The 56,840-nt window shown below is 71.6% G+C and carries 51 protein-coding genes and 3 tRNA genes (2 of these 54 running past the window's edge); 18 read left to right on the plus strand and 36 right to left on the minus strand.

The annotated features are described in order from the left end of the window. Positions 1-1,013, minus strand: the 5' portion of a protein-coding gene (locus HFP48_RS16785) for a cystathionine gamma-lyase (RefSeq protein ID WP_006933748.1). Its footprint begins 109 nt before the window's first position; the window shows 1,013 of its 1,122 coding nt (coding positions 1-1,013); the start codon lies at positions 1,011-1,013; its stop codon lies beyond the left edge, outside the window. Positions 1,014-1,017: 4 nt separating this feature from the next. Beyond that, a complete protein-coding gene (locus HFP48_RS16790; protein ID WP_006933747.1) occupies positions 1,018-2,016 on the minus strand; it encodes an NAD(P)H-dependent glycerol-3-phosphate dehydrogenase in 999 nt (332 codons plus the stop codon). A gap of 115 nt (positions 2,017-2,131) precedes the next feature. Here HFP48_RS16790 and cofC point away from each other — a divergent pair, with 115 nt between their 5' ends. The 3 genes from cofC to HFP48_RS16805 are packed head-to-tail and all read left to right on the plus strand — an operon-like array spanning position 2,132 to position 6,026. After that, entirely contained in the window at positions 2,132-2,812 is a 681-nt protein-coding gene (gene cofC / locus HFP48_RS16795) for a 2-phospho-L-lactate guanylyltransferase (protein WP_006933746.1), read from the plus strand. A gap of 50 nt (positions 2,813-2,862) precedes the next feature. After that, the gene (locus HFP48_RS16800) at positions 2,863-5,079 is read left to right on the plus strand and encodes an RNA degradosome polyphosphate kinase (RefSeq protein WP_050035410.1); all 2,217 of its coding nucleotides are present in this window, start codon (positions 2,863-2,865) and stop codon (positions 5,077-5,079) included. An 8-nt stretch (positions 5,080-5,087) separates the two neighbouring features. Beyond that, positions 5,088-6,026 carry an NUDIX hydrolase gene (locus HFP48_RS16805; protein ID WP_168579778.1) on the plus strand — a complete coding sequence of 313 codons (939 nt, stop codon included), beginning with the start codon at positions 5,088-5,090 and terminating at the stop codon, positions 6,024-6,026. 98 nt (positions 6,027-6,124) lie between these two features. On the opposite strand, the gene HFP48_RS16810 is transcribed toward HFP48_RS16805, so the two are convergent. From HFP48_RS16810 to leuC, 3 genes are all read right to left on the minus strand, one after another. After that, on the minus strand, positions 6,125-6,859 hold the full coding sequence (locus HFP48_RS16810; protein WP_043796505.1) for an HU family DNA-binding protein: 735 nt from the start codon (positions 6,857-6,859) through the stop codon (positions 6,125-6,127). Positions 6,860-7,027: 168 nt separating this feature from the next. Continuing rightward, positions 7,028-7,624 (minus strand): 3-isopropylmalate dehydratase small subunit, encoded by a 597-nt coding sequence (gene leuD / locus HFP48_RS16815; RefSeq protein WP_006934268.1) that lies wholly within the window; start codon positions 7,622-7,624, stop codon positions 7,028-7,030. A 25-nt stretch (positions 7,625-7,649) separates the two neighbouring features. Next, positions 7,650-9,068, minus strand: a complete 1,419-nt coding sequence (gene leuC / locus HFP48_RS16820) for a 3-isopropylmalate dehydratase large subunit (RefSeq protein WP_210432760.1) — start codon at positions 9,066-9,068, stop codon at positions 7,650-7,652. A gap of 130 nt (positions 9,069-9,198) precedes the next feature. Here leuC and HFP48_RS16825 point away from each other — a divergent pair, with 130 nt between their 5' ends. The 3 genes from HFP48_RS16825 to HFP48_RS16835 are packed head-to-tail and all read left to right on the plus strand — an operon-like array spanning position 9,199 to position 10,700. Beyond that, entirely contained in the window at positions 9,199-9,903 is a 705-nt protein-coding gene (locus tag HFP48_RS16825; protein ID WP_029544405.1) for an IclR family transcriptional regulator, read from the plus strand. 37 nt (positions 9,904-9,940) lie between these two features. Continuing rightward, on the plus strand, positions 9,941-10,483 hold the full coding sequence (locus tag HFP48_RS16830; RefSeq protein WP_006934263.1) for a PPOX class F420-dependent oxidoreductase: 543 nt from the start codon (positions 9,941-9,943) through the stop codon (positions 10,481-10,483). 49 nt (positions 10,484-10,532) lie between these two features. Then, positions 10,533-10,700, plus strand: coding sequence for a DUF5302 domain-containing protein (locus tag HFP48_RS16835; protein WP_006934262.1), 168 nt, complete (start codon positions 10,533-10,535; stop codon positions 10,698-10,700). Positions 10,701-10,753: 53 nt separating this feature from the next. Here HFP48_RS16835 and HFP48_RS16840 read toward each other — a convergent pair. The 5 genes from HFP48_RS16840 to HFP48_RS16860 all read right to left on the minus strand — a co-directional run bounded on the left by HFP48_RS16840 (position 10,754) and on the right by HFP48_RS16860 (position 13,633). Next, positions 10,754-10,829, minus strand: a tRNA-Glu gene (locus tag HFP48_RS16840). A 59-nt stretch (positions 10,830-10,888) separates the two neighbouring features. Beyond that, positions 10,889-10,964: transfer RNA gene (locus tag HFP48_RS16845), tRNA-Glu, on the minus strand. Positions 10,965-11,059: 95 nt separating this feature from the next. Continuing rightward, positions 11,060-11,131, minus strand: a tRNA-Gln gene (locus tag HFP48_RS16850). A 172-nt stretch (positions 11,132-11,303) separates the two neighbouring features. Then, positions 11,304-12,776, minus strand: coding sequence for a glutamate--tRNA ligase (gene gltX / locus HFP48_RS16855; protein ID WP_168579780.1), 1,473 nt, complete (start codon positions 12,774-12,776; stop codon positions 11,304-11,306). Positions 12,777-12,856: 80 nt separating this feature from the next. Continuing rightward, positions 12,857-13,633: a fumarylacetoacetate hydrolase family protein gene (locus tag HFP48_RS16860; RefSeq protein WP_006934260.1), complete on the minus strand. Its 777-nt coding sequence runs from the start codon at positions 13,631-13,633 to the stop codon at positions 12,857-12,859. Between the two features lie 114 nt (positions 13,634-13,747). Between HFP48_RS16860 and HFP48_RS16865 the strand changes: the two genes are divergently transcribed. Then, positions 13,748-14,920 carry an MFS transporter gene (locus HFP48_RS16865; protein WP_006934259.1) on the plus strand — a complete coding sequence of 391 codons (1,173 nt, stop codon included), beginning with the start codon at positions 13,748-13,750 and terminating at the stop codon, positions 14,918-14,920. Positions 14,921-14,965: 45 nt separating this feature from the next. Here the strand turns inward: HFP48_RS16865 and HFP48_RS16870 are convergent, their stop codons facing one another. From HFP48_RS16870 to HFP48_RS16895, 6 genes are all read right to left on the minus strand, one after another. Next, positions 14,966-15,976 (minus strand): 3-isopropylmalate dehydrogenase, encoded by a 1,011-nt coding sequence (locus tag HFP48_RS16870; RefSeq protein WP_029544413.1) that lies wholly within the window; start codon positions 15,974-15,976, stop codon positions 14,966-14,968. 80 nt (positions 15,977-16,056) lie between these two features. Continuing rightward, positions 16,057-17,649 carry a phosphoglycerate dehydrogenase gene (serA, locus tag HFP48_RS16875; RefSeq protein ID WP_006934257.1) on the minus strand — a complete coding sequence of 531 codons (1,593 nt, stop codon included), beginning with the start codon at positions 17,647-17,649 and terminating at the stop codon, positions 16,057-16,059. A 452-nt stretch (positions 17,650-18,101) separates the two neighbouring features. Continuing rightward, complete coding sequence (locus HFP48_RS16880) at positions 18,102-19,808, minus strand: SulP family inorganic anion transporter (protein ID WP_029544415.1); 1,707 nt, start codon at positions 19,806-19,808, stop codon at positions 18,102-18,104. A 76-nt stretch (positions 19,809-19,884) separates the two neighbouring features. Continuing rightward, positions 19,885-20,886, minus strand: coding sequence for a ketol-acid reductoisomerase (gene ilvC, locus HFP48_RS16885; protein ID WP_029544417.1), 1,002 nt, complete (start codon positions 20,884-20,886; stop codon positions 19,885-19,887). 50 nt (positions 20,887-20,936) lie between these two features. Next, positions 20,937-21,440: an acetolactate synthase small subunit gene (gene ilvN, locus HFP48_RS16890; protein ID WP_006934252.1), complete on the minus strand. Its 504-nt coding sequence runs from the start codon at positions 21,438-21,440 to the stop codon at positions 20,937-20,939. Then, positions 21,437-23,383: an acetolactate synthase large subunit gene (locus HFP48_RS16895; RefSeq protein WP_006934250.1), complete on the minus strand. Its 1,947-nt coding sequence runs from the start codon at positions 23,381-23,383 to the stop codon at positions 21,437-21,439. The genes ilvN and HFP48_RS16895 overlap by 4 nt, the downstream gene beginning before the upstream one ends. 266 nt (positions 23,384-23,649) lie before the next feature. Here HFP48_RS16895 and HFP48_RS16900 point away from each other — a divergent pair, with 266 nt between their 5' ends. Together HFP48_RS16900 and ilvD are read left to right on the plus strand one after the other, a co-directional pair. Continuing rightward, positions 23,650-24,123, plus strand: coding sequence for a PH domain-containing protein (locus tag HFP48_RS16900; protein WP_029544420.1), 474 nt, complete (start codon positions 23,650-23,652; stop codon positions 24,121-24,123). A gap of 140 nt (positions 24,124-24,263) precedes the next feature. After that, positions 24,264-26,105 (plus strand): dihydroxy-acid dehydratase, encoded by a 1,842-nt coding sequence (gene ilvD, locus HFP48_RS16905; RefSeq protein ID WP_029544422.1) that lies wholly within the window; start codon positions 24,264-24,266, stop codon positions 26,103-26,105. A gap of 54 nt (positions 26,106-26,159) precedes the next feature. On the opposite strand, the gene HFP48_RS16910 is transcribed toward ilvD, so the two are convergent. Continuing rightward, a complete protein-coding gene (locus HFP48_RS16910; protein ID WP_050035413.1) occupies positions 26,160-26,957 on the minus strand; it encodes a DoxX family protein in 798 nt (265 codons plus the stop codon). Between the two features lie 112 nt (positions 26,958-27,069). Here HFP48_RS16910 and HFP48_RS16915 point away from each other — a divergent pair, with 112 nt between their 5' ends. After that, positions 27,070-28,182, plus strand: a complete 1,113-nt coding sequence (locus HFP48_RS16915) for a PQQ-dependent sugar dehydrogenase (RefSeq protein WP_006947419.1) — start codon at positions 27,070-27,072, stop codon at positions 28,180-28,182. Positions 28,183-28,207: 25 nt separating this feature from the next. Here the strand turns inward: HFP48_RS16915 and HFP48_RS16920 are convergent, their stop codons facing one another. Then, on the minus strand, positions 28,208-29,158 hold the full coding sequence (locus HFP48_RS16920) for a linear amide C-N hydrolase (RefSeq protein ID WP_065922440.1): 951 nt from the start codon (positions 29,156-29,158) through the stop codon (positions 28,208-28,210). 285 nt (positions 29,159-29,443) lie between these two features. Between HFP48_RS16920 and HFP48_RS16925 the strand changes: the two genes are divergently transcribed. Beyond that, on the plus strand, positions 29,444-29,860 hold the full coding sequence (locus HFP48_RS16925) for a VOC family protein (protein ID WP_102800542.1): 417 nt from the start codon (positions 29,444-29,446) through the stop codon (positions 29,858-29,860). 64 nt (positions 29,861-29,924) lie between these two features. Here the strand turns inward: HFP48_RS16925 and gatB are convergent, their stop codons facing one another. The 4 genes from gatB to HFP48_RS16945 all read right to left on the minus strand — a co-directional run bounded on the left by gatB (position 29,925) and on the right by HFP48_RS16945 (position 34,493). Next, a complete protein-coding gene (gene gatB / locus HFP48_RS16930; protein ID WP_006942345.1) occupies positions 29,925-31,436 on the minus strand; it encodes an Asp-tRNA(Asn)/Glu-tRNA(Gln) amidotransferase subunit GatB in 1,512 nt (503 codons plus the stop codon). Positions 31,437-31,495: 59 nt separating this feature from the next. Beyond that, positions 31,496-32,527, minus strand: coding sequence for a 6-phosphofructokinase (locus tag HFP48_RS16935; RefSeq protein ID WP_006942344.1), 1,032 nt, complete (start codon positions 32,525-32,527; stop codon positions 31,496-31,498). A gap of 94 nt (positions 32,528-32,621) precedes the next feature. Next, positions 32,622-33,308 (minus strand): response regulator transcription factor, encoded by a 687-nt coding sequence (locus HFP48_RS16940; protein ID WP_065922437.1) that lies wholly within the window; start codon positions 33,306-33,308, stop codon positions 32,622-32,624. 9 nt (positions 33,309-33,317) lie between these two features. Beyond that, entirely contained in the window at positions 33,318-34,493 is a 1,176-nt protein-coding gene (locus HFP48_RS16945; RefSeq protein WP_168579781.1) for a histidine kinase, read from the minus strand. Between the two features lie 143 nt (positions 34,494-34,636). Between HFP48_RS16945 and HFP48_RS16950 the strand changes: the two genes are divergently transcribed. Both HFP48_RS16950 and HFP48_RS16955 read left to right on the plus strand, forming a co-directional pair. Then, the gene (locus HFP48_RS16950) at positions 34,637-35,221 is read left to right on the plus strand and encodes a hypothetical protein (protein ID WP_231385913.1); all 585 of its coding nucleotides are present in this window, start codon (positions 34,637-34,639) and stop codon (positions 35,219-35,221) included. Continuing rightward, positions 35,218-36,555: an alpha/beta-hydrolase family protein gene (locus tag HFP48_RS16955; RefSeq protein WP_168579782.1), complete on the plus strand. Its 1,338-nt coding sequence runs from the start codon at positions 35,218-35,220 to the stop codon at positions 36,553-36,555. The genes HFP48_RS16950 and HFP48_RS16955 overlap by 4 nt, the downstream gene beginning before the upstream one ends. Before the next feature lie 30 nt (positions 36,556-36,585). Here the strand turns inward: HFP48_RS16955 and gatA are convergent, their stop codons facing one another. Together gatA and gatC are read right to left on the minus strand one after the other, a co-directional pair. Beyond that, a complete protein-coding gene (gene gatA, locus HFP48_RS16960) occupies positions 36,586-38,061 on the minus strand; it encodes an Asp-tRNA(Asn)/Glu-tRNA(Gln) amidotransferase subunit GatA (protein WP_006942339.1) in 1,476 nt (491 codons plus the stop codon). Beyond that, the gene (gene gatC / locus HFP48_RS16965; protein WP_029544440.1) at positions 38,058-38,357 is read right to left on the minus strand and encodes an Asp-tRNA(Asn)/Glu-tRNA(Gln) amidotransferase subunit GatC; all 300 of its coding nucleotides are present in this window, start codon (positions 38,355-38,357) and stop codon (positions 38,058-38,060) included. The genes gatA and gatC overlap by 4 nt, the downstream gene beginning before the upstream one ends. A gap of 291 nt (positions 38,358-38,648) precedes the next feature. On the opposite strand from gatC, the gene HFP48_RS16970 reads away from it, so the two are divergent. Further along, positions 38,649-39,299 carry a hypothetical protein gene (locus HFP48_RS16970; RefSeq protein ID WP_006942337.1) on the plus strand — a complete coding sequence of 217 codons (651 nt, stop codon included), beginning with the start codon at positions 38,649-38,651 and terminating at the stop codon, positions 39,297-39,299. A 10-nt stretch (positions 39,300-39,309) separates the two neighbouring features. Here HFP48_RS16970 and HFP48_RS16975 read toward each other — a convergent pair whose 3' ends face one another. From HFP48_RS16975 to HFP48_RS17015, 9 genes are all read right to left on the minus strand, one after another. Beyond that, positions 39,310-39,798: a GNAT family N-acetyltransferase gene (locus HFP48_RS16975; RefSeq protein ID WP_168579783.1), complete on the minus strand. Its 489-nt coding sequence runs from the start codon at positions 39,796-39,798 to the stop codon at positions 39,310-39,312. A 79-nt stretch (positions 39,799-39,877) separates the two neighbouring features. Continuing rightward, entirely contained in the window at positions 39,878-42,001 is a 2,124-nt protein-coding gene (gene ligA, locus HFP48_RS16980; RefSeq protein ID WP_029544445.1) for an NAD-dependent DNA ligase LigA, read from the minus strand. 10 nt (positions 42,002-42,011) lie between these two features. Further along, on the minus strand, positions 42,012-43,073 hold the full coding sequence (locus tag HFP48_RS16985) for a methionine synthase (RefSeq protein ID WP_161996482.1): 1,062 nt from the start codon (positions 43,071-43,073) through the stop codon (positions 42,012-42,014). Next, the gene (gene mnmA / locus HFP48_RS16990) at positions 43,070-44,164 is read right to left on the minus strand and encodes a tRNA 2-thiouridine(34) synthase MnmA (protein WP_072635534.1); all 1,095 of its coding nucleotides are present in this window, start codon (positions 44,162-44,164) and stop codon (positions 43,070-43,072) included. Before mnmA ends, HFP48_RS16985 begins: the two co-directional genes overlap by 4 nt. A 5-nt stretch (positions 44,165-44,169) precedes the next feature. Further along, entirely contained in the window at positions 44,170-45,396 is a 1,227-nt protein-coding gene (locus tag HFP48_RS16995) for a cysteine desulfurase family protein (protein WP_050035419.1), read from the minus strand. A gap of 42 nt (positions 45,397-45,438) precedes the next feature. Continuing rightward, positions 45,439-46,338 (minus strand): lysophospholipid acyltransferase family protein, encoded by a 900-nt coding sequence (locus HFP48_RS17000; RefSeq protein WP_006933200.1) that lies wholly within the window; start codon positions 46,336-46,338, stop codon positions 45,439-45,441. Next, a complete protein-coding gene (locus HFP48_RS17005; RefSeq protein ID WP_029544454.1) occupies positions 46,335-47,177 on the minus strand; it encodes a GNAT family N-acyltransferase in 843 nt (280 codons plus the stop codon). The genes HFP48_RS17000 and HFP48_RS17005 overlap by 4 nt, the downstream gene beginning before the upstream one ends. A gap of 137 nt (positions 47,178-47,314) precedes the next feature. Then, entirely contained in the window at positions 47,315-48,271 is a 957-nt protein-coding gene (locus tag HFP48_RS17010) for an electron transfer flavoprotein subunit alpha/FixB family protein (RefSeq protein ID WP_006933196.1), read from the minus strand. Positions 48,272-48,318: 47 nt separating this feature from the next. Further along, entirely contained in the window at positions 48,319-49,104 is a 786-nt protein-coding gene (locus tag HFP48_RS17015) for an electron transfer flavoprotein subunit beta/FixA family protein (protein ID WP_006933194.1), read from the minus strand. A 230-nt stretch (positions 49,105-49,334) separates the two neighbouring features. On the opposite strand from HFP48_RS17015, the gene HFP48_RS17020 reads away from it, so the two are divergent. The 3 genes from HFP48_RS17020 to HFP48_RS17030 are packed head-to-tail and all read left to right on the plus strand — an operon-like array spanning position 49,335 to position 52,908. Then, the gene (locus HFP48_RS17020) at positions 49,335-50,114 is read left to right on the plus strand and encodes a class I SAM-dependent methyltransferase (RefSeq protein WP_230304485.1); all 780 of its coding nucleotides are present in this window, start codon (positions 49,335-49,337) and stop codon (positions 50,112-50,114) included. Beyond that, complete coding sequence (locus HFP48_RS17025; RefSeq protein ID WP_065922433.1) at positions 50,111-51,667, plus strand: glycoside hydrolase family 57 protein; 1,557 nt, start codon at positions 50,111-50,113, stop codon at positions 51,665-51,667. Before HFP48_RS17020 ends, HFP48_RS17025 begins: the two co-directional genes overlap by 4 nt. Next, positions 51,664-52,908 carry a glycosyltransferase family 4 protein gene (locus HFP48_RS17030; protein WP_168579784.1) on the plus strand — a complete coding sequence of 415 codons (1,245 nt, stop codon included), beginning with the start codon at positions 51,664-51,666 and terminating at the stop codon, positions 52,906-52,908. Before HFP48_RS17025 ends, HFP48_RS17030 begins: the two co-directional genes overlap by 4 nt. 19 nt (positions 52,909-52,927) lie before the next feature. On the opposite strand, the gene HFP48_RS17035 is transcribed toward HFP48_RS17030, so the two are convergent. Then, positions 52,928-54,418, minus strand: a complete 1,491-nt coding sequence (locus tag HFP48_RS17035) for an amidase (protein ID WP_168579785.1) — start codon at positions 54,416-54,418, stop codon at positions 52,928-52,930. Positions 54,419-54,433: 15 nt separating this feature from the next. Beyond that, positions 54,434-55,195 carry an acyltransferase gene (locus HFP48_RS17040; RefSeq protein WP_029544462.1) on the minus strand — a complete coding sequence of 254 codons (762 nt, stop codon included), beginning with the start codon at positions 55,193-55,195 and terminating at the stop codon, positions 54,434-54,436. A gap of 97 nt (positions 55,196-55,292) precedes the next feature. On the opposite strand from HFP48_RS17040, the gene HFP48_RS17045 reads away from it, so the two are divergent. Next, positions 55,293-56,594: a PQQ-binding-like beta-propeller repeat protein gene (locus HFP48_RS17045; RefSeq protein WP_050035421.1), complete on the plus strand. Its 1,302-nt coding sequence runs from the start codon at positions 55,293-55,295 to the stop codon at positions 56,592-56,594. Positions 56,595-56,618: 24 nt separating this feature from the next. Here the strand turns inward: HFP48_RS17045 and HFP48_RS17050 are convergent, their stop codons facing one another. Next, positions 56,619-56,840: the 3' portion of a VOC family protein gene (locus HFP48_RS17050; RefSeq protein WP_006933183.1), read on the minus strand. Its footprint extends 159 nt past the window's final position; the window shows 222 of its 381 coding nt (coding positions 160-381); its start codon lies off the right edge, out of view — the gene reads right to left on this strand; it ends in the stop codon at positions 56,619-56,621.

A 56,840-nucleotide genomic window follows, 5' to 3' on the forward strand; every position in this document is an offset into this window, starting at 1 on the left:
CGCCGGTCGGCGGTGGTGTGGATGCCCCCGAAACTGGTCGCGGCGGTGACGAGCTCGCTCGCCGCGACGAACCGGTGGAACTGCTGTTCGCCGTCGAGCCGGAACGTCACCAGCGGCCCGAACCGGCGCATCTGTGCCGCGGCGACGGGGTGGGCGGGATCGTCGCCCAGACCGGGGTAGCGGACGCCGCGCACGGCGGGATGCTCGCGCAGCATCGACGCCGCGGCGAGCGCGTTGGCGCACTGCCGGTCGAAGCGCAGCCCGGCGGTGCCCAGGCTGCGGTGCGCCAGCCACGTCTCGAACGGGCCGAGGACGGTCCCGGAGAGCAGGCGCTCCCGGTCGAGGGCCGGCACGAGTGCATCGTCGGCGACAGCGAGGTACCCCATCAGCAGATCGCTGTGCCCGCTGAGCGATTTCGTGCCGCTGGCGACGACGATGTCCGCGCCCAGCGCGAGCGGCTGCTGCCCCAGCGGGGTGGCGGTGGTGTTGTCCACCAGCAGCAGGGCGCCGGCCGTCCGGCACAGCGCCGCGGTGGCGCGCAGATCGACGACGTCCAGTCCCGGGTTCGACGGGGTCTCGGCCAGCACGAGCGCGCCCTCGCCGGCGCCGGCGAGGACAGCGCGGAGACTGCCGTCGCCGAACTGGGCGGCGGTGAGTTCGTGGACCGTGATCCCGAGGGGCTCGAGGCGTTCCCGCGCGTATTCGCGCACCTGGTAGTACCCGTCGGCGGGGACGACGACGGTGCCGCCGCCACGGGTCAGCGCCCGCAGCGCGACGGTGACCGCGGACATCCCGGACCCGACGACCCGGGCCGCGGCCGCGCCCTCGAGCGCGGCCAGCGCGGATTCGAGGGCACGCCAACCGGGATTCGAGGCGCGGGCGTAGGTGTCGGTCTCCGTGCCCTCCGCGCCGAGCTGGTAGGGGGCGGCGAGGACCGGACCGGGCTGCAGCGGAGCCCCTGGAATATGTTCGGCAGCAACCGCTTTCACGCAGCGTGTGGAGTCACCCGGCACGGTCTCACTCCGGCTTGATCCGGCGGCCGAGCAGCAGCCCGATCGCCTCGGGCACCGACATGCCCTCGTAGCAGACGCGGTGCACGGCGTCGGTGAGCGGCATCTCCACGTCGTAACTGGCCGCCAGCGCCCGGACGGAGGTGCACGACTTGACCCCCTCGGCCACCTGGCCGTGCGTGGCCTCCTGGGCGCTTTCGAGTGTCCCTCCCCTGCCCAGTCGCTCCCCGAACGAACGGTTACGCGACAGCGGCGAGGTGCACGTGGCCACGAGGTCGCCGACACCCGCCAGCCCGGCCAGGGTGGTCGGCTTGGCACCGAGGGCAGTTCCCAGCCGGGTGATCTCGGCCAGCCCACGGGTGATGATGGAGGCGATCGTGTTGTCGCCGAGGCCGACACCGGCGGCCATGCCGCACGCGAGCGCGATGACGTTCTTGCACGCGCCGCCGATCTCGCAGCCGATCACGTCGGTGTTCGTGTAGGGCCTGAAATACCCTGTTGCACATGCTCTTTGAATCTCGAGCGCCCGAGTGGAGTCGGAACACGCGATCACCGTGGCGGCGGGCTGCCGATCGGCGATCTCGCGGGCGAGATTCGGCCCGGACAACACCGCGATGCGGTCGTGTTCGGCACCGGTCACCTGGGCGATCACCTGACTCATCCGCATGAGGGTGCCGCCCTCGATGCCTTTCGCCAGGCTCAGCAGGGTCGCGTCGGAACCGATGTCGTCGCGCCACGCCCCGAGATTCGCGCGCAGCGTCTGCGACGGCACCGCGAGGACGAGGAAGTCCACTCCGTCGAGTGCGACGCGGTGATCCGCGGTGGCGCGCAACGTCGAGGGCAACTCGACGCCCGGCAGATAGTCCGGGTTCTCGTGCCGGGCGGCGATCGCCTCGGCCACCTCCGCGCGCCGCGCCCAGATCGTCACGTCCGTTCCGGCCTCCGCCAGTACCTTCGCGAAGGCCGTCCCCCACGACCCCGCACCCAACACCGCAGCCTTGCTCACGCAGTCCCCTTACTCGTGTCCGATCCCGTCCGCAGACCACCGCCGCGCCCGCTCCAGTATCGCCCACCGCCGCGCCCGCGACCGTCCTCGTCGCCGACTGGCAGAATCGACGACCATGACCGCCGCGCACGCGCTGATTCCCGTCAAGGCCCTCGGCCTGGCGAAGTCGCGGCTGGCGCACGTCCTCGACCCCGGCACCCGAGCGGCCCTGGTGCTCGCGATGCTCGACGACACCCTCCACGCGGCGCTGGCGGTCGAGGGGCTCGCCGTCACCGTGATCACCACCGACGCCGATGTCGCCGCGCTGGCTCTCCGCGCGGGGGCGCACACGCTCGCCGATCCCCCCGCCGTCGACACGGCCGGCACCGCCGTCGATCCGCTGAATGCGGCGCTCGCCGCCGCGGCCCGGCGGGTGCGGTCCCGCGAGCCCGGCGTGGATCTGGTCGCGCTGCACGCGGACCTGCCGGCCCTGCGGCCCGCCGAACTGTCCGCGGCCCTGACCGCGGCGCGCGAGGTCGGCCGGGCGGTCGTCGTGGACCACACCGGCACCGGCACCTCGGCGCTGCTGCACTGCACGACCGAACCGCTGCACCCGCTGTTCGGCCCGGACTCGGCGCACCGTCACGTGCGGGCGGGAGCCCACCCCCTGGCCGGGGACTGGCCGGGACTGCGGCTCGACGTGGACACCGTCGCCGATCTCGAGGCCGCCACGGCGCAGGGCGTGGGGCCCGCGACGGCCTCGGCTCTGGGGCGGATCGGATGGCCGATGCCCGTTCGTCATCCCGACTTCGGGTGACGTACGTCGACGGATTGTCCGCCGTTCCGAAACTGAGGGATGATCGACGTGTGAAACACGGCGATTCCACGGACCAGCGCATCGACACCGAACCTCCCGGGTTCGCCGGGGCATCCGGCGACGGCGGAGCCGGACTCGACGGCACCACCGCCACCCGTTCGGCCTCGGCGCCGAGTGCCCCGCCCGCAGCCACGATGCTGCAGGCGGTCGCCGACGGCTTGCCGCTGGACCGCTACCTCAACCGGGAACTGAGCTGGCTCGACTTCAACGCGCGGGTGCTCGCGCTGGCCGAGGACACGTCTCTGCCGCTCCTCGAACGCGCCAAGTTCCTTGCGATCTTCGCCTCGAACCTCGACGAGTTCTACATGGTGCGCGTCGCCGGCCTCAAGCGCCGTGCCGAAACCGGCCTGTCGGTCCGCTCCGCCGACGGGCTGTCGCCACGAGCGCAACTCGCGCTCATCGCGCGCAGCACCCAGGAGATCGCGCGCCGGCACGCTCTCGTCTTCCTCGATTCGGTCCTGCCCGCCCTGACCGCCGAAGGCATTTCCATCATCGACTGGGAGGATCTGACCGACGACGAAAAACAGCGCCTGACCGCGTACTTCGTCGAGCAGGTGTTCCCGGTACTGACGCCCCTCGCGGTCGATCCGGCACACCCGTTCCCGTACATCAGCGGGCTGAGCCTCAACCTCGCTGTCACCGTGAAGGATCTGGAGTCCGCCGGGGAGCACTTCGCGCGGGTGAAGGTGCCGGACAACGTCGATCGCTTCGTCCGGGTCCGCCGGGAAGGCTCCCCGGACGAGATCGACGCGTTCCTGCCTCTCGAGGAACTCATCGCGTCACATCTCGACGTGCTGTTCCCCGGCATGGAAATCGTCGAGCACCACGCCTTCCGGGTCACGCGCAACGCCGACTTCGAGGTCGAGGAGGACCGCGACGAGGATCTCCTCCAGGCGCTCGAGCGGGAACTCGCCCGTCGCCGCTTCGGTTCTCCCGTGCGTCTCGAGGTCGCCGACGACATGACCGAGCACATGCTCGAACTGCTGCTGCGCGAGCTCGACGTCGATCCCGCCGACGTGGTGCAGCTGCCGGGACTGCTGGACCTGTCGAGCCTGTGGCAGGTGCACGGCGTGGACCGCCCCGACCTGAAGGACCGGCCGTTCGTGCCGGCCACGCACCCCGCGTTCGGCGAACGCGAGACCCCCAAGAGCGTGTTCTCGACGCTGCGCGAGGGCGACGTGCTGGTGCACCACCCCTACGATTCCTTCTCCACCAGCGTGCAACGGTTCATCGAGCAGGCCGCAGCCGACAGCCAGGTGCTCGCGATCAAGCAGACCCTCTACCGCACCTCCGGCGACTCCCCCATCGTCAACGCACTGATCGCCGCGGCGGAGGCCGGCAAGCAGGTGGTGGCGCTGGTGGAGATCAAGGCCCGCTTCGACGAGCAGGCGAACATCAAGTGGGCCCGCAAACTCGAACAGGCCGGCGTGCACGTGGTGTACGGCCTGGTGGGACTCAAGACCCACTGCAAGACGTGCCTCGTGGTCCGCCGGGAGGGCTCGCTCATCCGCCGCTACTGCCACATCGGTACCGGCAACTACAACCCGAAGACCGCCCGGCTCTACGAGGACGTCGGCCTGCTCACCGCCGCCCCGGAGATCGGCGCGGACCTGACCGATCTGTTCAACACGCTCACCGGTTACTCGCGGATGGCGAAGTACCGCAACCTGCTCGTGGCCCCGCACGGCGTGCGGGCGGGCATCATCGAACGGATCGACGCCGAGATCGAGCACCACGCGGCCGGTCGCGACGCCCGGATCCGCCTGAAGGCCAATGCGCTGGTCGACGAGCAGGTCATCGACGCGCTGTACCGCGCCTCCTGCGCGGGGGTGCCGGTGGAGATCGTCGTGCGCGGCATCTGCGCGCTCAAGCCCGGAGTACCCGGACTGAGCGAGAACATCACGGTGCGGTCCATCCTCGGGCGGTTCCTGGAGCACTCGCGCGTCCTGCACTTCCGGGCAGCCGACGAGATCTGGATCGGCAGCGCCGACATGATGCATCGCAACCTCGATCGCCGGGTGGAGGTGATGGCACAGGTGAAGGATCCCCGACTGGCGGCGCAACTCGACTCGATCTTCGAGTCGGCGCTCGACCCGGCCACCCGGTGCTGGACGTTGCGGGCCGACGGAACCTGGCTCGCGTCGCCGGCTCCCGGAACCGCGGCCCGTGACCATCAAGAAGAGCTCATGCGTAGCCGTAGCTCCTGATCGGAAGGATGTCGGTGTCCCCCGTTTCCGACAACGCAATGCGAGCCAACATCTTCGCCGCCGGGGCTGTCCTCTGGCGACGGAATCCGACCGACCGGAACCGTTTCGACGTGGCGGTCGTGCACCGGCCGCGTTACGACGACTGGTCCTTCCCCAAGGGCAAGCTCGATCCCGGCGAGACCCCGATCGTCGCCGCCCTGCGCGAGATCGAGGAGGAGACCGGGATTTCGGCGCGTCTCGGCCGGTATCTCGGCAAGGTCACCTACCCGGTGCCGGGTCACCGCAAGCTCAAGCGGGTGGACTACTGGGCCGCCGAGAAGTGCAGCGGGGAGTTCACCCCCAACGACGAGGTCGACGAGCTGCGCTGGCTCGCACCCGACGACGCCTTCGCGGCCCTGTCGTACCCGATGGACCACACGGTGCTGCGCCGCTTCCAGGCCCTGCCGCCGGACACGGCGACCGTGCTGATCGTGCGGCATGCCAAGGCCGGCAGCCGCAGGAATCACCGGGGCGACGATCGGGACCGGCCGCTCGACGCGGCGGGCCGTGCCCAGGCCCAGGCCCTCGTTCCGCAACTGCTCGCGTTCGGCGCCGACAGCGTGGTCGCCGCGGACCGGGCACGCTGCGTGCAGACGGTGCAACCGCTCGCGGACCGGCTCGGGATCGACGTTGCCGTCGAACCCTCCCTCACGGAGGAGGAGTACAGCGCCGACCCGCAACTCGGGCGCAAGCGGGTGCTCGACCTCGCCCAGCGCGGCGGGGTGCCGGTGATCTGCAGCCAGGGCAAGGTGATCCCGGACCTTGTGCAATGGTGGGCCGAGCACGACGGGACCACCGCGCCGAACACGCGTAACCGCAAGGGCAGCACGTGGGTGCTGTCGCTCGCCGGCGACCGGCTCGTCGCGGTGGACCACATCGACAGCCCGCTGCCCGCCGGGCCCGCCTGAACGCGCTTCGGCGGCCATCGAGGTTCCCCCCGATGGCCGCCGAACGGACGGTATCCGGTTGGCAGCCCTAGTTCTCGGCAGCCCTACTCCCAGCAGCCCTACTTCTTGGCTGCAGCCTTCCGGGCCGGCGCCTTCTTGGCCGCGGTGGTCTTCTTGGCCGGAGCCTTGGCCGCGGTGGTCTTCTTCGCCGCGGTGGTCTTCTTGGCCGCGGTGGTCTTGGCCGGAGCCTTGGCCGCGGTGGTCTTCTTCGCCGCGGTGGTCTTCTTGGCCGCGGTGGTCTTGGCCGGAGCCTTGGCCGCCGTGGTCTTCTTCGCCGCCGTGGTCTTCTTGGCCGCGGTGGTCTTGGCCGGAGCCTTGGCCGCCGTGGTCTTCTTCGCCGCGGTGGTCTTGGCCGGAGCCTTGGCCGCCGTGGTCGCCTTCTTCGCCGGAGCTGCCTTGGCGGCAGTCTTCTTCGCCGCCGCGGTCTTCTTGGCCGCGGTCTTCTTCGCGGCCGCGGTCTTCTTCGCCGCGGCAGCCGCGCCCCGCTTGACGGCCGGACCGGTCGCGGGGAGCTTCTGGCTGCCGGCGATGACCGCCTTGAACTGCGCGCCGGGGCGGAACGCCGGCACCGACGTCGGCTTGACCTTCACGGTCTCACCCGTGCGCGGGTTGCGCGCGACCCGCGCCGCGCGGCGGCGCTGCTCGAAGACGCCGAAGCCGGTGATCGTGACGCTCTTACCCGAGTGCACTGCGCGCACGATCGCGTCGACCATGTGCTCCACGGCCGCCGTTGCAGTGCGCCTGTCCGAACCGAGTTTTTCGGTCAGAACATCGATCAGCTCTGCCTTGTTCATTGCATTCCTCCGCACATAACGGTCCACCGTCAGACCGACTCGAGTCCACGGTAGACCCGCAAACGGGCAAGAGTCTATGTGCCACGCCAATTCTCATGCAAATTACAGGCGGGCCGGATCCGAACGTGTCGTCGGATCCGGCCCGCCCAGGCCCGATTCGGGGCCGGATCAGGGCGCCGGGAGGGTCCGCGGTTTCCAAGACGGCCTTGCGTTTTCGAACTCGGAAATCGCCTCTACCTGCCGTAACGTGAGCCCGATGTCGTCGAGACCCTCCAGCAGACGCCACCGGGTGTAGTCGTCAATGCTGAACGGCACCACGGTGGTTCCGGCGGTCACGGTGCGATGCTCGAGGTCGACCTCCAGCTCCAGTCCCGGCTGTTGTTCGATGAGTTTCCAGAGCAATTCGACGTCCGGCTGCTCGACCTGAGCGGCCAGCAGTCCGGCCTTTCCGGAGTTGCCCCGGAAGATGTCTGCGAAGCGGGACGAGATCACGACGCGGAAGCCGTAATCGGACAGCGCCCACACGGCGTGCTCGCGGGAGGACCCGGTGCCGAAATCCGGCCCGGCCACGAGGACACTGCCCCGGTCGAACGGCGGAGTGTTCAGTACGAAGGCCGGATCCGTGCGCCAGGCGGCAAACAGCCCGTCCTCGAATCCGCTTCGAGTGACCCGCTTCAGATACACCGCGGGGATGATCTGGTCGGTGTCGACGTTCGACCGGCGCAGCGGAACGCCGATGCCCTTGTGAGTGGTGAAGGCTTCCATCGAAATTCTCCTTCGGTTCCGTGACCTAGTCCAGATCCGCCGGAGCGGAGAGAGTGCCGCGCACCGCGGTCGCCGCGGCGACCTCAGGCGAGACGAGGTGGGTGCGTCCGCCCTTGCCCTGGCGGCCTTCGAAGTTCCGGTTCGAGGTCGATGCACAGCGCTCGCCCGGCGCCAGCTGATCCGGATTCATGCCCAGGCACATCGAGCAGCCGGCCTGGCGCCATTCCGCGCCCGCGGCCGTGAAGACCTCACCGAGACCTTCGGCTTCGGCTTGGGCACGAACGCGCATCGATCCGGGTACGACGAGCATACGAACGCCGTCGGCGACCTTGCGGCCCTGGAGAACTTCCGCAACGGCGCGCAGATCCTCGATCCGGCCGTTGGTGCACGAGCCGACGAAGACGGTGTCGACCGGCACCTCACGCAGCGGGGTTCCGGGCTCGAGTCCCATGTACCGCAGCGCCTTCTCGGCCGCGAGGCGCTCACCCTCGTCCGCCATCGCCTCCGGGTCGGGCACCGACGCGCCGAGGGGCGCGCCCTGGCCGGGGTTGGTGCCCCACGTGACGAAGGGCGTCAGGGACGAGCCGTCGATGTGGACCTCGGCGTCGAAAACCGCGTCCTCGTCGGTCTTCAACTTCTCCCACGCGGCCACCGCGGCGTCCCAGTCCGCGCCCTGGGGGGCGTGCGGGCGGCCCTCCAGGAACTCGTAGGTGATCTCGTCGGGCGCGATCATCCCGGCCCGGGCGCCCGCCTCGATGGACATGTTGCAGATGGTCATCCGTGCTTCCATCGACAGCTTCCGGATCGCCTCGCCGCGGTACTCGAGCACGTAGCCCTGGCCGCCGCCGGTGCCGATCCGGGCGATGACGGCGAGGATCAGATCCTTGCTCGTGACGCCGGGCGGCAGTGCGCCGTCGACGGTGATCGCCATGGTCTTGAACGGGCGCAGCGACAGTGTCTGAGTTGCCAGCACGTGCTCGACCTCGCTCGTGCCGATGCCCATCGCCAGGGCACCGAAGGCGCCGTGGGTGGAGGTGTGGCTGTCGCCGCACACCACCGTCATGCCCGGCTGCGTCAGGCCGAGCTGCGGTCCGACGACGTGGACGATGCCCTGTTCGACGTCACCCATCGGATGCAGCCGGATGCCGAACTCCTCGCAGTTGCGGCGCAGCGTCTCGACCTGGGTGCGCGAGACGGGGTCGGCGATGGGCTTGTCGATGTCGACCGTGGGCACGTTGTGGTCCTCGGTCGCGATGGTGAGGTCCGGCCGCCGCACGGGCCGATCCGCCAACCGCAGACCGTCGAACGCCTGCGGGCTCGTGACCTCGTGCACGAGATGCAGATCGATGTAGATCAGGTCCGGCTGTCGCGCCGCGCCCTCTCCCGTACCGCGCACGACCACGTGCTGGTCCCACACCTTCTCCGCCAGAGTCTTTCCAGCCATCTTCTCCACCTGTCGTACGTGACGAACGCGGATCCCGTTCTCGGGGCTGTCCCGGGCCGCGAATGCTGTCGTCCCCGCCCGGTTCCGCGTGGGTTATGCTTCCCATTATGCGAGACGGAGGTATCGACCTATGAGACAGCATAGCGGGATCGGAGTGCTGGACAAAGCGATGGCCGTCCTCCATGCAGTGGCGGAGCAGCCCTGCACTCTCACCGAACTGTGCGCCCGCACCGGACTTCCCCGCGCCACCGCCCACCGGCTCGCGGTCGGGCTCGAGGTGCACCGGCTGCTCGCCCGCGACGGTGACGGCCAGTGGCGGCCGGGTCCCGGTCTGGCCGAACTGTCGGCAGGCGCGGGCGACGCACTCGTCGACGCCGCCTCGCTCGTGCTGCCGCGCCTGCGCGAGATCACCGGCGAGAGCGTGCAGTTGTATCGACGGGAGGGCACCCACCGGGTGTGCGTCGCGGCCCTCGAACCCCCGACGGGCCTGCGCGACACCGTCCTCGTGGGGGCCCGGCTGCCGATGACCGCCGGGTCCGGAGCCAGGGTCCTGCTCGCCTGGGCCGACGCCGCGACGCAGCGGGCGATCCTGCCGGAGGCCGCATTCGGCGAGCGGGTCCTCGCCGAAGTCCGGCGCCGGGGCTGGGCGCAGAGCGTCGCCGAACGCGAACCCGGGGTCGCCTCGGTGGCCGCCCCCGTGCGCGATGCATCCGGGGCCGTCGTGGCCGCGATCTCCGTCTCGGGACCCGTCGACCGCATGGGCCGCCGGCCCGGGGCGCGCTGGGCCGCGGACCTGCTGGCGGCCGCCGACGCGCTGCAGAAGCGACTGCAGTAGCCCGTCCACCCGCCGGCTCCTGTGCGACAGTGCACGGATGGGAACCAACCAGCGCACACAGATCACGATGACCGACGCCGAGATCGGCGACTTTCTCGAACGCAGCCGCGTCGCGACGATGGCGACGATCGGCCCCGGCGGCCTCCCGCACCTCGTCGCGATGTGGTACGCGGTGCTGGACGGCGAGATCTGGTTCGAGACGAAGCTGAAATCGCAGAAGGCGGTCAATCTGCGGCGCGACAACCGGATCAGCGCCCTGGTCGAGGACGGCCACACCTACGACACCCTGCGCGGCGTCTCGCTCGAGGGGCATGCCGAGGTGGTCGAGGATCGAGAGGTGCTGTTCGAGGTGTGCCGCAGCGTGTGGGAACGCTACACCGGCCCCTACACCGCGGAGTTGCGGCCCGCGGTCGAGCAGATGATGCACAAGCGCGTCGCGGTGCGGGTCGTCGCGGACCGGACCCGGTCCTGGGACCACCGCAAGCTCGGGATGCCGGCGATGCCGATCGGCGGCAGCACGGCACCGTACCTGTTCGAGGCCCTGGAAAACCGGGCGACAGACGCCGGGTTGCCGAGTTAGATTCCGGGATGTCCCGGACCGAGCTCCGGGTGAGGGAAGGGAGACAGCGATGAACGACCCGAGCGGGGACCGGATCGCGGAGCAGTTCCGCGCAGCCCTCGAGCGCAAGAATCAGCACGCCCGTCGCGGCTCGGACCATCTCGACGGGAGGGCCAAGGCGCAGGCGCCGCACGGCAGCGCCGACCACCGCCGCAATTTCCGGCGCAAGAGCGGATGACGAGCACAAACAGCGAAGGTCCCTCCGATCCGTGGATCGGAGGGACCTTCGCGTGGTAGCCCCGACGGGATTTGAACCCGCGCTACCGCCTTGAGAGGGCGGCGTCCTAGGCCGCTAGACGACGGGGCCAGGAACTTTCACTGCTCAGAGAAGAACGCCCTTCGAACTCGCGATCGAAGGGCCGTCCGTGGTAGCCCCGACGGGATTTGAACCCGCGCTACCGCCTTGAGAGGGCGGCGTCCTAGGCCGCTAGACGACGGGGCCAGGAACTTTCTTCTCTGTTGCTCCTCCCACCCTGCGGCGGGAAGCTCAGCCAGCTTAACCGGCCGAGGCTCGGTGACAAAATCACCGGGCAGACGCTGGGGTACCAGGACTCGAACCTAGAATGGCTGAACCAGAATCAGCTGTGTTGCCAATTACACCATACCCCAATGGCTTGTTCCGAAGACCTGCCTCGCGGCGCTGCGGCCTCCGTTCCGAACCGAGAAGAAGGTTAGCACCATGGGTGCCCCCAATAACAAATCGCCAGGTCAGAGCGGGTAAATCCACAACCTGCGCGACGCCGGGCCGACCGCGGGGGCGCCGCGGCCGGCCCGGCACCGCTCAGGCGATGCGGGCCCGGGCGGCACGCAGGCGCGTGAGCGAGACGTCCCGGCCGAGCAGTTCCATCGACTCGTACAGGGGCGGGCTGATGTGCGAGCCCGTGAGCGCCACGCGCACCGGCGCGAAGGCCTTGCGGGGCTTGAGGCCGAGCTCGTCGATCAGCGCGGCCTTGAGGGCCTCTTCGAGGGCCGCCGCGCTCCACTCGGCCACACCGTCGGCCGCGGCGATCGTCGCGTCCAGCACGGGCGCGGCGTCGGGGCCGAGGTTCTTGGCCGCGGCCGCCTCGTCGAGCGTGAAGTCGGCCTCGGCCACGTAGAGGAACTTCAGCAGGTCCCACGCGTTCGAGAGCACCACGATGCGGGTCTGGACCAGCTCGGCCGCCACCGCGAACCGGGCGTCGTCGACGTCACCGGTGATGTGCCCGTGCTCCACGAGGAACGTCTTCAGCCGGGCCGCGAAGTCGGCCGGTTCGAGCATGCGGATGTGCTCGGCGTTGATGGCGTCGGCCTTCTTCTGGTCGAACCGGGCCGGATTCGAGTTGACCTTGGCGATGTCGAAGGCGGCGACCATCTCGTCGAGCGAGAAGACGTCACGGTCGTCGGCCAGGCCCCAGCCGAGGAGCGCAAGGTAGTTGAGCAGTCCCTCGGCGATGAAGCCACGGTCGCGGTGGATGAACAGGTTGGACTCGGGGTCGCGCTTGGAGAGCTTCTTGTTGCCCTGCCCCATCACGAACGGCAGGTGGCCGAACTCGGGCGTGAAATCGGTCACGCCGATGCGCTGCAGCGCCTCGTAGAGCGCGAGCTGGCGCGGGGTCGACGAGAGCAGATCCTCGCCGCGCAGCACGTGGGTGATCCGCATCAGGGCATCGTCGACGGGATTGACGAGCGTGTACAGCGGGATGCCGTTGCCGCGGGTGAGGGCGAAGTCGGGCACGGTGCCGGCCTTGAACGTGGTCTCGCCGCGCACCAGGTCGTTCCACGTCAGGTCGTGATCGGGCATGCGCAGCCGCACCACGGGCTTGCGCCCCTCGTCGCGGTACGCCTGCCGCTGCTCCGCGGTCAGATCGCGGTCGTGGTTGTCGTAGCCGAGCTTCGGGTCGCGGCCGGCCGCGCGGTGGCGCACCTCGACCTCCTCGGGCGTGGAGAACGACTCGTACGCCTCGCCCGCCTCGAGCAGCCTGGCGACGACGTCGAGATGCAGGTCGCGGCGCTGCGACTGCCGGTACGGCTCGTACGGGCCGCCCACCTCGGGACCCTCGTCCCAGTCGAGGCCGAGCCACCGGAGCGCGTCGAGGATCGCCTGGTACGACTCCTCGGTGTCGCGGGCGGCGTCGGTGTCCTCGATGCGGAACACGAAGGTGCCGCCGTGGTGACGGGCGAAAGCCCAGTTGAACAGGGCGGTGCGCACGAGGCCCACGTGCGGGGTTCCGGTCGGGGACGGACAGAAACGAACGCGTACTTCGCTGTTGGTCATGGCTCACTCGGGTCGAGGGATCGAAAAGTCCCCTCCAGGCTAGTCCCGGGCGTGCCGGCCGCGAAGCCGCGGTCCGCCTGCTACCTGCGCTTGGCGGTCACCGGATTCGTCAGCGTGCCGATGCCCTCGACGGTGATCGAGACGGTGTTGCCGTCGACGATCGGCCCGACCCCCTCCGGGGTCCCGGTGAGGATCACGTCGCCCGGCAGCAGCGTCATCACCGCCGAGATCCACTCGATCAGCTTCGGAATGTCGTGCACCATCAACGACGTTCGGCTGCGCTGGCGCGTCTGCCCGTCGACCTCCGCGGAGATCTCGAGATCCGAGGGATCGATGTTCGTCTCGATCCACGGGCCGAGGGGACAGAACGTGTCGTGCCCCTTGGCCCGCGTCCACTGCCCGTCCTGCTGCTGATGGTCGCGCGCGGAGACGTCGTTGGCGACGGTGTAGCCGAGGACGACGTCGAGGGCCTTCGCGGCCGGAACGTCCTTGCAGGGACGGCCGATGACGACGGCGAGCTCCGCCTCGTGGTGGACGAGGCCGCTGCTCGGCGGGAGCACGATCGGCGCCCCTGGGCCGACGATGGAGGTGTTCGGCTTGAGGAAGATCACCGGCTCGTCGGGAACCTCGTTCCCGGATTCGGCCGCATGGGCGGCGTAGTTGCGGCCGACGCAGACCACCTTGCTCGCCAGGATCGGCGCGAGCAGCCGGACGTCGGCGAGCGGCCAGCTGCGGCCGGTGAAGGTCGGGGTGCCGAAGGGGTGTTCGGCGATCTCCTTCGCCGTCGCGGCGTCCCCCTCTCCCTCGATGCTGACGAAGGCGACACCGTCCGGGCTGGCAATTCGACCAAGGCGCATGCCCGGGAGTCTATCCGTGTCGCCGCTGGCGGCCCTGCGGACCACGGGACGCAGGTATAGGCTGCCACCGGGAAGTTCACAATACGGGAATTTTGTTTCAGATAGTGAGATGACATGACGGTTCGGGACATCGGCGCGCGGCGCTGGGTCATCCTGGCGCTCGGCGTGTTCGCGCAGGCGGCCCAGGCGGTCCTCGTCAACGGCGCCGCCTTCCTCATCCCCGCGCTCCACGAGGATCGCGGACTCACGCTCGCCCAGGCCGGAACACTTTCGGCCGCGCCGATATTCGGGGTCGTGTTCAGCCTCGTCGCGTGGGGTGCCCTGGCCGACCGGTTCGGCGAGCGGCGGGTCCTGGCCGCAGGGCTCGCACTGGCTGCGGCGGCCACGGCCGCAGCCGCCGCCAGCGGGACCCTGCCGATGCTCGCGCTCATGCTCGCTCTCGGTGGTGCCGCCGCGGCGAGCGCCAACGCCGCGAGCGGTCGCGTCGTCGTCGGCTGGTTCCCGCCGCACCAGCGTGGTCTCGCCATGGGGATCCGGCAGATGTCGCTGCCACTCGGCGTCGCCGTCGCCGCGTTGACCATTCCGCCGCTCGCGCGCGACCACGGAATCGGCTCGGCCCTGGCCTTCTCCGCCTCGGTGTGTGCCGTCGCCGCGGTGGCGTGCGCGGTCGGCATCGTCGACCCACCGCGGCCGGAACGCGGCCGGGCCGCAGAGCTCGGCCTGCTCGACAACCCCTACCGTGCCGGGCGGTCGCTGCAACGGATCCACGCCGCGTCGGTGCTGCTGGTGGTGCCCCAGTACGTGGTGTGGACCTACGCGCTGGTGTGGCTGATCTCCGAGCGCGGCTGGACCGAGTCCGCCGCGGGCCTGGTCATCACCGCCGCGCAGTTCCTCGGTGCGCTCGGTCGCGTCGCCGCCGGCGGGTGGTCCGACCGGGTCGGCAGCCGCCTGCGGCCGCTGCGGCTCGTTGCGCTCTCGGTCGTGCTGTCCATGGCAGCGCTCGCGGCCGCCGCGCTCACCGACTCGGCCGTCGCCGTCGCGCTGCTGATCGTGGCATCGGTGACGACGGTGGCCCCGAACGGGCTGGCCTTCACCGCCGTCGCCGAGATCGCGGGACCGTTCTGGGGTGGCCGCGCGCTCGGCATCCAGAACACCGGCCAGTTCGTCGCGGCGGCGTGCGTGGGTCCCGCGTTCGGCGGGCTCATCGCACTGGCCGGCTTTCCCGCGGCGTTCGCGCTCGCCGCGCTGATCCCGGCCGCCGCGGTGCCCCTGGTCCCCCGCAAATGAGCCGGTGCGGCCTCCCGGACACCGGGAGGCCGCACCGAGACCGGATCAGAGGGCGGCCGCGATGCGGTCGCCGACCTCCGTGGTCACGATCGGGCCCGTGCCGCGGGCGGCGAGGTCCGCCTCGACCGCACGCTCGACCCGGGCCGCCTCGTCCGCCCGGCCGAGGTGGCGCAGCAGCAGGGCGACCGACAGGATCGCCGCGGTCGGGTCGGCGATGCCCTTGCCCGCGATGTCCGGGGCGCTGCCGTGGACCGGCTCGAACATCGACGGATTGGTGCCGGAGGCATCGATGTTGCCGCTGGCCGCCAGGCCGATGCCCCCGGTGACCGCACCGGCGAGATCGGTGATGATGTCGCCGAACAGGTTGTCGGTCACGATCACGTCGAACCGGCCCGGGTCGTCGACCATGTAGATGGTGGCGGCGTCGATGTGGCAGTAGGCCGTCTCGACCTCCGGGTACTCCGCGCCCACCGTCTCGACCGCACGCGTCCAGATGGCACCGGCGTTGGAGAGCACGTTGGTCTTGTGGATCAGGGTGAGGTGCTTGCGCCGGCTCTGCGCGAGCTCGAAGGCGTAACGCACGACGCGCTCGGCACCGAACCAGGTGTTGACCGAGACCTCGGTGGCGATCTCGTGGGGGGTGCCGACGCGGATGGCGCCGCCGTTGCCGGTGTAGGGGCCCTCGGTGCCCTCCCGCACCACGACGAAGTCGATCTCCGGCTGCGCCGCGAGCGGGGACTTCGCCCCCGGGTACAGCCGCGACGGCCGCAGGTTGACGTGGTGATCGAGCGCGAACCGCATGTTCAGCAGCAGGCCCCGCTCGAGCACGCCCGGGGTGACGGACGGGTCGCCGATGGCGCCGAGCAGGATCGCGTCGTGCGCGCGGATCGCCGCCAGGTCGGCGTCCGGGAGCAGTTCCCCGGTGGCGTTGTACCGCCGGGCACCGAGGTCGTACTCGGTGGTCTCGAGATCGGGGACCAGCGTCCTGAGCACCTTGAGGGCCTCGGCCGTGACCTCGACACCGATGCCGTCACCGGGGATGACCGCAAGCTTCATGGGCACACTCTCTTCCTCTTCGCGACGACGGCCGCGACCGTGCTCGACGATCGCGGCCATCGGATACAGCGGGGGGTGGTTCAGGACAGGTCGACCTGCGCGACGCGGGCGTCGAGCCGCTCCACGATCTGCGCGACCTCGGTGTCGCCGACGACCCGGTCGACCCGCAGGATCACCGTGGCGCCGGGGCCCTCGACGTCCTGGCTCAGTGCCGCCGCCTGGATGTCGATCCCGGCGTTGCCGAGGACCGTGCCGAGGACACCGAGCACGCCCGGGCGATCCTCGTAGTGGACGACGAGGTTGTGGCCCTCGGCGCGCAGGTCGAAGCTGCGGCCGTTGATGTTGACGATCTTCTCGATCTGCTGCAGGCCGGTCAGCGCACCGGTGACGGTGGTGACGAGACCGTCGGCGGCCACGGCGCGGACCTCCACCGCGCTGCGGTGGGTGGAGGCCTCGCTGTGCTTGTCGACCTCGACACTCACGCCGCGCTGCTCGGCGAGGGCCGGGGCGTTGACGAAGGTGACCGGCTCGTCGCTGCTGGCGGAGAACAGGCCGCGCAGCGCGGCGAGGCCGAGGATCTCGACGTTCTCCGCGGAGAGTTCGCCGCTGGCGACGACCTGCACGTTCTGCACCGCCTCCGGCGAGAGGGTGCCGGCGATCAGGCCGAGCTTGCGCACGAGCTCGAGCCACGGTGCGACCTCCTCGCCGACCGGGCCGCCGGAGACGTTCACGGCGTCCGGGACGAACTCACCGGCCAGGGCCAGCAGCACGCTCTTGGCGACGTCGGTTCCGGCGCGGTCCTGGGCCTCGGTCGTGGAGGCGCCGAGGTGCGGGGTGACGACGGTGTTGTCGAGGTCGAACAGCTTCGAGTCCGTGCAGGGTTCGGAGTGGAAGACGTCGAGGCCGGCGGCGCGAACCTTGCCGGAGACGAGGGCGTCGTGGAGGGCGTCCTCGTCGATGAGACCACCGCGGGCGGCGTTGACGATGATGACGCCGTCCTTGGCCCGCGCGAGCCGCTCGGCGTTGATCAGGCCTGCCGTCTCCTTGGTCTTGGGCAGGTGCACGGAGATGAAGTCGGCACGCTCGATCAGCTCGTCGATGTCGACCAGTTCGATCCCGAGCTGGGCGGCACGGGCCGGCGGCAGGTAGGGGTCGTAGGCGATGACGTGGGTCTCGAAGGCGGCGAGGCGCTGCGCGAAGAGCTGCCCGATCCGGCCCAGACCGACGACGCCGACGGTCTTGCCCAGGATCTCGGTGCCGTTGAAGCTCGAACGCTTCCAGGTGCGCTCACGCAGGGTGCGGTCGGCGGCGGGGATCTGCCGGGCCGTGGCCATCAGCAGCGCCACGGCGTGCTCGGCGGCCGAATGGATGTTGGACGTCGGAGCGTTGACGACCATCACACCGCGCTCGGTGGCGGCCGGGATGTCGACGTTGTCGAGGCCGACGCCGGCGCGACCGACGATCTTCAGCCTCGTGGCGGCGGCGAGGACCTCGGCGTCGACCGTGGTCGCCGAACGGACCAGCAGGGCGTCCGCCTCGGGCACCGCCGCGAGCAGCGCGGGACGGTCCGGACCGTCGACCCAGCGCACCTCGACACCGTCACCGAGCGCATCGACGGTCGACTGCGCCAGCTTGTCGGCGATCAGGACAACGGGACGGCCATTCTGGCTCACGTGCGAACTCCCCTGTGGTTGGTTTGTCTGACGGGTCGTCGACGGCGCCGCACCCCGAGGTGCGCGAATGCAGCCGTGACCGGGCTCAGTTTAGTGCCCGGGCCGTGGCCCCGGGGCCACGGCCCCGGAATGGGTTGCCTACTGGTACGAAACGACCCACGCCCGCGGCGCCACGGCCGCGGTCCGTTCGGACCCGAACGCCGGCGAATCCGAGCCGGGAAGGCCCTCCGGCCGATCCGGTACCTGGTGCCGCCGTCCCGGCGCGAGCCGCATTCCGGGTCCGGAGCGGGACCGTCCGGGTGGCACCTGTGGTCCGGCGAACCTGCGCCCGGGGGAACGTCGCTCGCAGACCACCGACGAGTTCCGTTCCCACGGGCACCGTTTCGCCGGGACCCTGCACCAGGCCGCGGCCCGGCGCGAGTGGACCGCGAGGGCGGAACGCCGTGCCCCGGCTATGCGGGGCCGGGACCCGCGGTGGATCGCCGGTGCCGGAACGCGACGACGGCGGTGCGGACCGTCGGATAGAAGCGGTCCCGGGTGAACCGATCTCCCAGCCCGAACCGCACCAGCCGGTCCTTGATCGGACCCTTCATCGCGGCGAAGGCCAGGTGGATGCCCTTGCCCGCCAGGTACCGGTCCAGGTCGACGAGTTCGTCGACGGCGGTGGTGTCGAGGCCGGTGATCGGTTCCGCGGCGATCACGACCCACTCGACCGGCTCGGGCGATTTCGCGACCAGCGAGCGGACGTAGTCGTCGAAGATCGAGCCGTTGGCGAAGAACAGCGGGGCGTCGAACCGCACGAGCAGCAGGCCCGGGATCCGATGCCCCTCGGGGTGGCGGTTGATGTCGTGGAAACCCGCGACGCGGGTGAGCTCGACGAGTTCGGTGCGGTACGGCGACCATGCGTGTCCCACGACGGCGACGAAGGAGAGCCCGATGGCGACGAGAATCCCCTCGAGCACCCCGACGAGCGCCACTCCGAGGAAGGCCGCCGCCGCGAGACCGGCCTCGATCCGGCTCATCCGCCACATGCGGATCACGCCGCGCACGTCGATGAGTGCCGAGGCGGCGACGAGGACGACCGCGGCGAGGGTCGCCTCGGGCAGATAGGCGGTCGCGCCGGGCGCGAGCAGCACGAACAGCAGCACGGCGGCGGCGCCGACCACCCCGACGAGCTGGGTGCGGGCACCGTTCTGCTCGGCGACGGGCGTGCGCGACGAGCTCGCCGAGATGGGGAAACCGCTGAACAGCCCGGTCGCGACGTTGGCGGCGCCGATGGCCTTCATCTCGGTGCTGCCGTCCACGTCGTCGCCGCGGCGGGCGGCGAACGTGCGCGAGAGCACGCCGGTGTCGGCGAACGCGATGAGCGCGACGCCGGCCGCCGGGCCGAGCAGTGCGAGCACGTCGCCCCAGCTCACCGCTGCCACATCGGGCGTCGGCAGTCCCGACGGCAGCGCCCCGACCATGACGATCTCGTCGGTGAGGCCGAGCAGCGCGGACACCACGGACGCCCCGACCACGGCGACCAGGACACCCGGGATGCGCGCCCGCAGGAGGCGGAACGCCAGGATGACCGCCAGGGACGCCACACCGACGGTCGCCGCGACGAGGTCGACGTCGCCGGCGGCCACCGCCCGGACGATCGCGGCGGTGTCCTGGAGCAGGCCCGGCTCGTCGATCGAGAAGCCGAGCAGTTTCGGGAGCTGACCGACCACGACGACCAGCGCGATGCCGTTGAGATAGCCGAGCCTGATGGGCTTGGACAGCAGTTCGGTGACGAAACCGAGGCGCAGGAAGCCGGCGACGACGAGGATCACGCCCACGAGCAGGGCCAGAACCCCCGCGAGCGCGAGCGCCTCCTGCGGGTCGCCCGTCGCGGCGAGCGGGAGCACCGCCGCGGCGATGAGCGGGGCGAGGGACGAATCAGGCCCGAGCACAAGCACTTTCGACGGACCCACCAGCGCGTACACCAGCAGCGGGACGATCGTGGCGTACAGGCCGGCGTAGGCGGGCAACCCGGCGGCCGTCGCGTAGCCCATGCCCGCGGGGATGAGCAGCGCGGTGAGTGCCAGGCCGGCGGTGATGTCGGGGCGCAGCCACTCCCGGCGGTAGGTGCGGGCCGTGACGACCCCCGGCAGCTTTCCCAGGCCCCAGGACATCAGCGCATTATCCACCCTGGAACGCCGACGGCCCGGCACCACAGCGGTGCCGGGCCGTCGAAGCGGCGGGATCCGATCAGGCGGTCTCGGTGATCGGGCGGTCCACCCAGCTCATCAGGTCGCGCAGCTGCTTGCCGACGACCTCGATGCCGTGCTCGGCGTTCTTCTTGCGCAGCGACTCGAGCTCCTTGTTGCCGCCCTCGACGTTGGCGACGAGACGCTTGACGAAGGTGCCGTCCTGGATGTCCTTCAGGATCTCCTTCATGCGCTCCTTCGTGCCGGCGTCGATGACGCGCGGCCCGGAGAGGTAGCCACCGAACTCGGCGGTGTCGGACACCGAGTAGTTCATGCGGGCGATGCCGCCCTCGTACATGAGGTCGACGATGAGCTTGAGCTCGTGCAGCACCTCGAAGTACGCCATCTCCGGGGCGTAGCCGGCCTCGACCATCACGTCGAAACCGGTCTTGACCAGTTCCTCGGTGCCACCGCAGAGGACGGCCTGCTCACCGAACAGGTCGGTCTCGGTCTCTTCCTTGAAGGTGGTCTTGATGACGCCGGCCCGGGTGCCGCCGATGCCCTTGGCGTAGGACAGCGCCAGCGCCTGGCCCTCGCCCTTGGGATCCTGGTGGACGGCGATGAGCGCGGGGACGCCCTTGCCGTCGACGAACTGGCGGCGCACGAGATGGCCGGGGCCCTTCGGGGCGACCATCGCGACGGTGACGAACTCCGGCGCCTCGATGAGACCGAAGTGGATGTTCAGGCCGTGGCCGAAGAACAGCGCGTCGCCGTCCTTCAGGTTCGGCGCGATGTCCTCCTTGAAGATCGACGCCTGCGCGGTGTCGGGCGCCAGCAGCATGATGACGTCCGCCCACTCGGAGACCTCGGCCGGGGTGCCGACCGCCAGGCCCGCCTCCTCCGCCTTGGCCCGCGACTTCGAGCCTTCCTTCAGACCGATGCGCACCTCGACACCGGAGTCGCGCAGGCTCAGCGAGTGCGCGTGTCCCTGGCTGCCGTAGCCGATCACCGCGACCTTGCGGCCCTGGATGATCGACAGATCGGCGTCGTCGTCGTAGAACATCTCGACTGCCACAGTTGTTACCTCTCTCAGCAAATAAGGGTGTGTTCAGGCTAACGGGTGGCCGTGATCGACTTCGGACCGCGTCCGACCGCGACGACCCCGGACTGCACGATCTCGCGGATGCCGTAGGGCTCGAGCATCCGCAGCAGGGCGTCGAGCTTGGACCGGGTACCGGTGGCCTCGATCGTGAGCGACTCGGGCGAGACGTCGATCACCTTGGCGCGGAACAGATTCACCGTCTCGATGACCTGCGTCCGCACGCTCGCGTCCGCCCGCACCTTGATCAGCAGCAGCTCGCGGGCGACCGAGGCCTCCTCTTCCTGCTCGACGATCTTGATGACGTTGACGAGCTTGTTGAGCTGCTTGGTCACCTGCTCGAGGGGGAACTCGTCGACGGTGACGACGATCGTCATCCGGGAGATCTCGGGGATCTCGGTGCCGCCCACCGCGAGGGATTCGATGTTGAACCCGCGGCGGGAGAACAGGCTCGCCACGCGGGCCAGCACGCCCGGCTTGTCCTCGACGAGAACGCTGAGGGTGTGACTGGTGCTCACTGACGATCCTCTCCTGCTGCTGCGGCGCCGCGCTGGTCCGGGTGCTTCTCGTGCTCGAGTGCCTCGTGGATGACGGCCGGCTCGGCGGCCGCCTCGTCCTCGTCGAACAGCGGGCGGATGCCCCGCGCCGCCATGATCTCGTCGTTGCCGGTGCCCGCGGCGACCATCGGCCACACCTGGGCGTCCTTGCCGACGATGAAGTCGATGACCACCGGACGGTCGTTGATCGACTGCGCCTGGCGGATCGCGTCCTCGACCTCCTCCTCGCGCTCGACGCGGATGCCGACGCAGCCCAGAGCCTCGGCCAGCTTGACGAAGTCGGGGATGCGCAGGGTGTGGGTGGCCAGGTCCGTGTTCGAGTACCGCTCCTCGTAGAACAGCGTCTGCCACTGCCGCACCATGCCGAGGTTGCCGTTGTTGATGAGCGCGACCTTGATCGGCACACCCTCCACCGCGCAGGTCGCCAGTTCCTGGTTGGTCATCTGGAAGCAGCCGTCGCCGTCGATGGCCCACACCTCGGCGTCGGGCACGCCCATCTTGGCGCCCATGGCCGCCGGAACGGCGTAGCCCATGGTGCCCAGGCCGCCGGAGTTGAGCCAGGTCCGTGGCTTCTCGTAGTCGATGAACTGCGCGGCCCACATCTGGTGCTGGCCGACGCCGGCGCAGTAGATCGCGTCCGGTCCGGCGAGCTTGCCGACCTTCTGGATCACGAACTCCGGCGAGAGCATGCCGTCGGCGGGCCGGTCGTAGCTGAGCGGGTAGGTGCGGCGGATCCCGTCCAGGTACTCCCACCACTGGGCGTACTCGAGCGTGGTGCCCGTCGCGAGATCCGCACGGATCGCCTCGATCAGCTCGACGATCACCTCCTTGCAGTCACCCACGATCGGCACGTCGGCGTGCCGGTTCTTGCCGATCTCGGCCGGGTCGATGTCCGCGTGGATGACCTTCGCGCCGGGCGCGAACGAGTCGAGCTGACCGGTGACGCGGTCGTCGAACCGCGCGCCGAGCGTGATCAGCAGATCGGACTTCTGCAGGGCGGCGACCGCCGCGACGGTGCCGTGCATGCCGGGCATGCCGCAGTTGAGCCGGTGAGTGTCGGGGAACGCACCGCGCGCCATGAGCGTCGTGACGACCGGGATGCCGGTGAGCTCGGCCAGCTCGAGCAGCTCCGGAGAGGCCTCGGCCTTGATGACACCGCCGCCGATGTACAGCACGGGCGACTTCGCCTCGGCGATCAGGCGGGCGGCTTCACGGACCTGCTTGCCGTGCGGCTTGGTCACGGGACGGTAGCCGGGCAGGTGCATCTCCGGGGGCCAGCTGAAGGTGGTCTGGGCCTGCAGGATGTCCTTCGGGATGTCCACGAGCACCGCGCCGGGACGGCCGGACGCGGCCAGGTAGAACGCCTCGGCGAGGACGCGGGGGATCTCGGCGCCGTCGGTCACGAGGAAGTTGTGCTTGGTGATCGGCATGGTGATGCCCGAGATGTCCGCCTCCTGGAAGGCGTCGGTGCCGATCAGACCGCGGCCGACCTGGCCCGTGATCGCCACGACGGGGACAGAGTCCATCTGCGCGTCGGCGAGCGGGGTGACGAGGTTGGTGGCGCCGGGGCCGGAGGTGGCCATGCACACGCCGACCTTGCCGGAGGCCTGGGCGTATCCGGTCGCGGCGTGGCCGGCGCCCTGCTCGTGGCGGACCAGCACGTGCCGGACCTTCTGCGAGTCGAACAGCGGGTCGTAGACGGGGAGGATCGCACCGCCCGGAATGCCGAATACCGTGTCGACTTCGAGCTCCTCGAGGGCCCGGACCACCGACTGTGCGCCGGTGACCCGCTCGGGGGCGACCTGGCGACGGTTACCGGACTGGGTGGCCGCGGCCGCGGGCGACGGGGCTGCGGCCCCGGGCTTGCGCGGCGAAGGTTGAGGCCTTGCGGTTGGTGCGCTCACTGCGATTCCTCTGGTTCTGGCTCCGGGCAACAAAAAACCCCCGTCAGCAGCATCTGCTGTACGAGGGTGGCGCGTCGTGGGCGAGTTGCGAGAAGCGGCTCAGGCGACGACGCGCCGGCCGATTACGAGCAACCCATTCTGATTCACGCGCTCGACGGTAGGCGCGCGAAGGTCCGACAGTCAACTTGGTTCGGTCACCTGTCCCAGAATGTGAGATGCCTCGGCTGCAATGGGAAGATGGTGAGGTGTCATCTCCACAGCAGCCCGTGCCACCACGCCCATCATCCCATACGGCCGAACAGCAGCCGCAGGTCATCCAGATTTCCCGGCTCGCGCTGCTCGCATGTGGGTTCGTGCTGCTCGGAGTGGCCTCCCCGGCCCTGGCCTGGCCCGCCGCGTTCGGCTGGATGGTGGTGATTCCGTTCCTCGTCGGCGCGTGGGTGCTGCGGGTGCGCACCGTCGTCGGGCCCGAGGGCATCACCGCCCGGTCCGCGTTCTCGACCCGGACCCTGGCCTGGGACGAACTCGACGGCCTGCGATTCCCCAAGCGGGGCTGGGCGCGCGCCCGCCGCACCGACGGCACCGAGGTACCCCTGCCGGTCGTCACGTTCGGCCGTCTCCCCCAGCTCGCCGCCGGTAGCGGCGGTCGCATCACCGACCCGTATGCGGCCGCGCGCGAGGCGGAGGCACGGGAGCAGGCCGCGGACACCGAGCCGGACGCGGACGTCGAGTCGAAATAGCACACGAGTAAATTCGAAGCCGCCCAGGCCCGCTCCGGCCCCGTCCGGCGGAGCCCGGTCCCCTGCGTCGCCGCGCCCGCGCAGCACACAGCCCCGAAGCAGCCCCAGCCCCGAAGCAGCCCTAGCCCCCGAGGAACCCGATGCCCCCGTTGAGGTCACGCACCACCACCGCCGGACGCAACGCCGCCGGGGCCCGCGCCCTGTGGCGCGCCACCGGCATGACCGACTCCGACTTCGGCAAGCCGATCGTCGCGATCGCGAACTCCTACACGCAGTTCGTGCCCGGCCACGTCCACCTCAAGGACGTCGGCGAGATCGTCGCCGAGGCGGTGCGGGCCGCCGGCGGTGTGCCGCGCGAGTTCCACACCATCGCCGTCGACGACGGGATCGCCATGGGCCACGGCGGCATGCTGTACTCGCTGCCCAGCCGCGAGATCATCGCCGACTCGGTGGAGTACATGGTCAATGCGCACACCGCCGACGCGCTGGTGTGCATCTCCAACTGCGACAAGATCACCCCCGGCATGCTCAATGCCGCGATGCGCCTGAACATCCCGACGGTGTTCGTCTCGGGCGGCCCGATGGAGGCCGGCAAGGCGGTGGTCGTCGGCGGTGTCGCGCAGGCCCCCACCGACCTGATCACCGCGATCTCGGCGTCGGCCAACGACGCCGTCAGCGACGACGGCCTCGACGAGGTCGAGCGCAGCGCCTGCCCCACGTGCGGGTCGTGCTCGGGCATGTTCACCGCGAACTCCATGAACTGCCTGACCGAGGCGCTCGGACTGGCACTGCCCGGCAACGGGTCGACGCTGGCCACCCACGCGGCACGCCGGGCGCTGTTCGAGCGGGCCGGCACCACGGTCGTCGAGGCGGCGCTGCGCTGGTACCGGGACGAGGACGAGTCGGTCCTGCCGCGCAACATCGCCTCCCCCGCCGCGTTCCGCAACGCCATGGCGCTCGACGTCGCGATGGGCGGCTCGACCAACACCGTGCTGCACACGCTCGCCGCGGCGCAGGAGGGCGAGGTCGACTTCGACCTCGGCACGATCGACGCCATCAGCCGCAAGGTGCCGTGCCTGGCGAAGGTCTCCCCCAACTCGGACTACCACATGGAAGACGTCCACCGGGCCGGCGGCATCCCCGCGATCCTCGGCGAGCTGCGCCGCGCCGGGCTGCTCGAGACGGACGTGACCACGGTCCACACGACGAGCTTCGACGAGTGGCTCGATACGTGGGACGTGCGCTCCGGCAAGGCCTCCGACGAGGCGATCGAGCTGTTCCATGCGGCCCCCGGCGGTGTCCGCACCACCGAGCCGTTCTCCACCGCCAACCGCTGGTCGTCGCTGGACACGGACGCCGCGGCCGGCTGCATCCGGGACGTCGAGCACGCCTACACCGTCGAGGGCGGACTGGTCGTCCTGCGCGGCAACCTCGCTCCGGACGGCGCGATCCTCAAGACCGCCGGCATCGACGAGGACCTGTTCACCTTCGAGGGCCCGGCGTTGGTCGTCGAGTCGCAGGAGGAGGCTGTGTCGGTGATCCTCGGCAAGAAGGTGCAGCCCGGGGACGTCGTCGTGGTCCGCTACGAGGGACCGTCGGGCGGGCCGGGCATGCAGGAGATGCTGCATCCCACCGCGTTCCTGAAGGGCGCGGGACTGGGCAAGCAGTGCGCCCTGATCACCGACGGCCGGTTCTCCGGCGGCACGTCGGGACTGTCGATCGGCCACATCTCGCCCGAGGCGGCGTCCGGCGGCGTCATCGGTCTGCTCGAGAACGGTGACCGGATCCGCATCGACGTCCCCACGCGCACCCTCGAGGTCCTCGTCGACGACGCCGTCCTCGCCGAGCGGCGCGCCAAGATGGAGGCTTCGGAGCGCCCGTGGCTGCCGGTCGACCGGCAGCGCACGGTCACCACCGCCCTGCGCGCCTACGCCGCGTTGGCCACCTCGGCCGACAAGGGTGCAGTCCGCCGGGTGCCGTAGGCACCGGTGCGTCCTTCGGGCTGTTCCTGCCGCCCGAAGGACGCACCGTCCGCGTCAGCGGCCGAATATCCAGAGGCAGACCCCACCCGCGACGCCGAGCAGCAGCGCGACGAACGAGCCGGCGAACGGCCGGGTCGCCCAGCCGCGGGTGCCGTCGACCGCGACCCGACCGGGACCGGTCAGCACGATCACTGCGGCGGCGGCCGCGAGCAGGGTCTCGTACTCCACCCCGTCCGGCGCGAAGTACTGCAGTCCCGGCTCGGCGGACTGCCGGAACAACCACGCGTTGATCATGATCGCCAGCACGGCGGCGGCGGCGAGCGGGGTGAGCAACCCGAGGATCAGCAGCGCTCCGGCCGCCACCTCCCCCACCGCACCGAGCACCGCGAGCAGGGCCGGACGCTGGTAGCCCGCGTCGGCGAGCATCGCCTCGAACCCGTCCATGCCGGGGCCGCCCCACAGCCCTGTCAGCTTCTGCACCCCGTGCACCACCATCGTGCCGCCGACGACGAGCCGCAGCACGAGCAACCCCAGGTCCAGTGTGCCGCGGCGCGCCTTCGCCGGCCCGGGCGCGGCACCGGTCTCCGCTCCGATCGGCGCCGCGACGGCGCCCGCGGGCTCGTACCGGTGCATCCGCTCGGTGGGGGCGACGTCGGAGTCCGCGTACCCGTACTGCGCCGGGCCGCGCCGCTCGAAGGCGGAGTTGTCGAGATCGAGGTCGTCATCGGACTCGAGCATCGACGAGCGGGGGCGCTGCAGCTCCAGGGTGGGATTGTCGTAGGGACTCGACACCGGCTCCGCGGCATCCTGCGGCGTCGGCTCCGGGACGTGGTCTTTCGCCTTGTCGGTCACCGAACCAGGGTAGGTCGCCCGGGTCGGCCGACCCGGGAACCGAGTCGGGGCGCGCCGCCCCGGTAACGTCATGGTCATGACGAGGCGCGCGAGAGTCGGTGGGTCGCGACGGATGCGAGCGACGGTCGCGTCGATCGTGGGTCTGCTCGCCCTCACCACGTCGTGTGCCCGTTTCGACGACGCGACCACCACCCCGTTCACGCCGGAGCCGAGCTTCGACGCGGGCGCCGAACTCGAACCGCTCGAGCCCCCGACGACGACCACGACGCCGGGCGCACCGCCGACACCGCCGGGCCCGTGTCAGGACCCCGACCCCGCGGTGGTCGCCACGTGCCTCGACACCACGGGAGGGCTGGTCACCATGCCGGACGGCGGCTCCGCTCTCGTCGCGGAGCGGCGCACGGGCCGGATCCTGCGGGTGGCACCGCGGACGGAACCGGTGGAGGTGGCCACCGTGCCGGTCGACGGTTCCGGCGACGGCGGGCTGCTCGATCTCGCGCTGTCGCCGACCTTCGACGAGGATCGGCTGCTCTACGCCTACATCACCACCCCGACCGACAACCGCGTCGTGCGGCTCGCCGCGGGCGACGTCCCGAAGCCCGTGTTCACCGGCATCCCGCGGGGGGCGAGCGGGAACGCGGGCGCGCTCGAGTTCACCTCACCCACCGACCTGGTGGTGCTCACCGGCGACGCCGGGAATCCGGCCGCGGCCGCCGATCCGGCGTCGCTCGCCGGGAAGCTGCTGCGGATGCCTCTGCCGGCGCCGGGCGCGGCCGCGGCGCCGTCGGTCGTGCTCTCGGGGATCGGAACGGCCGGCGACGTGTGCCGGGATCCCGCCGGAAACCTGTGGGTCACCGACCGCACCGCGCTCGAGGACCGGCTGCAGCGTGTCGGAGTGGACGGCGCGGTGGGCGCGTCCCCCGCCTGGACGTGGCCCGAGCGTCCGGGCGTGGCCGGATGCGCGGCCGGTGCGGACGCGGTCGCGGTGTCGCTGACGGACGGCAAGGCGGTTGCGGTGGTCGCCATCGATCCGGGAACAGGGGCGGTGACGGCGGCGCCCGTGCCGGCGGTGCAGGACCGCTACGGCCGTCTCGGCGGCGCGTCGGCGGGCGGCGACGGGCAGCTGTGGGTGTCCACCGTCAACAAGGCAGGCGGCGAACCGGGCCCGAACGACGATCGGGTCGTGCTGATCCAGTTCCCCGCCGGCGGGGGCGGCTTCGACTAGCCGGAACCGTTCGTCTCGGGGTACGTCACGACAGCGTGAAGGGCGGCTCGGCCGCGTCGGTGAACGCGCCGCTCACGTTGCCCAGCAGGCCCGGTTTTGCAAGGTCGAGCTTGCGGCAGGTCGAGAAGTCCAGGTCGGCCGACCGGGTCCACACGATGTTCGGGCTGAACGACGATTCGAACATGTACAGCCCCTCGGTCAGGTCCGTCAGCGTGCGCCAGATCGTCATCGAGATGTTCGGCCGTTGCGGATCGGGTTCGCCGAACGGTTGCGCGACATTGCGCATGACGCTGAGCAGCGCCGCATACGCACGGGCCGGGGTCTCCACGGCGGGCAGTCGGTCGAGATAGTAACTTGCCCGGACGAAGCGGTCGGACGCCTCCGTGGTGCCGGGCAGCGGCTCGGATCCCCCGAAACCGGTAAAGCTCTTCCGGAGTTCGATCTGCTCGTCGTACGGCGGTGAGTTCGTCATGACGGTGTTCGCGCGGCCGTGATGTACCCGCAGCGTTCCACCGATGTGCTCGAGGATCAGGGAGTCACCACTCGCGTCCTCGAGGGCCAGATGCACGGTCGCGGGACGCTGGGAGCGCGGCTCGATCAACGGTCGGACCTGGAAGGGCCGCTCGGCCATCAGGGCGAGGCACTCGTCGACGGTGCCGCACAGGTCCAGGAAGATCTGCGGCCACAGGGACACCGCGAGCGCGGGCAGTTCCGGGTCCCGTTCCCCGAAGTCCGCCTCCGCGAGCCACAGCACGTGGGCGGCCAGGCCGCGCTCGTTGATCCCGTCGCTCGTGGCGTTGTCCCAGACGGCGGCCACGAGACTGCCGTACCGGGCCGTCCAGGTCACCGGGTCGGGATCGCGGTCGTGCCCGATCCGGTCGACCCCCCGCGGAAGTGACCACAGGTTCGTGTCCATCTCCTCGCGCCAGTCCATGTTCCGGCCGACGAGAACGCCGTGCCCGCTTCCGGTCCACATTGCCCGAGTGCACATTGATCCTCCACGATGTCCGACGAGAAATCCGGCCGCCCGTGCGCCGTGAGCGTCGACCCGCCCCACGACGACAGTGACAATACGGACGTTTCGGTCGAATCTCAGCGTTTTCGCGGCGGATCCACCCACACCCGCTCCCGCGACGGTTCGGATTACTCGAATTCGGCTGTGTTGCAATTGCTTCCGGCACACTTCCCCGTTCGACCCGGGACGGTGCAACAATGTCGCCGATCGGTCCGAAGCAGTGGCACGCCCGAGGGAGGGGCCCGCATGACCACACGCCTGAATCCGTACATCAGCTTTCGCGACAATGCCCGCCAGGCCATGGAGTTCTACCGATCCGTGTTCGGCGGAGAATTGAATGTGAGCACGTTCGCGGAGATGCACGCGAGCGACGACCCGTCCGAGCAGGACAAGGTCATGCATTCGATGCTGGCGAGCCCGAACGGTCTCGTCCTGATGGCGGCGGACACCCCCAACCAGATGAGCTACAACCCGGGGGACAACATCTCGATCTCGCTCAGCGGCGACGACGAGGCCGAGCTGCGTGGCTACTGGGACCAGCTGAGCGACGGCGGAACCATCGCCGTGCCGCTCGAGCGAGCACCGTGGGGCGACCACTTCGGCATGTGCACCGACAAGTTCGGCATCCAGTGGATGGTGAACATCGCTGGCGATTCGCAGTAGACACACGGGCGGCCTGCCATCCCGGCAGGCCGCCCGCTCGCGGAAGAACCTCTCGTGGAAGAACTCAGCTGCAGGCGGCGAGCACGAGCTCCTTGACCAGGGCCGGGTCGGCCTGGCCGCGGGTGGCCTTCATCACGTCGCCGACGATCTTGCCGGCCGCCTGGACCTTGCCGCTGCGGATCTTGTCGGCGATGTCGGGGTTGGCGGCCAGCGCCTTCTCCACCTCCGACTTGATGAGCGAGTCGTCGCGCACGACCACGAGTTCGGGGTGCGCAGCGAGGATCTGCTTCGGGTCGCCCTCACCGGCGAGCACGTAGTCGACGACCTTGCGGGCGAGCTTGTTGGTGAGCGTGCCGTCGGCGACGAGGGCGATCACCTGCGCGACCTGCTCCGGGGTGATCGGCAGCTCGACGAGCTCGACGCCGCGGGTGTTGGCCTGCTGGGCCAGGTAGGCGACCCACCAGGACCGGGACTCGGAGGCGGGGGCGCCGGCCTCGGTGGTGGCGATGATCAGGTCCAGGGCGCCGGCGTTGACGAGGTCGCGCATCTCCTCGTCGGAGATGCCCCACTCGGCCTGGATCCGGGCGCGCCGCAGCCACGGCAGCTCGGGGAGGGTGGCGCGCAGGTCCTCGATCCACTCCGCGCTCGGGGCGATCGGTTCGAGGTCCGGTTCCGGGAAGTAGCGGTAGTCCTCCGCGGTCTCCTTGCGCCGGCCCGGCGAGGTGGTGCCGTCGGCCTCCTGGAAGTGCCGAGTCTCCTGGATCACCGTGCCGCCCGCGGTCAGGACCGCGGCCTGGCGGCGCATCTCGTACCGCACGGCGACCTCGACCGACTTGAGCGAGTTGACGTTCTTCGTCTCGGTGCGGGTGCCGAACTCCGCCGCTCCGATCGGGTTGAGGGAGAGGTTGGCGTCGCAGCGCATCGAGCCCTGGTCCATGCGCACGTCGGACACGTCGAGGGCCTTCAGCAGGTCCCGCAGCGCGGTGACGTAGGCGCGGGCGACCTCGGGGGCGCGCTCGCCGGCGCCGACGATGGGCTTGGTGACGATCTCGATGAGCGGCACCCCGGCGCGGTTGTAGTCGAGCAGCGAGTGGCTCGCCCCGTGGATGCGGCCCGTGGCGCCACCGACGTGCAGCGACTTGCCGGTGTCCTCCTCCATGTGCGCGCGCTCGATCTCCACGCGCCACGTGCTGCCGTCGTCGAGGACCACGTCGAGGTAGCCGTCGGTGGCGATCGGCTCGTCGTACTGCGAGATCTGGTAGTTCTTCGGCTGGTCCGGGTAGAAGTAGTTCTTCCGCGCGAACCGGCCCCACGGCGTGATCGAGCAGTTCAGCGCAAGGCCGATGCGGATCGCCGACTCCACCGCCGCCTGGTTGACGACGGGCAGCGAGCCGGGCAGGCCGAGGCACACCGGGCACACCTGCGTGTTGGGTTCGGCGCCGAACGTGGTCGGGCACGGGCAGAACATCTTGGTCGCGGTGTGCAGCTCGACGTGCACCTCCATGCCCATCACGGGCTCGAACTTCGCGAGCACCTCGTCGTAGGCGAGCAGATCATCGGACATGGCGGCAGTCATGCGCTCGATTTTAGACGGTGCCGCCATGCGGCGAACCGGCCCTCACGCGCGGCGCGACCTCACCCGAAGATGATCCGCATCTCCTCGTAGCGGTCCTTCGGCACCCGCTTGTGGTTGGCGAGCGCCTCGTCGAAACCGACCCGGGCGATGTCGGTTCCGTGCAGCGCCACCATGTGCCCCCACTCCTCGTCGGCGACGAGATCGGTGACCGCCATGCCCAGGCGGGTGGCGAGCACCCGGTCGAAGGCCGTGGGCACGCCGCCGCGCTGGATGTAGCCCAGGATCGTGGCGCGGGTCTGGATGCCGGTGCGCTCCTCGATCATCGGGGCGAGGACGTCGGCGATGCCGCCGAGCCGCGGCCGGTCGAACTCGTCGCGCCCCTTGTCGGAGTACGCCTCGGTCATCTCCGGCAGGGTGAATCCCTCCGCGACCACCACCATGGGGGCCCGGCCACGGTCGCGGACGCTGGTGACCCATTCGCAGATCTGCTCGATGCTCTCGGGCTGTTCGGGGATGAGGATGGCGTGGGCACCCCCGGCGGTGCCGGAGTGCAGCGCGATCCACCCCGCCTCCCGGCCCATCACCTCGAGGACCATGCAGCGCTTGTGCGAGTTGCCGGTGGTGCGCAGCCGGTCGATCGCCTCGGTCGCGATCTCGACGGCGGTGTCGAAGCCGAAGGTGTAGTCCGTCTGGCCGAGGTCGTTGTCGATGGTCTTCGGCACTCCGACGATCCGGATGCCCTCCTCGAACAGCCGCTTGGACGCGGCGGCCGTGCCCTCGCCGCCGATGGCGATCACGGCGTCGACGCCCATGCGCTCGAGCGTGCGGGCGATGTTCTCCGCGCCGCCGTTCGGTCCTTGATAGGGGCCGAACCGGCTGGTGCCGAGAATAGTGCCGCCCTGATGCGACAATCCCCGAACCTTGCTGCGATCCAAGGGGATTGCGTCGCCTTCCACCAAACCACGCCAGCCGTCGAGGAATCCGACGAACTCCTGACCGTAGACGGTCCTGCCCTTGAGGACCGCTCCGCGGATCACCGCGTTCAGGCCGGGGCAGTCCCCGCCGCTGGTGAGAATGCCGATGCGCGTCATCCGTACCTCCGTGCCGGTCGTGCAGGTTGTCGGTGGTCCTCCCGGCAATACTGCCCCGGCGCGGCGCCCGCGGCATCCCGATCGCGGGTGCAGCTCACCCCGGCACGACCAGTCCGGACTCGTACGCCAGTACCACCGCCTGCGCCCGGTCCCGCAGGTTCAGCTTCCCGAGCACCTTCCCCACGTGCGTCTTGACCGTCTGCTCCGCGACGAACAGGTGAGCGGCGATCTCCTGGTTCGACAGCCCGCGGGCGATCAGCTCGAGCACCTCGCGTTCGCGCGGGGTGAGGACGTCGAGCGCCCGATCGCGGCCGCGGCGCGGCGACCGCCGGCGGGTGACGTCCGCGATGAGGCGGCGCGTGACGGTCGGCGCGAGCAGCGCCTGGCCGTCGGCGACGACGCGGACCGCCCGGATCAGTTCGTCGGCGGGCGCGTCCTTGAGCAGGAATCCGCTGGCGCCCAGGCCCAGTGCCTCGTAGACGTAGTCGTCGATGTCGAAGGTCGTGAGCATCAGCACACGTGTCGGCGGATCGGTGCGCCCGGCGAGGATGTGCCGGGCCGCGTCGAGTCCGTTCATCTCGGGCATCCGCACGTCCATCAGGACCACGTCGGGTCGCAGGCGGGCCGCCTCCGCGACGGCCCGCCGACCGTCCGGGGCGTCGCCGACCACGCTGATGTCGGGTTGGGCGGCGAGCAGGGCGCCGAAGCCCTGCCGCACCATGGCCTGGTCGTCGGCGATCAACACGGTGATGGGGGTCGCGGCTGCGCTCGGGTCCGTCACGGCCTCAGCCTAGGCCGCCGGGACGCGCGGCAGCTGCGCTCGCACCTCGAATCCACCGCCCGGGACGGGATGGGCCACGAGCCGCCCTCCGACCGCCAGCGCCCGGTCGACCATGCCGCGGATGCCGTTCCCGCCGCCGCGGTCCCCGGGTCCGGGCTCCGCGCGCCCGGGGCCGTTGCGCACGGTCACGCTCACCTCGTCCGGTCCGTACCCCACGCCGACCTGGACCGGTGCCCCGGAGGCGTGGCGGGCGGCGTTGGCGAGCGACTCCTGCAGGATGCGGTACACCGTGAGCGCGGTGGCGTCGGAGACACCCGCCGGGTCACCGTCCGTCGCGGTGGACAGGACCATCCCGGCGCGCCGCGCGCCCTCGAACAGGTCGCCGAGCCGGTCGAGGCCGGGCTGGGGAGCCTGCGCCCGTTCGCCGTCGCCGTCGCTGCCGTCGGCGAGGTTGTCGCTCCGGAGCACGCCGAGCATGCCGCGCACCTCGTTGAGCGCCTCGCGCGCGGTCGCCCCGATGGATTCGAACTCCGCGCGCACCGGTTCGGGGACCTCGGGCAGGCGGTACGGGGCGCTCTGCGCCTGCACCACGACGAGGGACATGTGGTGCGCGACGATGTCGTGCAGGTCGCGGGCGATGCGGGCCTTCTCCTCGAGGATCGCGCGGCGGGCCCGCTCGAGTTCGCTGACCTCCTCCTGCCGGGCCAGCTGCCGCCGGGAGAGCACGAGCCACCGCACGAGCAGGCCGAACACCGCCATCGCGGTCAGGCCGAGCGCCCAGCCCCAGCCGTTCTGCCCCGGCACGTGGGTGAAGAACAGCACCACCGTGGCCGCCCACACGAGCCCGGCGATCTGCAGGGACGCGCGCATGCTCACCGCGACGAGCAGCGCGCACAGCACGAGGATGTGCACCACCTGCCAGGGGTAGTCGTAGCCGGGGACGAGGTCGAAGGCGCGCGGGATCGCCAGCGCGGCCCCGGCCGAGACCGCCCACCCGAGGGCGGGATCGGTCCGGATCGCCACGAACGGCCCGGCCGCGAGCGCCGCGACGACGGGCATCAGCGGTGCGGGCACCTCGTGGGTGAGGTGCAACGTGGGCCACGCGACCGCGTACAGGATCAGCGTCGCCGCCACGATCGCGATCGTCCACCAGCGGCCTCGGCCGCGTTCTCTCGTCCAGCGCACGGCACCACGGTAGGCACGGGACGCCCGCACTGTCGTCATACCAGGGGGTGAGATGCGCCTGGCTCCGTGGGGGCAGACGGCCGCGGCCGGACCGCTCCGGTGTGGGATCCGCGCCGGTCCCCGTCGTTCCTAACGTCCGTGCCATGCGCAGACGAGCGACGACAGTGATGGTGGGTACGGCCGCGGCACTGTTCCTGGGAACCGTTGGGGCGCAGGCTGGTCCGGAGGGGCAGCCGAGGCCGCACGGGGGCGCCACGGCGGCGGCGGTGGCGGCGCTGTCCGACGGCGACACCGCGGCGGCGCTCGAGGTCTTCCCGGCCGGCTTCGAGCCGGCGATGCACTACCGCCCGGTCACCGAGGACGGGATCCTGGTGGATCCCCTCGGGGGCTGCTCCTCCCCCGTTCCCCTGCCGAAGTTCTTCGAAACACCCTGCCGTGAACACGATCTCGGCTACGACCTGCTGCGATACGCCCGGTCGGTGGGACACGAACCGGGTCCGCAGGCGCGGCGCGGCCTGGACGCCCGGCTGAGCCGGCACCTGCACGAGGCGTGCCGCACGGCGGCTCCCGGCGACGGCTGGTGCGTCCTCACCGCGGATGTGGCGTCGATTGCCGTGCGGTTCAATTCGTGGCGGCAACGCGACGCGGCACCGGTTCCCGAGTCACCGCTGCCGTACGCGGCCGTGGTGTGGACGTTGGCCGCGGCGGCGCGGTGGGCGGTGCGATGAGGGCGCTCGCGGCGTCCGCGGCCGCGGACGCGGGGGTCGATTCGCTCGCGCGGCGCTGCCCGCGGGTGGCGACGACCGTGGCGGTGACGATCGCGGTGTGGGTCTCGCTCGCGCCGTCGCTGCTGCCCCGTGCGGCCCTGGCACAGGCCGCTGCCTCCGGATGCGCCGCCGCAGCCGCGGCCGTGGCCGCCGGGGTGCGCCCCCGGCGGCACGGGGGATCCGCGCGGCCCGGGGCCGCGCGGCCGGCGGCGCTGGTCGTCGCGGCCGGCGCGCTCGGGTGGGCGGTGCTCGCCGCGGCGCAGTGGCAGGACGCGTTGCGGGCGTCGATGGGGCGACCACCCGCCGGTCCGGCGCACTGGATCGTTGTATGTAGTTGTGCCCCCTTGATATTCGCGGCAGTACGGGCGATCGGCCGGGTTCCGGGGGCGTGGCGCCGGCGGGCCGGCACCCGCGCGGTCGCGGCCACGGCTGTCACGGTGGCCATGGGCGTCGGCGTCGCGATTGTGCCCGTGGGGCTCGGGCAGGCAGACCCGGTCGCGAGGCCCGTCGCCGCCGCGGTGGCCGGCAGTCCGTCGTCCCTGGCGTCCTGGGAGTCCCTGGGCGACGAGGGCCGCCGTTTCGTGACCCTCGACGCGCATCCCGGCGCGATCCGCACGTACGTGGGGCTCGGATCCGCTGCGGACGCCCGCTCGCGCGCCGCGCTGGCCGTGCGCGAACTCGACCGCGCCGGTGGGTTCGCCCGCGCCCACGTCGTGGTGGCGGTGCCCACCGGCTCGGGCTGGATCGACCCCGGCGCGGTGCGGGGGTTCGACACGGTGTTCGGCGGCGACGTCGCGCTCGTGGCGCAGCAGTACTCGGCCGCGCCGAGCTGGGTGACGTTCCTGTTCGACCGGAACGCGGCCGCGGCGTCGGCCCGCGCCCTCCTGACGGCCGTGCGCGCCCACCTCGACACCCTGGACCCGGTCCGGCGCCCGCAGCTGCACGTGCACGGGCAGAGCCTCGGGTCGATCGGGGGCAGCGCCGCGCTCGCCGACCACGCATCGGCCGCGGCGGGTCCCTGCGCGGCGATCTGGGCGGGTCCGCCGGCCGGCGCGGTGCGCACGGCCGGAGCGATCGTCACCGCGAACACGTCGGATCCGGTGGTGTGGTGGCAGCCGTCGCTGCTGTGGTCCCCGCCCGACCTGTCCCGAGCGCGACGCGACGCGCCCGTGCCGCGGTGGCTGCCGGTGGTCAGTTTCGTGCAGGCGACGCTGGACCTGCCGGTGGCGCTGGACGCGGCCCCCGGTCACGGGCACCGCTACGGCCCGGACCAGGCCCGGTGCGACCACCCCTGACCGGGACGGCGCACCGGGCCTCGGCCGGACTCAGGCGACGATCGGGCCGCGTGCGGCCTCGAACGCGGCGCCGACGCGGTAGAGGCGCTCGTCGGCGAGCGCCGGGGCCATGATCTGCAGGCCGACGGGCAGCCCGTCGTCGGCGGACAGCCCGGACGGCACGGACATCGCGCAGTGCCCGGCGAGGTTGGTCGGCAGCGTGCACAGGTCCGACAGGTACATCGCCAGCGGATCGTCGACCTTCTCGCCGATCTTCCACGGGGTGAACGGGCTGGTCGGCGAGACGAGGACGTCGACCTGCTCGTACGCCTTCTCGAAGTCCCGCGCGATGAGGGTGCGGACCTTGAGCGCCTGCCCGTAGTAGGCCTCGTAGTAGCCGGAGGACAGCGCGTAGGTGCCGATCATGATGCGGCGCTTGACCTCCTTACCGAACCCGGCGGCCCGGGTGGCGGCCATGACCTGCTCGGCGCTCATCGTGCCGTCGTCGACGCGCAGGCCGTAGCGCATGGCGTCGAAGCGGGCGAGGTTGGAGGAGACCTCGGACGGCAGGATCAGGTAGTACGAGGCGAGCGCGTACTCGAAGTGCGGGCAGGAGACCTCGACGACCTCGGCGCCGAGTTCGGTGAGCGTGGCCACGGCCGCGTCGAAGGACGCCAGCACGCCCGGCTGGTAGCTGTCCGAGTGCAACTCCTTGACGACGCCGACGCGCAGGCCCTTCAGGTCGCCCTGCGCGCCCTCCCGGGCCGCCCGGACGACCGGCCGGACGGGCGCGTCCACCGACGTGGAGTCGCGCGGGTCGTGGCCGGCGATCACCTCGTGCAGCAGCGCCGTGTCGAGCACGGTGCGGCCGCACGGGCCGCCCTGGTCGAGCGACGACGCGCACGCGACGAGGCCGAACCGGGAGACCGTGCCGTAGGTGGGCTTGGTGCCGACCGTGGCGGTGACGGCGGCGGGCTGGCGGATCGAGCCGCCGGTATCGGTGCCGATGGCCAGGGGCGCCTGGTAGGACGCCAGCGCGGCCGCGGAGCCGCCGCCGGAACCACCGGGGATCCGGGTGGTGTCCCACGGGTTGCGGGTGGGACCGAAGGCGGAGTTCTCGGTGGACGATCCCATCGCGAACTCGTCCATGTTGGTCTTGCCCAGGATGGGGATGCCGGCCCGCCGCAGCTTCGACGTCAGGGTCGCGTCGTACGGCGACATCCAGCCCTCGAGGATCTTCGAGGCGCACGTAGTGGGCATGTCGGTCGTGGTGAACACGTCCTTGAGGGCGATCGGCACGCCGGCCAGCGGCGACGCCGGACTCTCGCCCGCGGCGACCGCGCGGTCGACCTCCGCGGCGGCGGCCAGCGCCTGCTCCCCCGCGACATGCAGGAAGGCGTGGTAGTCGCCGTCGACCTCGGCGATGCGGTCGAGGTGAGCCTGGGTGACCTCGACCGACGAGACGTCGCCGGAGTGGATGCGGTCGGCGAGGTCGGCCGCGCCCAGCCGGGTCAGGTCGGCGCTCATTCGCCCTCCCCCAGGATCTGCGGGACGGAGAAGCGGCCGTCCTCGACGAGCGGCGCGGCGGCGAGCGCCTGCTCCGGCGTCAGGCCCGGGCGCACCTCGTCGGGGCGGGTCACGTTGGTCACCGCGTTCGGGTTGGCCATCGGCGCCACATCGTCCGCAGCCACCTCCGACACGGCCTTGACGTGGCTGAGGATCGTATCCAGCTGGCCGGCGAACTCGTCGAGTTCGGCGTCGGTCAGCGCGAGCCGGGACAACCGGGCGAGGTGCGCGACCTCGTCACGGGAGATGGCAGGCACCTTCGGTGACCCCTTTCCGATGAAGAAACGAACGTCCCGTCCAGGGTAGTGCGTGCCGACCGGGACGGTTTCGCCGGTTCCCCGGACCCGCGCCGACCGCCCGCCGTGTTGCAGTTCGGAGAAACACCTGTGTCGTTCGTGTGACAACGACCGCGTGACCGGCGGTTTCCTGTCCCGTCTCGGCGCAGCACCGCCGGACCGGCATCCGGCGGTGCTGCGGGGGTGAAAAGATGGTGTCCGTCGCCGGCCGAGCGCCTCGGCCGTGACTTCGGAATCGGGGAAAGGACGCACGTGTCGTACCTGTTACGCGTCCAGCTTCCCGACCGGCCGGGCAGCCTCGGTTCACTCGCCGTCGCGCTCGGTTCGGTCGGTGCGGACATCCTCTCGCTGGACGTCGTCGAACGCGGCGCCGGCTTCGCGATCGACGATCTCGTCGTCGACGTCGACGCCGGGTCGCTGCCGGACACGCTCATCACGGCCGCCGAACGCCTCGAGGGCGTGACGGTGGACTCGATCCGTCCCTATGCGGGAATCCTCGACACCCACCGCGAACTCGAGCTGATCGATCAGGTCGCCACCGCGCGCCACGATCGGCTGCAGGTGCTCGTCGACGGGGCGCCCCGGGTGCTGCGCGTCGGCTGGGCGACCGTCGTCGACACCGGCCCGTACGGGGTGTACCGGGTGGTCGGCAGTTCCGGCGCCCCCGAGACCCGGCCGGCGGAGGTGCCGTGGATGCCGCTCGAGAAGCCGATGCTGCTCGACCACGAGGGCGAGTGGGTGCCCGACCTGTGGCGAGCGATGAACACGACCCTGGCGGCGGCGCCCCTGGGGACCCAGGGCCGGGTGCTGATGCTCGGCCGGCCCGGCGGCCCGGAGTTCCGCCCGTCCGAGGTGGCCCGGCTCGGCTACCTGGCCGGCATCATCGGAACCGTCCTCGGCTGAGCGGAACGGCTCAGACCAGCTCCCGGACCAGGGTGCTCAGCTCGACGCCGGGCACCGGCGCCCAGTCCCGCTCGGGGACGGGGACGAATCCGTTGCGGTCGTAGATGCGGCGCGCGTCGACCATGTCCGGCTGCGTGGAGAGCACCACGGCGCGATCGCCGCGGTCGTAGGCGGTGTCGAGGACGTGCCGCACCAGCGCCGACCCGACACCCCGGCCCCGCGCCGACGGCGCGACGGCCAGCATCCGGAACTCGAGCTCGCCCTTCTCGGCGATGTGGGCGAAGCGCGACGCCGGCTCCGCCAGCGTCACGGACCCGACGATCTCGCCGTCGGCGAGCGCGACCACCACCTCGGCGTGCTTGTCGCGGGTGGCGGTGTCGCGCAGACGCTCGGCGTACGGGTCGTCGGGCTCGACGAATCCGCCGCCGACGTACACGTCGACGGTGAGGGCGCCGACGGCGTCGTACTCGTCCGGGCTCACGCGTCTGATCTCGATCACTGGAGGACTATCCCAGTGACCGCCCCTTCCGCCCAAACGGTTTCCGGGCGATCTCCGTCACACCGGCTCCGGCCGCCGGTCAGCTCTCGAGCTCGCCGAACTCCTCCTCGATCGCGTCCTGGCCACCCGAGACGCCGTCCGGGCCGAGTTCGAGCAGCCGGCGGAACCCGTCCTCGTCGAGGACGGGGATGCCCAGCTCGGCCGCCTTGTCGGCCTTCGTTCCCGGGGCATCGCCGACGACGACGAACGCGGTCTTCTTCGACACCGAACCGGCCGCCTTGCCGCCGCGGAGCAGGATCGCCTCCTTGGCCTGATCCCGCGAGAAGCCCTCGAGCGATCCGGTGACCACGATCGACAGGCCCTCGAGGGTGCGTTCGATGGATTCGTCGCGCTCGTCGAGCATGCGCACCCCCGCCGCGCGCCACTTCTCGACGATCGCGACGTGCCAGTCGACGGCGAACCATTCACCCAGGGCCGCAGCGATGGTCGGTCCCACCCCCTCGACGGCGGCGAGCTCGTCCACGGACGCCTCGCGGATCCGGTCGAGGCTGCCGAACTCGGTGGCCAGCGCCCGTGCGGCGGTCGGGCCGACGTGCCGGATCGACAGTGCCACCAGCACCCGCCACAGCGGCTTGTCCTTGGCTGCTTGGAGATTCGCCAGCAGGCGCTTGCCGTTGGCGGACAGCGCCCCCGCCTTGGTGCGGAAGAGCGACGTCCGCAGCAGGTCCTCGGCGGTCAGGTCGAACAGGTCACCCTCGTCGGCGATCACCCCGGCCTCGAGCAGCGCGGTGGCCGCCTCGTAGCCGAGCGCCTCGATGTCGAATGCGCCGCGGCCCGCGACGTGGAAGACCCGCTCACGCAACTGCGCGGGGCAGTGCCGCTGGTTGGGGCAGCGCAGGTCCACGTCACCCTCCTTGGCGGGGGCGAGCGGTGTCCCGCACTCGGGGCATTCGGTGGGCATGACGAACTCGCGTTCGGTGCCGTCGCGCAGGTCCACCACCGGGCCGAGCACCTCGGGGATGACGTCACCGGCCTTGCGCAGCACCACCGTGTCGCCGATGAGCACGCCCTTGCGGGCCACCTCCGCCGCGTTGTGCAGGGTGGCGAGGGAGACCGTCGACCCGGCCACCGTGACCGGTTCCATGTAGGCGAACGGGGTGACCCGGCCCGTGCGGCCGACGCTGACGCGGATGTCGAGCAACGTGGTGGTCACCTCCTCCGGCGGGTACTTGTAGGCGATCGCCCACCGGGGTGCGCGCGAGGTGGTGCCGAGCCGGCGCTGCAGGGACACCTCGTCGACCTTGACGACGAGCCCGTCGATCTCGTGTTCGACGTCGTGGCGGTGCTCGCCCCAGTACCGCATCCGGGCGACGACCTCCTCGACGCCGACGACGCGGGCGGTGTGCCCGGAGACGGGCAACCCCCAGGCGGCGAGGGCGGCGTAGGACTGCGACAGCGACACCGGCTCGAATCCCTCGACGCGGCCGAGCCCGTGGCAGATCATCCCGAGGCGGCGCCGCGCGGTCACCGCGGGGTTCTTCTGCCGCAGCGATCCGGCCGCGGTGTTGCGCGGATTGGCGAACGGGGCCTTGCCCTCGGCGACAAGGGCGGCGTTGAGCGCGTGGAAGTCCTCGAGCCGGAAGTACACCTCGCCCCGCACCTCGAGAACCCGGGGGACGGGAAATTCCTCGGTGGCGGTGAGCCTTTCGGGGATGTCGTCGATCGTGAGGGCATTGAGCGTGACCTCCTCGCCGGTGCGGCCGTCGCCGCGGGTGGCGGCACGGCGCAAGCGGCCGTCCTCGTACACCAGACTCAGCGCGACGCCGTCGATCTTCACCTCGCACAGGTAGTGCAGGTCCGGACCCGTCTCGGCCTCGACGCGGGAAACCCAGGCGCGCAGTTCGTCCTCGGTGAAGACGTTGTCGAGGCTGAGCATCCGCTCGAGGTGGTCGACGGCGGTGAAGTCGGTGGCGAAGCCCCCACCGACGAGCTGCGTCGGGGAGTCCGGGACGCGCAGGTCCGGGTAGTCGTCCTCGAGCTGCTTCAGCGCGCCGAGCAACTGGTCGAAGGCGCCGTCGGAGATGATCGGCGCGTCGCGCACGTAGTAGCGGAACTGGTGCTCGCGCACCTCCTCCGCGAGCTGCTGCCAGCGCTCGCGCACGTCGGGCGGAGCTTGGGTGGGCGCGTCCGTCGATTCACTCACGCCGGAAAGACTAGTCGAGCGATACGACGTTCCCGGCCGCTGCGGAGCCGAGCGATTCCGGGTCGTCCGCGAACGCGGCGGCGACGTCGCGGGCGAGGCGCAGCGCCCGGCGCGCCCACGTGGGATCGGCGCCGGCCAGGCCGCAGCGCGGGGTGACCCCCACCGAGCGCAGCGTGGCGCGGGGGAAGCCCAGCCGGTCGATCAGCGTGATCGCGGGGGCCGCGACGTCACGCCAGGTGGGGACAGCCGTCTCGGGTGCGGTGGACGGCACCAGCCCGAGCAGGAGGGTGGTTCCGGCGTCGATCAGCTCACCGATACCGTCGAGGTCGGCGGCGGTGAGCTGCGCGACGTCGAGGGCGACGGCGTCGACGCCGCTGCGGCGCAGCAACCCGGTGGGCACGTCGGCGGCGCAGCAGTGCACCGCGACGGGGCGGCCGATCGCCGCGATCGCGGCCTCGAGCAGGTGCTGCGCCTCCGGCTCGGGGAGCGCCGGCACCGATTCGAGCTTCGTGCGTCCGGTCAGGGTCCCGGCGAGGACGGCGGGCAGCGCAGGCTCGTCGAGCTGGACCACCACGTGGGCGCCGAGGCGGCGGGTCAGTTCCGCGGCGTGCCGCGCCAGGCCCTCGCCGAGGGACTCGGCGACGTCGCGCACGGCGCCGCGATCGGTGAGCACCCGCCGGCCCCCGGCCAGCTCGGCGTGCGCGGCGAGGGTGAACGGGCCGGCGGACTGCACCTTCAGGAATCGACCGGGACCGAGACCCGCTGTCTCCCATGCCTCTTCGAGTGCATCGAGATCTCGGCGCAGCAGATCCCCGGCGCGGGCGGCGACCGCGCCGCGGCGACCGCCGAGCCGGTACCCGGTGGTGGACGTGTCGAGGTGCAGGTCGACCAGCAACGCGCCGGTGCGGCCGATGAGATCGGCCCCGAGCCCGCGGGCCGGCAGCTCGACCAGGTGCGGCAACGCCTCGAGCTCGCCGAGCACGGTCGCGGCCGATTCCCGGGCGTCGGTGCCGGGCCACGACCCGATGCCGGTCGCGACGCCGGACCAGGGGTTCGGGATGTTCGCGGTCACCGGGACGTGGCCGCCGTGCCGGTACCGACGATGGTGCCGCTGCCGAGGACGACGTCGCCGCCCGCGTCCGGCCGGTACAGCACCACGGCCTGTCCGGTGGCGACGCCGGTGAGCGGTTCGCGCAGGGTCACCTCGAGACCGGTGCCGGCGGGCTCGGCGACGGCCGCCGCGACACCGCCGTGCGCGCGGACCTGCACGACGCATTCGACCGGTCCGGCCGGCGCGGCCCCGCTCGTCCACACCGCGCGCTCGGCACTGATCGCCCACACCTTCAGGTCTTCCGCGGAGCCCACCTTCACCGTGCCGGTGTCCGGCTCGATCGCGGTGACGTAGCGGGGGCGGCCGTCCGCGCCGGGGCCGGCGATGCCCAGGCCCTTGCGCTGTCCGACCGTGAAGCCGTGCACCCCTTCGTGTTCGGCGAGCACGGCGCCGGACCGGGCGTCGACGACGCGGCCGGGACGCACCCCGATGCGGGCACCGAGGAAGGCGCGGGTGTCACCGGAGGGGATGAAGCAGATGTCGTGACTGTCGGGCTTGTCCGCGACCGCGAGACCGCGCTCGGCCGCTTCGGCGCGGATCCGCTCCTTCGGGGTGTCCCCGACCGGGAACATCGCACGCGCGAGCTGGTCGGCCGTCAGCACACCGAGCACGTACGACTGGTCCTTGCCGGCGTCGACCGCGCGACGCAGGACACCGTCGTCGAGCCGGGCGTAGTGGCCGGTGGCGACCGCGTCGAAGCCGAGGGCGACGGCCCGGTCGGCGAGGGCCGCGAACTTGATCTTCTCGTTGCAGCGCAGGCACGGATTGGGGGTCTGGCCGGCGGCATAGGACTCGACGAAGTCGTCGATGACGTCCTCCTTGAACCGGTCGGCGAAATCCCAGACATAGAACGGGATTCCGAGCACGTCGGCGGCGCGGCGCGCATCCCCGGCGTCCTCCTTGGAGCAGCAGCCCCGCGACCCGGTCCGCAGCGTGCCCGGCGCCGTGGACAGCGCCAGGTGCACGCCGACCACGTCGTGGCCGGCGTCGACCGCGCGGGCCGCGGCCACCGCCGAGTCCACGCCACCGCTCATTGCCGCGAGCACCCTCATCGACGTCACCTCTCTCGACTACCGGCGCCGGCCAGTCCGGCGGCCCGCGCCCGTCCCACCACCTGCGGCAGCGCCGCCACAACGGCCTCCACGTCGGCGCGAGTCGACGTGTGGCCCAACGAGAATCGCAACGACCCGCGGGCCGTGCGGGGGTCCGCCCCCATCGCGACGAGCACATGGCTCGGCCGCGCCACCCCGGCGGTGCAGGCCGAACCGGTCGAGCACTCGATCCCGGCCGCGTCCAGCAGCATGAGCAGCGAATCGCCCTCGCAGCCGGGGAAGGTGAAGTGTGCATTGCCGGGCAGGCGGTCCGCGCCGCGCGGGCCGTTGAGGACCGCGTCCGGGACCACGGCCGTCACACCGGCGATCAGTTCGTCGCGCAGCGTCGTGAGCGCGACGGTGCGTTCGCCGAGTTCGGCCGTCGCCTCGCGCAGCGCCGCGGCCATGCCGGCGATCCCGGCGGTGTCGTGGGTTCCCGACCGTACGTCGCGCTCGTGTCCGCCGCCGTGGGTGAGGGGCACGCACGGCACCTGCCGGCCCAGCAGCAGGGCACCGACACCCTGGGGACCGCCGAACTTGTGCGCGGCGATCGTCATGGCGGCCAGCCCGCTCGCGGCGAAGTCGACGGGCAGATGGCCGACCGCTTGCACGGCGTCGCTGTGCACGGGCACCCCGTACTCGGCGGCGACCGCGGTGAGCTCGGCGACGGGCATCACGGTGCCCACCTCGTTGTTGGCCCACATCACCGACACCAGGGCCGTCTCGTCGGCGTGCTCGGCGAGGGCCATCCGCAGCGCATCCGGCTCGACGCGTCCGTCGGCGTCGACGGCCAGCCAGGTCACCTCGGCGCCCTCGTGCGCGACGAGCCACTCGACGGCATCGAGCACGGCGTGGTGCTCGACGGCGCTCGCGATCACCCGGCGACGGCGCGGATCGGCGTCGCGGCGCGCCCAGTAGATGCCCTTGACCGCGAGGTTGTCGCCCTCGGTGCCGCCCGAGGTGAAGACGACCTCGGAGGGACGCGCACCGAGGTCCGCGGCGATGGACTCCCGGGCCTCCTCGATGCGGCGCCGCGCCGCGCGGCCCGACCCGTGGAGGGACGACGCGTTGCCGACCGTCGCGAAGATCTCCGTCATCGCCGACACGGCCGCGGGCAGCATCGGGGTGGTCGCGGCGTGATCGAGGTAGACGGTCGTCGAGGTGCCGGAGGCTCCGGCGGCGTTCGAGGTCATGACCGAACCAGGATAGCGGGTCGGGGCTCGCGCCCGTCGCGCTCACCGTCCGGCCCGGAGCTCCTCGCGACCACGGGTGTCGTGCGCGGCGGCGGCCCGGCCGAGCCTGGCGAACTCGGCGCCGTCGTCGTGCCGCCGGCGCGCGGACCGTTCACACCGCGCGGCGAGGTCGCGGCGATCGGAGCCGGGCCGCTCGAGCGGGGCGAGCACCACCTCCGCCACCACGCCCCGGTGCCGCAGGAGCCGTCGCAGCGACGCTCCCATCGTCTCGTCGCCGACGAACGCCGGGCCGGTGGCGATCGTCCCGGCGGCGTCGGCGTACCGGAGCCCGACCGGCTGCACCGGGCGCTGCGCGTCGATCGCCGCCTGGAACAGTGCCGGACGGAACCCGCCGTACGCCCTGCCGCACCACGTCGTGCCCTCCGGGAACGCCGCGATCCGCTCCCCCGCCAGGAGGCGGTCGCGGATCCGCGACACCACGACGGGCAGGTCGCGCAGACGCTCGCGCTCGATGGGTATGACCCGCATGCGGCGGGCCAGCGCGCCGAGCAGTCCCCACTCGAGCAGGTCGCTGCGCGCGACGAACCCTGCCGGGGCAACCGCGGTGAGCACCAGCACGTCGGTCCAGGACACGTGCGGGGCGACGACGAGCACGCCCCCGCCTCCCCCGCCTCCCCCGTCGCCGCGGTCCCGCAGGTCGGTCACCGTCAGCCGCAGCCCGGCACAACGCAGCAGGACGCGGGCGAACGCACGCTGGGCGGCGAGGCGCCCCGGGCGGGGCAGGAGCCGGCCGGCGGTCAGCAACGGGGCGGTTGCCAGGACCGCCACCACGAGCACCCAGCGCGCCGCCGCCGTGACGAAACTCACTCGCCCCGGATCGGCCGGAAGGCAGCCGGTGCCGCAGGGACTGGCCGGCATCCAGGCGTGGGCGCGGGTGTTCACGCCCGCGCTCCTGCGGCCGCCTCGGCGCTCTCGGCGGCGGTCCGCAGCCGCTCGAGGTAGCGCGCGTTGGCTCCGGCGAGGCTCTGCAGCGCGACGAAGTCGGCCACCCCGAAGTCGGGGTCGTGGGCGGGCTCGCCGCAGATGCGAGCACCGAGCCGCAGATACCCGCGCAGCAGCGGCGGCAGCACCGGCCGCCCGGGTGACGGGATGTCGTCGAGGGGGCGGCCGTCGACGACGACCGGGGTCCGGGGAAGCACCCGCCGGGCCGGCTCGACGGAGTGCCGGGCCAGCAGCACGTCGCGCACTCCCCGGACGTTGGCGCCGGGCACGTCGGACGGGTGGGTGCGCATCGGCACCGACACGCACCCCATGACCCAGTTGTGCCCGGTGAGTTGCAGGTAGTGCAGGATCCCGGCCCACATCAGCGACAGGACCGAGCCGGAGCGGTGGGCGGGGTCGACGCAGGCGCGGCCCATCTCCACCGCCCGCAGACCGTCGGGATCGAGGGCGGTGAGATCGAATTCGGTGGCGGTGTAGTAGCCCCCGGCGGCGCGTGCGGCCTCCGGCGGCAGCATCCGGTAGCAGCCCACCACCGCGCCGGTGTGGTTCTCGCGCACCAACAGGTGGTCGCAGTACTCGTCGAAGCGGTCGGCGTCGAGGCCCGCGGGCATGCCTGCCGGGAGGTGGAATCCGGGTTCGGCGGCGAAGACGCGGTAACGCAGCCGCTGTGCGGCCTCGCGATGTTCGCGGTCGGCGGACACGAGCAGGGAGTACCGCGGCCCCGACAGCACCGCCTCCGACAGCCCCGGGTTTTGGGCCGGCACCAGCAAAGTGGTCATGGCGCAATGTGTATCGAGCCGGTACGTCGCGGCAGGGGCGGCACGGTGTCGCCTCCGTGCACGTCCGGTGAACATGCCCGGGTACGCGTGCGGCCCCGCACCCTGGACGGGTGCGGGGCCGCGGCGGGACCTCGGGATCAGCCCTTGTGCTTCTTGATCTCCTCGGTCAGCTGCGGAGCGACGTTGAACAGGTCGCCCACGACGCCGTAGTCCGCGATCTCGAAGATCGGGGCCTCTTCGTCCTTGTTGACCGCGACGATCGTCTTGGACGTCTGCATGCCGGCCCGGTGCTGGATGGCGCCGGAGATGCCCAGCGCCACATACAGCTGCGGCGAGACGGTCTTGCCGGTCTGACCGACCTGGAACTGGCCCGGGTAGTAGCCGGAGTCGACGGCGGCGCGGGAGGCACCGACGGCGGCACCGAGCGAGTCGGCGAGGTCCTCGACGACGCTGAACTTGTCGGCGCTGCCGACGCCGCGGCCGCCGGAGACGACGATCGACGCCTCGGTCAGCTCGGGACGGTCGCCGCCCACGATCGGGTTGCGCGCGGTGATCTTGACCGCGTTCTCCTCCTGCGCCGGCACCTCGACGTCCACGCGCTCGGCGGCGCCGGCCTGCGGCTGCGCCTCGACGGCACCCGGACGCACGGAGACGACCGGCACCTCGCCGTTGGCCTTGGCGTCGACGGTGTACGCGCCACCGAAGATCGAGTGCACGGCCGAACCGTCGGACTTGACGTCGATGACGTCGCAGAGCAGACCGGAGCCGATGCGCGCGGCGAGGCGGCCCGACACCTCCTTGCCCTCGACGCTGGCGGCGGTGATCACCGCGGCGGGGCTGGCGGACTCCACGAGCGAGGCCAGCACGTCGACCTTCGGGGTCACCAGGTAGCCCTCGATGTCGTCGGACTCGGCGGCGTAGACCTTGGCGGCGCCGGCGGCGGCGAGCGCGTCCTGCAGCTTGTCGGCGGTGCCGGCCGGACCGGTCACGACCGCGGCGGGCTCACCCAGCGCACGGGCGGCGGTGATCAGCTCGGTGCTGACCTTCTTCAGCGCGCCCTCGGCGTGCTCGACGAGCACGAGTACTTCTGCCATTGCTCTTTCTCTCCCTTGGGTATGTCTGCTGTGTCGCGTGGGCGCGATCAGATGATCTTCTGGCCGACGAGGTACGCGGCGATCTTGCTGCCGCCGTCACCCTCGTCCGCGACGCGCTCACCAGCGGTACGCGGGGGCTTCGGGCTGACACCGGTGACGGTGCTGCCGGCGTTGGCCACGCCGAAGATCTCGGGGTCGAGCCCGATGTCGGCGAGAGTGAGGGCCTGAACTTCCTTCTTCTTGGCGGCCATGATGCCCTTGAAGGACGGGAAGCGGGGCTCGTTGATCTTCTCGGTGACCGAGACGATGGCCGGCAGCGTGGCCTCGAGGGTGAAGACACCCTCGTCGGTCTCGCGCTCGCCGCTGACCTTGCCGTCGGCGACGGTGAGCTTGCGCATGTGGGTCAGCTGCGGCAGGCCGAGGTACTCGGCGATGATCGCCGGCACGGCGCCCATCCGGCCGTCGGTGGCCTCGTTGCCGGCGATGACCAGGTCGACGCCCTCGATCTGGCCGAGAGCCGCCGCGAGCGCGTACGCGGTCTGGATCGCGTCGGAGCCGTGGATGGCCGGGTCGTTGAGGTGGATGGCCTTGTCGGCACCCATGGACAGCGCCTTGCGGATCGCGTCGGTGGCGCGGTCCGGACCGGCGGTGAGCACGGTGACCTCCCCGCCGTCGCGCTCCTTGATGAGCAGGGCTTCCTCGACGGCGCGCTCGTTGATCTCGTCGAGCACCGCGTCGGCGGCCTCGCGATCGAGCGTGAAGTCGCCGTCGCTGAGCTTGCGCTCGGACCACGTGTCGGGGACCTGCTTGATCAAAACGACGATGTTCGTCATGGGTCTACGTCGACCTCCTGTGTATGACTGCCTGGGATCGGCGAGGCGCAACGCCTTGACCGAGCTCTCGTGCTTCGCACGGGGGTGTGCGATAGATTACCTCACGCTAAGTTACCCGCTGGTAACTTGGATGGGAACCTCGTTCACCATAACCACACGAAGGGAGCCGCACGGCTGTGATCTGGACCACCGATGACGAGGTCGACAAAGGTGGGGCTAATGTCTGGGCGGTGAGCGAATCCCCCGTCCCCGCCGGCGACGCCCCTCAACTGCCACTCACCGGCGAGCGCACCGTTCCCGGCATCGCGGAGGAGAACTACTGGTTCCGCCGCCACGAGGTGGTCTACCGCGACCTGCTGCCCCGGTGCGCCGGCCGCACCGTGCTCGAGGCGGGCGCCGGCGAGGGCTACGGCGCCGACATGATCGCGGGCGTCGCCACCGCCGTCGTCGGCCTCGACTACGACGAGAGCGCCGTCGCGCACGTGCGCGCCCGCTACCCGCGCGTGGACATGCGGCACGCCAACCTCGCCGACCTGCCCCTCGCCGACGCCTCCGTGGACGTTGTCGTCAACTTCCAGGTCATCGAGCACCTGTGGGACCAGTCCGGGTTCCTGCGCGAATGCCACCGCGTGCTCCGGGACGGCGGCGAACTGCTGATCAGCACCCCCAACCGCATCACGTTCTCCCCCGGCCGCGACACCCCGCTCAACCCGTTCCACACCCGCGAGCTGAACGCCGCCGAACTCACCGAACTGCTCGAGGGAGCCGGCTTCCGCGTCGCCCTGACGACCGGGGTGCACCACGGCCCCGCCCTGCGCGCCCTCGATGCCAAGCACGGCGGCTCCTTCATCGACGCCCAGATCGAGCGCGCTCTCGCCGGCGAGCCCTGGCCCGCCGGCCTGACCGCAGACGTCGCGGCCGTGACGGTCGACGACTTCCTCCTCGCGCCCGAGAACATCGACGCCAGTCTGGATCTCGTCGCGATCGCGGTGAAGGATCCGGCGCGGTGACCACTCCCGCCACCCGGCGGGAACCGGGACTGTTCGCGCTCGTGCTGCACTCGCACCTGCCGTGGCTCGCCCACCACGGTCGCTGGCCGGTCGGCGAGGAATGGCTCTACCAGTCCTGGGCCGCGACGTATCTCCCGGTGACCGACGTCCTGCGCCGGCTTGCCGCCGAGGGCCGCACGCGCCTGGTCACCCTCGGGGTGACGCCCGTGCTGGCCGCTCAGCTCGACGACCCCCACTGCCTGACCGGGATGCACCACTGGCTCGGCAACTGGCAGCTGCGCGCCCACGAGGCCGCGGGCATGCGGGAGCCGGCCTACCGTGCGCTCGGAGCCCGCGAGCACCGGCAGGCCGCCGCAGCCCTCGAACAGTTCGAAACCCGTTGGCGCCACGGCGGATCCCCGGTGTTCCGCGAACTCGTCGACGCCGAGGCGGTCGAACTGCTGGGCGGGCCGCTGGCCCATCCCTTCCAGCCTCTGCTCGATCCCCGCCTGCGGGCGTTCTCCCTCGCCGAGGGGCTGGCCGACGCGCACGCCCGCTGGGCGCACACACCGCAGGGCATCTGGGCGCCCGAGTGCGCGTTCACCCCCGGTATGGAGGCCGGATACGCCGCCGCCGGCGTCGGGCACTTCATGGTCGACGGTCCCGCCCTGCGCGGCGACACCGCGCTCGGCCGGACCGCGTGGGACTCCGACGTCGTCGCCTTCGGCCGGGATCTGCAGGTGTCCTACCGGGTCTGGTCGCCGAAGTCCGGCTACCCGGGCCACCCCGCCTACCGGGACTTCCACACCTACTGCCACGACACCGGGCTCAAGCCCGCCCGCGTGACCGGCCGCACCGTCGCCCCACAGGACAAGGCGCCCTACGACCCCGATCTGGCGTCCGCGGCCGTCGACCGCCACGTGGCCGACTTCGTCGACACGATCCGCCGCCGACTGCGCCGCGAGTCCGACCGCATCGGGCGCGACGCCCTGGTGGTCGCCGCCTTCGACACCGAACTGTTCGGCCACTGGTGGCACGAGGGCCCGCTGTTCCTCGAACGGCTGCTCCGGGCGCTGCCGGAGGCGGGCATCGAGGTGGGCACTCTCGCCGACGCACGCGACCGCGGGTACGTGGGAGCACCCGTCGACCTGCACGACACCTCGTGGGGGTCCGGGAAGGACTGGCGGGTGTGGGCCGGCGAGCAGGTTCGCGACCTCGTACAGCTCGACGAGGAGGTCGTGCGCACCACGCTCGACACCCTGGACAAGGCCCGCGGCGCCGCCGGGGCCGGCCGCCCCGCGCTGCGCAACCGGGTGCACGACCAGATGCTGCGCGAGGCGCTGCTGACGGTGTCGAGCGACTGGGCATTCATGGTCAGCAAGGACACCGCGGCCGGATACGCGCGGGACCGGGCCCACAAGCACGCCCACGCGTTGCGCGAGATCGCCGCGGCGGTCGCCGCAGGCCGCGACGAGACGGCGGCGCGCCTGGCCGCCGGCTGGAACCGGGCCGACAATCTGTTCCCCGGGCTCGACGCCCGCCGCCTGCCCGACCGGATGGGAGCCCCCTCGTGAAGGTGCTGATCGTCTCCTGGGAGTACCCGCCCGTCGTCGTCGGCGGCCTCGGCCGGCACGTGCACCACCTCGCCACCGAGCTCGCCGCCGCCGGCCACGAGGTGGTCGTGCTCTCCCGGCGGCCCACCGGCACGGACGCCACCACCCACCCCACGATCAGCCACATCGCCGAGGGCGTGCTCGTGGTGGCCGTCGCCGAGGACCCACCGCACTTCGACTTCGGCGAGGACATGCTCGCCTGGACGCTCGCGATGGGTCATGCCATGGTGCGGGCGGGGCTGAGCCTGACCAAGGGCGGCATCGGCGACGGCTGGTACCCGGACGTGGTGCACGCGCACGACTGGCTCGTCGCACACCCCGCCGTCGCGCTCGCCGAGTTCTTCGACGTACCGCTGGTGTCCACCCTGCACGCAAGCGAGGCCGGCCGGCACAGCGGCTGGCTGTCGGGCCGCGTGAACCGGCAGGTGCACTCGGTGGAGTGGTGGCTCGCCAACGAATCCGATCGGCTCATCACGTGTTCGGCATCGATGAACGAGGAGGTCGCCGCGCTCTACGGGCCGGACCTGCCGCCGGCGACGGTGATCCGCAACGGAATCGACGTCACCGCGTGGTCCTACCGGGAGCGGGCGCCGCGTTCCGGGCCGCCGCAGCTGCTGTTCGTCGGCCGCCTCGAGTACGAGAAGGGCGTGCAGGACGCGATCGCCGCCCTCCCCCGGATCCGGCGCACGCACCCCGGCACCACCCTCGTCGCCGCCGGGGAGGGCACCCAGTTCGACTGGCTGCGCGAGCAGGCGCGCGTGCACCGCGTCGCGCGGTCGGTGACGTTCGTCGGCAACCTCGACCGCATCGAGCTGCTCGGGTGGCTGCACCGCGCCGATGCGATCGTCCTGCCGAGCCGCTACGAACCGTTCGGGATCATCGCACTCGAGGCCGCGGCCGCCGGGACGCCACTCGTCGCGTCGACGGCCGGCGGCCTCGGGGAGGCCGTCGTCGACGGCTCGACCGGCCTCTCGTTCGCACCCGGCGACGTCGCGGGGCTGGCGTCGGCGGTCCGGCGGACCCTCGACGACCCCGCGGCCGCCCAGCGACGGGCGCGGGCGGCGCGCGAGCGGCTCACGGAGGACTTCGACTGGCGGCTGGTGGCCACCGAGACCGCCCGTGTGTACTCGGAGGCGAAACGTCGTGTGCGCCATCCGCTTCCGCGACCGACGATTCCCCAGCGGCCGTTGCCCGGCCGGTGACCGGCGCTGCCGGCCCGCGTCACCGGGACGGCAGCAGCGGAGGCTCGCGGTGCGCCCAGGGCCGGGCCCGCTCGAGCTGTGCCGCGAGCGACAGCAGCAGTCCCTCCGAGGCCAGCGGCCCGAGAAACTGCACGCCCAACGGCAATCCCGCTGCGGTCCAGTGCAGTGGCACCGAGATCGCCGGGCGCCCGGTGATGTTCGCGAGCTGGGTGTACGGCGTCCGGGCGAGGTTCTCGTCGACGATGCGGTCCATCAGCCCGGCCCACCGCGCCGCGCGGCCCAGCCGCGCCGTCACGATCAGGCGCGCGGCCCCCTGGAGCGCGGGCGGCGTGGCCAGTTCCCCCACGCGCGCCGGCGGATACGCCAGGGTCGGCGTGAGCAGCAGGTCGTACCGCTCGTGGAACGCGCCGAGCTGCTGCGTATACCCGTTCCACCGGCGCAGCGAGGCGAGATAGTCCGAGGGCCGCACGGAGTCGCCGAGCGCGGCGAGGAACCGCGTGTCGGGCTCGAACGCGTCGGGGGCGCACCCGGTGCGCAGGCGCGCCTGCCGGACGTCGGCGGCGAGCCAGGCGAACCACATCGTCAGCCAGTCGGTGGACAGCCGCCGCTCGTCGATCCCCGTCGCCGCGGGTTCGACGGCGTGGCCCAGCTCGGCGAGCAGCGCCGCGGCGTTCTCGACGGCCGTGACGGCCTCCGGGTCGACGCCGGTGCCGATCGGGGAGTCCGTCGCGAACCCGATGCGCAGCGTCCGCGGTGGGGTACTCGCCGCGGACGCATACGACTCCTGCGGTGCCGCCGTGAGATAGGGCCCGTTCGGGTCCGGACCGGCCAGCACGTCGAGCATGGCTGCCGCGTCGCGCACCGTGCGCGTGACGACCCCGTTGCTGACCGCCCCGTGCCGGTCCTCGTCCACCTCGGGTCCGCTCGGCACCAGGCCCCGGCCCGGTTTGAGCCCGACCAGCCCGCAGCAGGCGGCCGGAATGCGGATCGAGCCGCCGCCGTCGTTCGCGCCGGCCGCCGGGACCACGCCGGCGGCGACCGCCGCCGCGGATCCGCCGGAGGACCCGCCCGGCGTGTGCGCGGGATTCCACGGGTTGCGGGTGGGACCGTTCGCCACCGGCTCGGTCACCCCCTTGACCCCGAACTCCGGAGTGTTCGTCTTGCCGAAGAGGACGAGGCCCGCGTCCAGCCAGCGATCGACGACCACCGCGTTGCGCACGGCGGGCAGCTCCGCCAGGGACCTGCTCCCGCTGCCGGTCGGAATCCCCGCGACGTCCTGGAGAAGATCCTTGACCAGGAACGGCACCCCCGCGAACGGACCCTCGAGGCGCTCCGCGGCCCGGCTGCGCGCCTGCTCGTCGAGCCGGCGCACGACGGTGTTCAGTGTGGGCTCCACCGCGTCGAGCCGGGCGAGGGCCGCGTCGAGCAGTTCGCGCGGCGTGACCTCGCGGCGGGTGACGAGTTCGGCGAGCCCCACGGCGTCGTAGCGGCGGTAGTCGGCGTAGTCCATCGCAGGCGCCCCGGATCAGGAACCGGGTTCCGCCGCCGGTTCGCGGCCCGCCTTCTTGCGCGCGATGTCCTCGAGCGCGGCGACGTACGCGGCCCGGTCGGCGGCACCGGACTCCCAGTCCGTGCGGCGGTTCCTGACCACCTTGGCCGGCGATCCGACCGCGATGCTGTAGTCCGGGATGTCGCCCTTGACCACCGCGTGCGCGCCGAGGACGCAGCCGCGGCCGGTGCGGGTGCCGCGCAGCACCGTGACCTTCGTCGCGATCCAGGTGTCGGGTCCGATCCGCACGGGGCTCTTGACGATCCCCTGATCCTTGATCGGGTACGTGATGTCCTCGGTGCGGTGGTCGAAGTCGCAGATGTAGCACCAGTCGGCGACGAGTGTGGAGGCGCCGATCTCGATGTCGAGGTAGGTGTTGACGACGTTGTCCTTGCCGAAGACCACCTTGTCGCCGATGCGCAGCGACCCCTCGTGACAGCGGATGGCATTGCCGTCGCCGATGTGCACCCACCGGCCGATCTCGAGCCGGGACAGCTCGGGGACGGAATGGATCTCGACGTTCTTGCCGAGGAACACCATGCCGCGCAGGATCACGTGCGGGTTGGCGAGCTTGAACTTGGCGAGCCGGTAGTACCGGACCAGGTACCACGGCGTGTACGCCTTGTGCGCCAGCACCCATCGCAGCGAATCGACGGTCAGGAATCGGGCCTGATCGGGATCCCGCCGACGAGAACCCCGCCACCTCGTGCGCAACGGTGCGCCCCACATGCTCGTCATGGTTGCCAGCGTACGGTCCGCCTCGCGCATCGAGTGCGCCACCCGGCCCGATAGTGTGGCCCATCGGGTCATTCGAGCCATGGCGAGGAGATGAGTGATGCGGGCTGCCCTGCGGACGGTGATGCTGACGGCCTCGGCGGCACTGGTGTTGACCGGATGCGGCAGCGACGGCGGCCCGGTCGACGTCCTCGCCGCCGGGGCGTGGCCGGGTCGGTACGCCGACGCCCGCAACAGCAACACCGCGCCCGCCGACGGGCTGCGCGACCTCGCGCCCGCCTGGTCACGTCCGCTCGGCGGCGCCGTCACCGCGCCCGCGAGCGTCGCGGCGAACGGACAGATCTTCGTCACCGCCGCGACCGCCGCCGGCTGCAACCTCGTCTCGTTCCAGATCGACACCGGCCGCAAGCGCTGGTGCACCCGCCTCGCGCCGGGTGTCACCGGGGTGACTCCCACCGCCGACGGCGTGGCCAACATCTACGTCGGCGAGGAGGGGGCGATGGTGTCGTTCAACGAGCACGGCCAGCGGCGCTGGCGGATCCCGGTGAGCGGGACGCCGGGCACCGCACAGTTCACCGGCGACGGAAACCTCGTGTTCGTCACGCATTTCGGTCAGGTCAACGTGCTCGACCCGCAAACGGGCAGGCACGCCGCCCCGATCTTCGACCTCGTGCCCACCCCCGGGGTGGCGGACGGGACGAACGTGCCACGGCTGCCCAACGACCACGGTCTGGCCGCATGTTTCGGCGGATCGGAGGACTGCCCGGTGGCCACCACCCCGGCGGTCGATCTCGGGACCGGCCGGATTCTGGTGACGCTGTGGCGGCCGGGCGCCGATCGCGCCGCCGTCGTGTCGATGCGCTACACCGGCGGCGACGATGCGCGGGTGGTCGAGGAGTGGTCGCAGCCGGAGCTTCCGGGCGGCGCGACGACCAGTCCCGTGCTGTCCGCGGACGGCGCCACGGTGTACGTGCACGACGGCGAGGGAGCCCTGTGGGCCCTCGATGCCGGGACCGGGACGCCGCGGTGGAGCCACGACCTCGGGTACACGGCCTCCACCGGACCGGCGGTGTCCGCCGACGGACTGCTGGTCCTCGCGCCGGGGGGCCGGACCGGCGACCTGGTGGCGCTGCGCGACACCGGTGAGGCGGCCGAACTCGTGTGGCGCCGCGGCGACGTGCGCCAGCTGGGGGTGCCGGCGCTGACCGCCGACGGCATCGGATACACGGTGGCCCGAGCCGACGACGGGTTGGCCGCGCTGGTGTTCGACGCCGCCAGCGGGGAGACGCTCGACGAGGAGACCCTGCCCGACGCGGCCGGATTCTCGGTCGGCACCGCGGTCGGGCCGGCTGGCGAGTTCGTCACGGCGACGCTGCCGGGCGACGTCTACGTGCTCCGCTGACCTTTCGCCGCGGGCGGCGACGGCTCAGCCGGCGATCTGGATGAGATTGCCGCAGGTGTCGTCGAAGACGGCGGTGGTGATGCCGCCCATTTCGAGGGGCTCCTGGGTGAATCGCACCCCGAGGCTGCGCAACCGCTCGTACTCGGCGCGCACGTCGTCGACCGCGAACGAGGTGAACGGGATACCGTCGGCGACGAGGGCCTCCTTGAACGGCCGGACGGCGGGATGGCCGTCGGGCTCGAGGAC

It is taken from the genome of Rhodococcus sp. DMU1, from assembly GCF_012272955.1.
Taxonomy (GTDB): domain Bacteria; phylum Actinomycetota; class Actinomycetes; order Mycobacteriales; family Mycobacteriaceae; genus Rhodococcus; species Rhodococcus aetherivorans.

Coding starts and splice junctions, on each gene's coding strand:
- cofC (WP_006933746.1), top strand. CDS start 2,132: ATGACCGCCGCGCACGCGCTGATTCCCGTCAAGGCCCTCGGCCTGGCG.
- HFP48_RS16805 (WP_168579778.1), top strand. CDS start 5,088: ATGTCGGTGTCCCCCGTTTCCGACAACGCAATGCGAGCCAACATCTTC.
- HFP48_RS16810 (WP_043796505.1), bottom strand. CDS start 6,859: ATGAACAAGGCAGAGCTGATCGATGTTCTGACCGAAAAACTCGGTTCG.
- leuD (WP_006934268.1), bottom strand. CDS start 7,624: ATGGAAGCCTTCACCACTCACAAGGGCATCGGCGTTCCGCTGCGCCGG.
- leuC (WP_210432760.1), bottom strand. CDS start 9,068: ATGGCTGGAAAGACTCTGGCGGAGAAGGTGTGGGACCAGCACGTGGTC.
- HFP48_RS16825 (WP_029544405.1), top strand. CDS start 9,199: ATGAGACAGCATAGCGGGATCGGAGTGCTGGACAAAGCGATGGCCGTC.
- HFP48_RS16830 (WP_006934263.1), top strand. CDS start 9,941: ATGGGAACCAACCAGCGCACACAGATCACGATGACCGACGCCGAGATC.
- HFP48_RS16835 (WP_006934262.1), top strand. CDS start 10,533: ATGAACGACCCGAGCGGGGACCGGATCGCGGAGCAGTTCCGCGCAGCC.
- gltX (WP_168579780.1), bottom strand. CDS start 12,776: ATGACCAACAGCGAAGTACGCGTTCGTTTCTGTCCGTCCCCGACCGGA.
- HFP48_RS16860 (WP_006934260.1), bottom strand. CDS start 13,633: ATGCGCCTTGGTCGAATTGCCAGCCCGGACGGTGTCGCCTTCGTCAGC.
- HFP48_RS16865 (WP_006934259.1), top strand. CDS start 13,748: ATGACGGTTCGGGACATCGGCGCGCGGCGCTGGGTCATCCTGGCGCTC.
- HFP48_RS16870 (WP_029544413.1), bottom strand. CDS start 15,976: ATGAAGCTTGCGGTCATCCCCGGTGACGGCATCGGTGTCGAGGTCACG.
- HFP48_RS16880 (WP_029544415.1), bottom strand. CDS start 19,808: ATGTCCTGGGGCCTGGGAAAGCTGCCGGGGGTCGTCACGGCCCGCACC.
- ilvC (WP_029544417.1), bottom strand. CDS start 20,886: ATGTTCTACGACGACGACGCCGATCTGTCGATCATCCAGGGCCGCAAG.
- ilvD (WP_029544422.1), top strand. CDS start 24,264: ATGCCCCCGTTGAGGTCACGCACCACCACCGCCGGACGCAACGCCGCC.
- HFP48_RS16915 (WP_006947419.1), top strand. CDS start 27,070: ATGCGAGCGACGGTCGCGTCGATCGTGGGTCTGCTCGCCCTCACCACG.
- HFP48_RS16920 (WP_065922440.1), bottom strand. CDS start 29,158: ATGTGGACCGGAAGCGGGCACGGCGTTCTCGTCGGCCGGAACATGGAC.
- HFP48_RS16925 (WP_102800542.1), top strand. CDS start 29,444: ATGACCACACGCCTGAATCCGTACATCAGCTTTCGCGACAATGCCCGC.
- gatB (WP_006942345.1), bottom strand. CDS start 31,436: ATGACTGCCGCCATGTCCGATGATCTGCTCGCCTACGACGAGGTGCTC.
- HFP48_RS16935 (WP_006942344.1), bottom strand. CDS start 32,527: ATGACGCGCATCGGCATTCTCACCAGCGGCGGGGACTGCCCCGGCCTG.
- HFP48_RS16950 (WP_231385913.1), top strand. CDS start 34,637: ATGCGCAGACGAGCGACGACAGTGATGGTGGGTACGGCCGCGGCACTG.
- HFP48_RS16955 (WP_168579782.1), top strand. CDS start 35,218: ATGAGGGCGCTCGCGGCGTCCGCGGCCGCGGACGCGGGGGTCGATTCG.
- gatA (WP_006942339.1), bottom strand. CDS start 38,061: ATGAGCGCCGACCTGACCCGGCTGGGCGCGGCCGACCTCGCCGACCGC.
- mnmA (WP_072635534.1), bottom strand. CDS start 44,164: ATGAGGGTGCTCGCGGCAATGAGCGGTGGCGTGGACTCGGCGGTGGCC.
- HFP48_RS16995 (WP_050035419.1), bottom strand. CDS start 45,396: ATGACCTCGAACGCCGCCGGAGCCTCCGGCACCTCGACGACCGTCTAC.
- HFP48_RS17005 (WP_029544454.1), bottom strand. CDS start 47,177: ATGACCACTTTGCTGGTGCCGGCCCAAAACCCGGGGCTGTCGGAGGCG.
- HFP48_RS17010 (WP_006933196.1), bottom strand. CDS start 48,271: ATGGCAGAAGTACTCGTGCTCGTCGAGCACGCCGAGGGCGCGCTGAAG.
- HFP48_RS17015 (WP_006933194.1), bottom strand. CDS start 49,104: ATGACGAACATCGTCGTTTTGATCAAGCAGGTCCCCGACACGTGGTCC.
- HFP48_RS17035 (WP_168579785.1), bottom strand. CDS start 54,418: ATGGACTACGCCGACTACCGCCGCTACGACGCCGTGGGGCTCGCCGAA.
- HFP48_RS17040 (WP_029544462.1), bottom strand. CDS start 55,195: ATGACGAGCATGTGGGGCGCACCGTTGCGCACGAGGTGGCGGGGTTCT.
- HFP48_RS17045 (WP_050035421.1), top strand. CDS start 55,293: ATGCGGGCTGCCCTGCGGACGGTGATGCTGACGGCCTCGGCGGCACTG.